Here is a 56,339-nt window from a genome sequence, read left to right as displayed (position 1 = left end):
GGGTGTGCCCCAGGCGCTGATATAGGTGAAGTAGACCCCGATGGTCTGCGTCGCCTGGACGTTCTCCTGCACCGAGGTGTGCCTCAAGGACTGGATGCGCGACAGGTTCCAGGACGGGTTGTTGTCGAGCACCCAAGCCGCCAGCCGGTCGACATTGTGCGTCCGGACGCAGCCGTGGCTCTCGAACCGCACCGCCTTGCCGAACAGGCTCTTCAGCGGCGTGTCGTGAATGTACACCGCGTCCTTGTTCGGGAAATCGATCTTGATGTAGCCGAGGGAGTTCTCTTCCCAGGGCCTCTGACGATAGCGGTAGGTGTAGACGTCGTTGCCGTACCAATCGATCGTGCGGGAATCGACGATGTTCCCCTGCCGGTCGAGAGCTTCCATGTGATACGCGGCGAGCATGTCTTGACCGCGGCTCGCGAACTGGCGCCCCTTCGGGATCAGGTCGGCTTTGACGATGCTGGTCGGCACGTTCCAATAGGGGTTGAACTTCACCTGCGAGACCTTGCTGGCCAAAGTCGGCGTCGGATGCTCAACCTTGCCGACCACGGCGGTATTCCGCAGTTCGACGCGGCCGCCGCGCACCGCTTCCACCTGCGCCGCGGGAACATTGACCTGAATATACCGGTTGGTCGTCTTGCCGGCCCGGACTTGGAGACGCTTCAGGCTTGCCTGGAGCTGGGCCAGCCGCGTGCCTGCCGGCACGTTGAGCGCGGCGACCGTGGCCTTGGAGTCGACGACGCCCGTTGCCGGGAGACCGTGGCGGTATTGAAAACGCTTCACCGCCGCGACGGTGGCGTTGTCGTACCGGCCCGGCTCGTAATTCGTCACCAGGTCGCCACTGATTTGCAGCCGGCGCTGCAGCGTTTGAATGTTGGTGCCACGCCGGCCCGGCTTCATGGCCACGGCCTGAACCATGGGCCACCCGCCCTGGGCGACAATGGCTTGGTACTGCTGAATGGCCGCCCGGGTAGCCGCGACGTTCCCGGGCGCAAGCGTCGGCGTCCCGAGGCCCGGATTGAGGATCATTGCCACTTCCGGATCGCCGGTCGGCAATTCGGAACGTGTCACCTCGCCTTGGGGCCGCGCGTTGCGCGACCCGCCATTGAACAGACCGCCGAACAGACCGCCGCCACCGCTGCTGTTACCGCTTTGCGCGGTGGGTTGGCTTTGATCGTCCCGGCTCTTGAACATGTTGAACGGGCCGGCATACAGAGGCGCAGCGCCGACGCAGACGAGCGTCGCCACGAGTCCTGCCACCGTCAGGCGTGACCCGTGCTTCACAAGCGTGTTCAATTTGAGCATGCGCCGCTCCCCTCACCTGCAGCAACGCGTTTCCGCTCTACTATAAGCGGATTGCTGCCGTAGCTCTACCCGTTTCGGGCGCCATTGAATCCAGGCGGAGCCTTACAAACCCTTAACCACCGTAAGGCGAGGCCCCGGATCGGGCCCGCGGACCCCACCAAAGCACCTCTGGGCTGGTTTGGTCCCCCGAAAGCCGCGCCGCAAAGCGCGGTCACACCGTCAACTGACGACCCTGAAGGAAGATTTTGTCGAATTTGGGTGTATTGCGTGCCGAGACGCGGGCCTTGCTGCGGGACGTGGGCCTTGCGGCACGGCGCGGCGCGTCCCGGGAGGATTTGGCCTCCCGGGCGGCCTTGCGGGTCGCGGCGTTGCTCCGGCGCTCGACCGGTCTAAAGCTGATAGCGGATCTGGTCCGACCAGAAACGCTGCAGGCGGAACATGGACTTGTTCAGGCGCTCGAGATCGTCTTGAGCGACGCCCCCGACAGGTTCCAGCGAGCCGAGCTGGCGCTCAAACAACCGGTTGACCACGTCGGAAACTTCACGGCCTTTTTCTGTGAGGCTCACACGGACCGAGCGTCGATCGGTGGTCGAACGCTGATGATTGACGAAACCGGCCTGGACGAGCTTCTTGAGATTGTAAGAAACGTTCGAGCCAAGATAGTAGCCGCGGCCCGTCAATTCTCCGGCCGTGACTTCATCGTCGCCGATATTGTAAAGCAGCAGTGCTTGGATACTATTCACGTCCGTGCGGCCAAGACGCTCGAACTCATCTTTAATAACATCCAAAAGCAACCGATGCAGTTGTTCGATCAATTTCAGCGAGCCGAGATAAGAACTCTTAAGGTCTTTTTCCTCAACGGCGCTTGCATCCGTCCCCATTTTCAAAGCTACATTCATCGCCAACCCCATTTAGTTGTTGTTTATCCCCAACTTGGCGATGAGTATAGGAGCACGCCGACTAAGATGCGCTTAATTGGAACGCTTAAGACTCGATAAAATTCTAAGCTTAATTCTTGTTGATGTTTGCGGGGATGGCGTTTGATTCCAACGATTCTTAGAAAATCTACGCTGGCTCGTTAAGCTCGAGTTCACCGTCCACGGGGGTTTCGAACAGCCGTTCGATGCGCGCATCGTCCACCGCGGCAACGGTTTCCGGAGTCCATTTCGGCCCCCGTCCCTTGCCGGCGATCTTCGCATCGATGCCCTCTTTGAAGTCGGGCATGGTCACGAGATGCGAGGCCAGGCGGAATTCCAGCTTCAGGGCCTCGGCCAGGCTCAGCGACTTGCCGCGCCGCATCTGCTGCAGCGCGATCTTGAGTGAAGTGGGCGATTTCTGCCGGAGGGTTGCCGCCGTCTTTTTGGCCCAATCCTCGAAGGGCCCTTCGGGCTCCGCGTCGAGGCGTTCCAGGATCTCTTCCACCGTCGGCGCGGAGAAGATGCGGTTGATGGCGGGGGTCATCCGGACCAGGTCGCCTTCGCCCGGGTCCTGGTGCAGCCCATCCAGAAGCCGGTCGATCGGGTGATTGTCCGACAGCGCGGCCTTGATCACGCCGAAATAAGCCGATGGAATATAGTGGCTTACGAGACGTAGACGATGTGCATCGGCCGGTCCGATCTCGGCGCCCGTGAGAGCCAGATACGTTCCGACCCAACCGAAGAGGCGCGGCAGAAAATAGGTTCCGCCAATGTCGGGCAGAAATCCGATCCCGACTTGGGGCATCGCGAACCGATAGCCTTCCCCAGCGATACAATGAGTCCCGAGCAGAGAGATTCCGACCCCACCGCCGAACGCGAGCCCGTTGATCAGCGGGACGTTGGGACGGATGAATTTCTCAAGGACCCAGACATGGGTATAAGCAGAGCGGTAGAATTCGCGTATCTCGTCGACGGCGCCGTCATGGTTGAGTTGGTTCAGGACTTTCAGATCGCCACCGCTGCAGAACACCTTGGGGTGGGTGGACTCCATCACCACGCCGTAAATCTGCGCAGCGGGTTCCCAGCGGCGGTAATTGGCGGTCAAAGCCTCGAACATGTCGCGCGTCAACGCGTTCAGCCTTGCGGGCCGGTCAAGCGTGACGACGCCGGCACGGTCATGTTCGGCGAACGTGATCCCAAGCGGTTCGGACAATCGCGTAAGCTCCCAAGAACGGATCCAAGTGCGAGGGCGACGGCAAAAACGCGCGTAACAGGTGCGGTGTCGGCCCGTCCGGCGCAGCTACCATCCCAAGGCGCAAACCACAAGCCGCTGCCCTGCCGCACGTTCGGACGGGGCGCGCAATGACGGGTCAACGGCAACGGGGCTGGCGGCGGGCGTGTTCCTGGGGAACGCTGGCAGCAAGCCTGTGCGTTGCCACGCCGCTGCCCGGACCGGCCCTCGCCCGGCCCCTCAATCCCTTCGAGAGCCTCGCGGTGAAAATTCCCGATCTGCGGCCGAAGCGCCGCGTCGAGCCGCGGGCGCCCGTCGTCGAGCATCCAAGCCTCCCCGTTCGGAAGCCGGAGACACCAACGACGCCGGCCGAGGATCCCGCCACCTCCGCCAAGGTCGAACCCGCGCCTCAAGAGGAGCCGCCGGGCACTGCCGTGGAAGAAGCCGCAGCGCCGGAGGAACCGGCCACAGTCCCGGAAGAACCGGCCACGCCTGTGCAGGCGCCGGCGCAAGAGGACACCGAACCCTCAACGGACGAAACCGCGTTGGCGCCCGTACCCGAGAGTGCAAGCGACCCCGCACCGGCTCCACCGCGCAATCCCGTGCGCAGCGGATCCGATCCGGACGCGGCCGTCGACCCCAAGGTCGCGGCAGCGCTCGAGAAGTGCGTGAAACTTCTGGATGGGCTCGACCTCGAGTACGAGCATCTCGATCCGATCCGGAGAGCGCCTGCGGCACCGCCGCGCCGATCAAGCTGAAGTCGATCGGCAAGAACCCCGCCATCACCGTTTCGCCCCCGGCGACCGTCAACTGCACCGTCGCAGCGACCTTGCACGAATGGTTCAAGACTCGGTGCAGCCGACCGCAAAGGCGCTCGGAACCCAGGTCGTGAAGATCAGGAACGCCGCGTCCTATATGTGCCGGAACCAGTATGGGCGGTCCGACACCAAGCTGAGCGAACACGCCCGCGCCAATGCGCTGGACATCAAGGCCTTCGTCCTCGCGTCGGGCCAGGAGATACCGATCCTGGGCAATTGGCCCTACGGCTACGAACCGAACCGGCCGCAGCTTGCGCGGATGCCAAGGCCCAATCCGCTTCGCGATCACTCCTCGCTGCCCCCGCCGACCAAGACACCTGGCATCAAGGTCATTCCGAAGACGCCCGCGGACGATCAATACAGCTACGAGATGGAGGAGCTGAAGAAGGTGGCCACCAACCCCTTTTTCGCCCCCGTCTTCGCCGCGCCCGTCGAGTTCGCCGAACCAGAGGAAGAGGAGCCGGAGGGTCCCGTTCCGGCAGGCAATTTGAGCCGTGCCGACGCCAAGAGCTTCCTGCGCACGATCCACGGAGACGGCTGCAAGGTCTTCTGGACCGTTCTGGGTCCCGAAGCGAACGCGGCCCACCGCGATCATTTCCATCTCGACATGCGCAAACGGCGCTATGTGAGAATCTGTCAGTAGGACGCACCGGCGGGGCCGGAAAACCATGTTGGCCACGGGCTCTGGCGGGACCCGTGTCTTGAATGATAGGCTCGCTGCCCTCGGACGTGCACGGCCTGTGGCCAATTCTTTTGAGGATCCGTATCGCGTGGCGCCATTACCCGACGACAAGACCGTCTCATTCCGGACCGAACGTGCCAAGCGCGGCACCGCGGAGACGCCCAAAGACCTGGGACAAGGCTATCCCGCGACCCGGCTCCGGCGGAACCGGCGCGCCGACTGGTCCCGGCGCCTCGTGCGCGAAATGCACCTTACGCCGGACGACCTGATCTGGCCGATCTTCATCATCGACGGCGACAGGGCCCGCGAGGAAGTCGATGCCATGCCGGGCGTCGCGCGGCTGTCCATCGATCTTGCGGTCAGAGCCGCGGAGGATGCCGCGGAAATCGGGCTCCCGGCGATTGCACTCTTTCCCTATACGGATCCGTCCTTGCGCGACGAGGCCGGAACCCAGGCCTTCAATCCGGGCAATTTGGTCTGCCGCGCCGTGCGGGCCGTCAAACAGGCCGTGCCGGAAATCGGCATTGTGTGCGACGTGGCGCTCGATCCCTATACGAGCCATGGCCATGACGGACTGCTGGACGAAGACGGCAGGATCGACAACGACCGTTCCGTCGAGGCGCTGGTCACCCAGGCGCTGGTTCAGGCCGAGGCCGGCTGCGATGTGATCGCGCCGTCCGACATGATGGACGGCCGCGTCGGCGCCATCCGGGCCGCGCTCGAGGCCAACGGTTTCGCCGACACCCAGATCATGAGCTACGCGGCGAAATACGCCTCAGCATTCTACGGTCCGTTCCGGGACGCGGTCGGCTCGGGCGCGCAGTTGCGCGGCGACAAGAAGACCTATCAGATGGATCCCGCCAACGGCGGCGAGGCGCTGCGCGAAGTGGCCTTCGACGTGGCCGAGGGCGCCGACATGGTCATGGTCAAGCCCGGCCTCCCTTATCTCGACATCGTCTGGCGTGTGAAGGAGGCCTTCGGCCTGCCGACCTTCGCCTATCAAACCTCAGGGGAGTATGCCGCCCTCGTTGCCGCCGCCGAGCATGGCTGGCTGGACCGGGAACGGGTGGTGCTGGAGACGCTGCTCGCCTTCAAGCGAGCCGGCGCCGACGGCGTTTTCAGCTATTTCGCCCCGGAAGTGGCCCGTCTCCTGAAGGGCCAGTACTGACGGCGCAGCGCGCTTAGTCCGTGACCTTCATCTTGGTGAAGAGCACCGTCGCTTCGTCGCTCTTGTCGAAATTGTCGCCCGAGACTCCGAAGCGCCAACTGCCCTTCGGCGCCTGCCCCCGGAGTTCGCGGACCTTTGTGCCATTGATGTAGAAGCCAAGCGTGTTGCCTTTGGCATCGACACGCAAAGTGTTGGAGGCACCCGGCGCGGTCTCGATGGCGGGGCTGTCGATATTGGCCGCGATCGTCCCGACCCAGGCGCGTCCTGTTTGCGCGCGATCCAGTAGCGGCCGTTGTTGAGAACTCCGAACTGGTAATACGTGCGGTTGTTCTCGCCCCAAAAGAGGAGCCCCGCGCCTAAAATCTGCGGTGTCTCATCTCCCTCGGCCGGTGCGTCGGGCGTGGGCCAGACCGCCTCCACGCAGACATCGGCATCGTCGACCGAGAACATGACATTGAGATTGGACTGCATATCGTCCGCCGGCAGCGCGAACGACAACGCCCCATCGCCGATCGAGACGGTGTCCTTCTGGGACCAGCCGCCTCCGTTGTCCTGGAACTTGTCCTCGAAAATGACGTCGCTGCCCTCACATGCCAGGCCTTGCCCGACACTTGCGAGAAGGCCCGCAAGCGCGACTGCAAAAACCGTCCGCCGCATGCGCTGTCTCCCTGGACGCTCCTGGGGATGAAAGACGAATCTGTCGTGCGCGAATCCTAAGGCGTCCCCTTGCCGACGGCAACCGACGGGGGGCTTGGAGTTCCGCCGCGGCGCCTTCACGTTGCGAATCTGGGAGGGAATTCCCATATGAACAGCAGTTATGCCTTTACGTGGAGACCCAATGTCGAACCAAATGACCCGCAGCGAGACGACCTTTCCCGCGCAAGTTCATGCTTACAATCCGGTGACGGAGCCTCAGCTCTTCACCGCGGTCATCCGCAAGCGCTGCGTCGCCTTCCTCATCGACGCGGTCATCATCGCCCTTCTGACCGTGATCGCCTTTGTTTTCGTGGCTGTGCTCGGCGTTCTGACGCTTGGCCTTGGCTGGTTGCTGTTCGGGATGATCTTTCCCATTGTCGGCCTCGGCTACAACGCCTTCACGATCGGCGGGCCGAAATCGTCCACGATCGGCCAGCGCACGATGGGGCTCGCCGTGCCCATGTGGTTCGGCGGCAAGGTCACGCCTCTGATCGCGGCGTTCCATGCGCTCCTGTTCTGGTTCTCGCTGACGTTGTTCTTCCCGATCCTGCTGTGGTGCTTCTTCGATTCCCGCAAGCGCTGCTTGCACGACATCCTGGCAGGGGTTCTCGTGATCAACCGGCCCACGGCTGCTTTCCAGCCCCGCGACTGATGCGGCCCGGTCTTACGAGCCCCGATGTGACAGGAAACGGGCCGGAAGCGCGGTTTCGGGTTTTCCAGGGTCAATCCGCCGCAGGTGCCGAGCCGATTGCGCCCGCCGCCGGTCCTCGCTTAAGCTAGCTCAAGGATTGACTTGGATTCGCTTCCGGTCCGGTGCCGTGACAGAACACAAGAATAACTTTCCGGAGTTCTACATCACCGCCCCCCAGCCCTGCCCCTATCTGGCGGGCCGGATGGAGCGGAAGCTCTTCACGCACCTGACCCGGGACAAACCCGGCTTCCTCATCGACAATCTGCTCAAGGGCGGATTCCGGCGCAGCCAGAACATCGCCTACATGCCCTATTGCGACGCCTGCTCGGCGTGCGTCCCCGTGCGCCTGCTCGTGAACGAGTTCGAGCCCAAGCGGTCCTTGAAGCGGATCTCCCGGCAGAACAGGGATTTGATCGCCACGCGGAAACCGGCCGCGCCAAGCTCCGAGCAGTACGGCCTGTTCCGCGACTATATCGAGGCGCGGCACGGGGACGGCGGTATGGCCGAGATGAGCGTTCTCGATTTCTCGCTCATGGTGGAAGACAGCGTGGTCGAGACCTTCATCACCGAGTACCGGCAGAAGCCCGACGAACGGACCGGAGCGGCCCCGCTGGTCGCCGCCGCCCTGTGCGACCGGCTGAGTGACGGCATCTCCATGGTCTACAGCTTCTTCGATCCGGATTGGGCCCCGCGCAGTCTCGGCACGTATATGATCCTCGAACATGTCGAGTACGCGCGGTCCATGGGATACCCCTATGTGTATCTGGGCTATTGGATCGAGGGCTCGCGCAAGATGCGCTACAAGGAGCGCTTCCAGCCGCAGGAACGCCTGACCTCCAAAGGCTGGGTTCGCAGCCGCGGCCTCGCGGTTCCGCCCCGCTAAACCTTGCCGCCGCGCTAGAACTTGTCCCCGAACTTGCCCGACTTCGGAAAGCCTCGTGGCGGCAAGCGGCCGGCGGCGGCCCTGGCGCCCCACCAGTCGCGCAAGTCGGCGGACGCCAGGGTGAAGCTCCGCTTCGCCGCATCGATATAGACGAGCCCCTCTTTCTTCGCGAAGGTCTTCGCGTCCGCAAGGCCGCCGTCGCGATAGCGCTGCAACCGTACCGCCCTTGCGCGCGGCATCTCGGGCAGTTCGGAGAGCGGGAACAGCAACAGCTTCCGGTTGTCGCCGATGACGGCGACGCTGTCGCCGGACACCGGCGCGCAGACCGCCGCCTCGTCAGGCGCCTTCACATTCAGGATCTGCTTGCCCTTGCGCGTCATGGCGATCACGTCGTCTTCCGCCGCCACGAAGCCGTAGCCGCTCAATGAGGCCACAAGCAGTTTCCGGCCCGGCTGATGCACGATCAGCTCGACGCAATCCCCGGCGTCCTCGATGTCGATCATGAGGCGAAAGGGCTCCCCGTGTCCGCGCCCGCCCGGCAGCTTGTCGGCGGCGAGCGAGTAGAAACGCCCATTGGTAGCGAACAGCAGCAGCGTGTCGGTCGTTTGCGCGTGCAAGAGTTGCCTCAGCCGGTCGCCGTCCTTGAAGGACAGTTTCGAGACGTCCGTGTTGTGGCCCTTGATCGTCCGTATCCATCCTTTATCGGACAGGACAACGGTGATCGGCTCCTTCTCGATCATCGCCTCCGCCAGAACGTCCGCGACGTCTTCGGGCGCGTCCGCGAAACTGGTGCGGCGGCGGCCGAGTTCGGTCTTCGGGCTGAACGCCTCTTTCACGTCCTTGATCTCGTCGGCGATCCGTTTCCACTGCTTGTCTTCGGACTTCAGCAGCGCCGTCAGCTCCTTGCGCTCCTTGGTGAGCGCGTCGTGCTCACGGCGGATCTCCATCTCCTCCAGCTTCCGCAAGGCGCGCAGCCGCATGTTGAGAATGGCTTCGGCCTGGACGTCGGTGAGCTTGAACGCCTTGATGAGCACGGGCTTCGGCTCGTCCTCCTCCCGCACGATCTTGATGACCTTGTCGAGGTTCAGATAGACGATCAGGTAGCCGGCCAAGACCTCCAGCCGGTGGTCGATCTTGGAAAGCCGGAAGTTCGATCGCCGCACGAGCACCTGCTGCCGGTGCGCCAGCCATTCCAGCAGCACCTGGCGCAGACTCAGCACGTTCGGGATCTTGCCCTGGCTCAGCACGTTCATGTTGAGCGGCACGCGCGTCTCGAGTTCGGTCAGCTTGAACAGCGACTCCATGAGCAGCGTGGGATCGACGGTGCGGCTCTTGGGTTCCAGGACCAGCCGCACGTCCTCGGCGGACTCGTCGCGCACGTCGGCCAGCAGAGGCAGCTTCTTCGCCTGGAGCAATTCGGCGATGCGTGCGACGAGCCGCGCCTTCGGCACCTGATACGGAATCTCGGTGACCACGATCTGGTAGGTGCCGCGGCCCGCATCTTCCTTCTCCCAGCGCGCGCGCAGGCGGAACGAGCCCCGCCCCGTCTTGTAGGCCTCGACGATCTGTTCGCGCGGCTCGACCATGATCCCGCCCGTGGGCAGATCCGGGCCCGGCACGAAGGCGACGAGCTTGTCGGCGGTGGCATTGGGAAACTTGATGAGATGCAGCGCCGCGTCGCAGAGCTCGGCGACGTTGTGCGGCGGGATGTTCGTCGCCATACCGACGGCGATGCCCGAGGCCCCGTTGGCCAGCAGGTTCGGGAAGTTCGCCGGCAGCACGGACGGCTCCATCTCGCGCCCGTCGTAGTTGGGGCGGAAATCGACCGTGTCCTCGTCGATGCCTTCCAGGAGCCGCGCGGCGATGTCGGTCAGCCGCGCCTCGGTGTAGCGATCGGCGGCGGGGTTATCGCCGTCGATATTGCCGAAATTCCCCTGCCCGTCGACGAGCGGATAGCGCACGGCGAAATCCTGCGCGAGGCGGGCCAGCGCGTCGTAGATCGCCTGATTGCCGTGAGGATGGAAATTGCCCATCGTGTCGCCGACGATCTTCGCGCATTTGCGGAATTCGCCCTGCGGCTGCAGGCGCAGCTGCTGCATGGCGTAAAGCAGCCGCCGGTGCACGGGCTTCAGCCCGTCGCGCACGTCCGGAAGCGCCCGGTGGGTGATCGTGGACAGGGCGTAGGCGAGATAGCGCTCTTCCAGCGCCTCTTTCAGATCGATCGGTTCGATGGGCCCCTGCTCGGGGGGCGTCGCGCGTTTTCCCATGTGACGCGCTTAACGCATCCCGTGAGTCGCCTCAAGCGGCACACGGCCTCAGGCGGCGTGCGGCGCGCGTTGCAGCAGATCCAGCAACCGGCCCCGCGCGCGGGGAATTTGAGCCCGTGCGGGGCGAGCACGTCGCGCTCCAGGAAGTAGCCGATCAGATCGAACCCTGCGACGATGTCCGCGGGCGCGAGCGGCGCGGTGCTGTCGATCAGGAAGCGCGGCAGCGGCAGCATCTTGTCCGCGTAAGGCGCGCCGGCCTCGCGGCTGACGGCGCGTGCCGATTTGGGGGAGACATAGACCAGATCCTCGGTCGTGCCCGTGGCCGCGCAGGAGGTCAGGTCGAGGCCGAAGCCGAGCTCTTGGAGGAGCTGGAACTCCCAATAGACCAGCAGCGCCGGCCAGATCTCCGGCTCGGCGAACGAGCGCAGCACATGCAGGGTCGTCGCATAGAGTTCCGGGTGCGGGTCGCGCTCGGGCAGGAGCTTCACGAGTTCCCCGATCGTGCCGATGGCGGCAAGCGCGCGCGGATCGTCCAGCACACGGGCCCCGTGGGCTTCCATCAGTTCCACATGGTAACCGCCCAGGTGCTCGGCGAGCCGCGCCCGCCAGGTCACCCGGACGAGGTTGCCGGGCTGCAGCGTCGGGCGGATGCGCCGGGAACGCCCGCCGCGCACGAGCCCCAGATGGCGGCCGTGCTCGAGCGTCAAGACCTCCGCGATGAGGTTGGCCTCGCCGAGCGGCTTGCCGCTCAAGAAGATGCCTTCGTCGCTCCAGTCCACGTACGCTCCCGTCTTTGCGCGTTCCCGGCTGTGGCCGCTGCTGTCCGTATACGCAGCTTGGCCCACGATTCGTGGTGTTGCCTAGGCCATGGGCACAAGAAGTGATCTCGACGGAGCAGGATGTCTGCGTTGGCAAGGGGACGGGCGACGGAACTAGGGCGTGCTTGTCGAAGCGTTGACGAGCTCCTCGCAGCGCGGCGTCGCTTCGCCGAGATGGGCCAGCATCTCGGGGTCTTCCTTCTCAACGGCCAGTCCCATGCTGGTGGAGATGTCGCCAATCTCCACTTCCACCGCGTCCTTTGTCTTCGTGTCCTTTGCGGCTTCGAACGCGAGCTCTCGCGCCTTCTCCGTCAGGTCCTGCCAATAGCTTACGGGCTTGCCGTTGCCGCCGCTGCCCTTTTGTGCGAGTTCCTTGTTTACGTAGAAAATCCCTGCGCACTTTGCTTCGTCGATCGCCTTGTCAAAGGCAAAGGCCAGCGTTGCGCTCGTTCCAAAGGTTATGACCAGAAATGGCTTGAGAATTATGTGCTTCATGTCAGTGCCCACAAATTGAATGCTGCTTCTAATTCTTCGCTTAGCCTTGTGCCGAGGTCGGGAGAATGCCCGGGACTGCGCAAACCTTTACCTGGGCATATGACAGCCATGCGACAGCCGGTCACGTTTTGGCGCTGCTCCGAAACCGCGGACCGTCTTTGAGGGTGTCTGCGCTAACGCCGTCTGTTGCGACCCTGGTTGCGCGAGGCTGGGCCGGCCACGTCCGGCGCGCTCAGCTCTTGGGATAGTCGAGGCCCATTTCGCGGAAACGCTCGGGATCTTCGCCCCAGCGCTCGCGCACCTTTACGAACAGGAACAGATGGACCGGCACGCCCGCGATCTCGGCGATCTCCTCGCGCGCCGCCTGGCCGATCTCCCTGATCATCTGGCCCTTGGCGCCGAGTACGATCCGCCGCTGGCTCTCGCGTTCGACGAAGATGGTTTGTTCGATGCGGACGCTTTGGTCCTTGAGCTCTTTCCACGCGGTGGTCTCGACCGTGAGCGCGTAAGGCAGCTCTTCGTGCAGGCGCAAGAACAGCTTCTCCCGGGTGATCTCGGCCGCGGTCTGCCTCAGCGAGGCATCCGAGAGCTGGTCCTCCGGAAACAGCCAAGGTCCTTCGGCAACGGCATTTGCGAGATAGGCCCGCAAATCGTCCACGCCGTCCCCGGTCAGCGCCGACACCATGAAGATCTCGGCGAAGGCCTTGAGCGCCATGAGCTCGGACGTGAGCTTCAGGAGCGCCGGCTTCTTGACGAGATCGACCTTGTTCAGCACCGCGATCACCGGCCGGTTGAGTTCAGGCAGATGTTCGACGATGGGCGCAAGCTTGTCGTCGAGCCCGCGCGCCGCATCCACCACGAGAGCCACGATGTCGGCGTCCCCGGCCCGGTCCCACGCCGCTTGGGCCATGGCCCGATCGAGACGGCGCTTGGGCTGAAAAATGCCGGGCGTATCGACCAGGATCACTTGCGCCTCACCCGCCAGCACGATCCCGCGCACCGGCCCGCGCGTGGTCTGCGCCTTGTGGGTCACGATGGACACCTTGGCGCCGACCAGCGCGTTCGTCAGGGTCGACTTGCCGCTGTTGGGCGCGCCGATCAAGGCCACGAACCCGCAGCGCGTCGGGCCGTCGGGCGTATCGGTCGTTGGCAGGTCAGTCATTGGCGGCCGCCTGCCAGACGCCTTCGCGCAGCAGCATGGCCAGGGCCGCGGCCTGTTCGGCCGCGCGCTTGTTCGCACCCTCGCCCCGCTCGGGGGCAATGCCCGCCACATGCACTTCGGCGGTGAAGCGCGGGGCATGGTCCGGGCCTTCGCGGGCGACCTCGATGTAGTTCGGCAGCGGCAGCTGGCGCCCTTGCGCCCACTCCTGCAAGACGGACTTGGCGTCGGGCGCGGCATCTTTCAGCTCGGCGAGATACGGCTCCCACGTCCGCCAGATGACATCGCGCGCGACATCGTAGCCGGCATCGGAGAACACGGCGCCCAGCACCGCCTCGCAGGCATTGGCGAGAATCGTCTTCTTGCGCCGTCCGCCGGAGCCCGCCTCGCCACCACTCATCAGGATGTAATCGCCCAGTTGCCAGCTTTGACCGGCCTCGGCGCAGGTTTCGGTGCGGACGAGATGGTTGAACCAGCGCGCCAGCTCCCCTTCGCTCGCCTGGGGGAAGCGTTCCGAGAGCAGTTGCGCGATGGCCAGACCCAAGACGCGGTCGCCCAGGAACTCAAGACGCTCGTTGTCTTCGTTCGGTTTCGAACCGGGGTGCGTGCTGGCATGGGTCAGGGCAAGTTTCAAAAGTGCGGGCGTCTCGAAGGTGTGTCCGACACGTTCGGCCAACCGGCCGATATCCGAGATGCGCCGCTTGCCCACGATCCTAGTTCACCGATTTGAATATGCGGTTCCAGCGAACGTCGGTCGGCCAGCGCCAGACCTGCCAGAAACTCGAATCCTCGTCGATGGAGAAGAAGATCACCTGAGCCTTGCCGACGAGGTTTTCGAAGGGGACGAACCCGACCTCCGACAGAAAACGGCTGTCGGTGGAGTTGTCGCGATTGTCGCCCATCATGAAGAAGTGCCCCTCGGGCACCTTGTAGACATCCGTATTGTCGCCGACCCCCTCGTTGACGAGATCCAGCACGGGATAGCTGACGCCGTTGGGAAGCGTCTCCATGTAGCGGGTGAAGTGGCGGTTCTCCCTACCAAAGCCCGGCATGACGAAGTCTTCGACCTTCACCTTGTCCACGGCCTTGCCGTTGATGTGCAGGACCCCTTGGATCATCTGGATCTCGTCGCCGGGAAGGCCGATCACGCGCTTGATGTAGTCGGTGTCGTTGTCGCTGGGCAATTTGAAGACCACGACGTCCCCGCGCTCGGGCTCCGCGGCCCAGACGCGTCCGGAGAACAGGTTCAAGCCGAACGGAAACGAGTAGCGGCTATAGCCGTAGCTGTATTTCGAGACGAACAGATAATCGCCCACCAGCAGCGTGGGGATCATGGAGCCCGAAGGAATGTTGAAGGGCTGAAACAGAAACACGCGCACGATCAGCGCGAGAATGAGGGCGTGAATGACGACGCGAACCGTCTCCCAATTACTTCCCTTTGAGGCCATTTTGTCCGCGTCCACACTCATGCGGCGCTCTCCTTAGGTTGCGCGCCCGCCAAGCAGGGCATCCCTTCGTCAATGGAACTTGAGCCCCTATAGACCCTCGCCCCGTCTTGGGCAAACGAAGGACGCGGTCAGTGGCGCAATTTTAAGGCGATCTCCGGATCGCCGAAATGATGACGATAGCCTGTGCCGTCGGAAAATCGTCGGTGATGGTGAGATCGATCCGCACGTCATGCCCTGCCGGGGTCAATTCCTCCAGGACACGCGCCGCGCCGCCCGTGAGCTCCAAGGTGGGTCGCCCCGAGGGGAGATTGACCACCCCGAGGTCATGCCAGAAGACCCCGCGGCGGAACCCGGTGCCGAGCGCCTTGGCGCAAGCTTCCTTGGCGGCGAAGCGCTTGGCATAGGAGGCGGCCCGCAGGGCCCGGCGGTCCGACTTGTCCCGTTCGGTCTCGGTGAAGACCCGGAGCAGGAAGCGGTCGCCATAGCGCTCGATCGTCTTTTCGATCCGGCGGATGTCGATGATGTCGTTGCCGAGCCCGATGATCATGAGGCGACGCTGTCCCCCGCAGGGAGGCGCGCCGCGTCACGTCCGCGGTCCATGGCCGTGCGCATGCGCCGAACCGCCTCGCCGAGGCCGATGAAGACCGCCTCACCGACGAGGAAGTGCCCGATGTTGAGCTCCACGATCTCCGGGAGCGTCGATATTTTTTGGGCCGTCGCATAGTTGAGGCCGTGGCCTGCATGGACCTCGAGCCCAAGACGATGCGCAAAGGCAGCCCCGTCGACGATGGCCTGCCACTCCGTTTCGGCGTCGGCTTCGCGCCTTTCGGTGACGGCGTCGCACCAACCGCCCGTATGGATTTCGATGGCCGGGGCAGCCAGGCGCGCGGCTGCCTCGATCTGCGGCCGCTCGGCCCCGATGAAGAGCGAAACCTTGATGCCCGCCTGGCCCAAGGCGGCGACGACCGGTGCGAGCTGGTTGTGCTGCGCGACCGCATCGAGACCGCCCTCGGTCGTGCGTTCCTCCCGGCGTTCGGGCACGAGACAGACATCGGGAGGGGCCGCCTTCAGGGCAATCGCCGTCATCTCGTCGGTCGCAGCCATCTCCATGTTGAGTGGGCAGTCGACCTCCGCCAGCAGGCGCGCGATGTCGTCGTCGCGAATATGGCGGCGGTCTTCGCGCAGATGCGCGGTGATGTTGTCGGCACCGGCTTTGGCGGCGAGGTTCGCCGCCGCAACCGGATCGGGCCAAGCGCCGCCGCGCGCGTTCCGGAGCGTCGCCACGTGATCGATATTGATGCCCAACCGGATTCTCGGCACGCGCATCACGGTTTCCATTGCCATACCTTTCTCACCGGACGCAGCCTCATCGGGTGCCGACGGCTTCGTTCGGCGGCCGAAGCTCCCGGCGCCGGTGCTGGTAAGCGTTCACCGCCGGTCTCACCAGGACATAGGTGAGAAGCGCGAGCGCCACGCCGATCGGAATCGAGCCGAGAGTCATCGGCTTCAGCAGGGTCCAAATCTGGTCCGTCTGAAAGATGCCCTGCGACAGGTCGAGCTTCACATCGCCGTCGTCCCTGCCCAGCATCAGCGACCCCACCTCGTAACTGCCCACCCAAAACAGCGGATATGTGAGCGGATTGCCCACGAACGTTCCGAGCAGCGCCGCGACGATGCTGCCCCCCACGATCCAGGCCAGCGCCGCCGAAAGGGCCATATGAAATCCGATGAAGGGCGTCGAGGACACGAACACGCCGGCCGCAAAGCCTAGCGCCACCGCATGCGGTGTCGCACTCAAGCGGCGCACGCGATGAACCACGTAGCGGGTCGAACGTCCCCAGCTGCGGCGCGGCCACAACGACACCCGTAACCGGTTCAGCAAGCTTTCGGCCTCGCGGCGCTTGAACAGCATATCTACCTCGTTGCAGGGCTACTTGCATGCGCGCCTGCCGTTTCCCGCCGCTTCTCCGCCTGCCGGCGAACGAGCCCTATCATATTTGGTGGTTTTTTGCCCGTCGTACCAGTGTCTTGTGGGGCGTCAGTCCTCGGCCCGGACGGCGGCGCTGACCACGTCCTTCGCACGCAAGCCGGTCAGGATCTCGTTGAGATGCTGAAGATCCCAGACATCGATGTCGATGAGCATCTCCGTGTAATCGGCCACTTGATTGGTCATCTTGATGTTTTGGATATTGCCGTCGACCTCGCCGATGACCGTGGCGATCTGCGCAAGGCTCCCCGGCTCGTTCATGGCCGTCACGGCGATCTTCGCCGGAAAGCGCTGAGGATTGTCCTCGTCGATGTCCCAGGTGACGTCGATCCAGCGTTCGGGCTCGTCGTCGAACGCCTTCAGGGCGCTAGCGTGAATGGGATAGATGGTAATGCCCTGGCCAGGCGTGAGAATGCCGACGATCCGGTCGCCGGGAATCGCGCCGCCGTCGGCGAAGTTCACCGGCAGGCCGCTCCGGAGCCCGCGAATGGGAATGCCTTCCGGGCCCTTGGGATCCGCCTTCCCCCCTGAGCCCGGCCAACGGAATTTCAGCCCCATGACCTTGCCGAGACCGAACCAGCCTTCGTCGCTGCGCTTCACTTCGCGGCGGCGCTTCGGGGGCTCGGTGGAGATCTCCTCGGGGAAGGCCGCGCGGAAGACGTTCTCGGAGGCCAACTCGCCGCGCCCGACGGCCGTCACCACGTCTTCGGCCGTCTTCTGAGACAGGCGCGGCAGGCCCTTGGCGATCGCCTCTTCGTTGAAGGTCCGGCCGTGGCGGCGGAACGCCCGATCGAGAATTTCGCGACCGAGCTTCTCATATTGAAGGCGCACGGCATCGCGCGAGGCACGCCGGATCGCCGACCGCGCTTTGCCGGTGACGGCCAGGCGTTCCCACGCCCCCGGGGGCGACTGCGCCTCCGAGCACACGATCTCGACCTCGTCACCATTCCGCAGCGCCGAGGCCAGCGGCATGGGCCGGCCGTTGATCTTGGCGCCCACCGCCGTGTTGCCCACTTGAGTGTGCACCGCATAGGCGAAGTCGATGCAGTTGGCCCCGCGCGGCAGCGCGATCAGGCGACCTTTGGGGGTGAAGCAGAACACCTGGTCGTGGAACAGCTCCAGCTTGGTGTGTTCCAGAAACTCTTCGGGGTTGTCGCCTTCGAGCAAGATGCCAACCAGATGCGTCAACCATCTGTAGGCACTGGAATCCTGGGCGGGCACCTTCTTCCCGCTATCGAGATCCTTGTAGAGCGCGTGCGCGGCGACGCCATACTCGGCGATCGCGTGCATGTCCTCGGTCCGGATCTGAAGTTCCACGCGCTGGTGCCGCGGGCCGACAATGGTCGTATGGATCGACTGATAGTCGTTCTGCTTCGGGTTCGAGATGTAGTCCTTGAACCGGCCTGGAACGGTGTGCCAGCTCGTATGGACCACGGCGAGCGCCCGGTAGCAGTCGGGAATCTTGGGGACGACGATGCGGAACGCATAGATGTCGGAGAGCTGCTCCAGCGAAATCTGCTTCCGCTCCATCTTGCTCCAGATCGCGTATGGCTTCTTCTCGCGTCCGGCGACGACGGCTTTCACGCGCGCGTTCTTGAGCTTCGACGTGAGCGCGCCCTGGATCTCGTCGATCAGGCCCTGATTGTCCTCCCGCAGCGCCTTCAAGCGCTCGGACACGGTGGCGTAGGCTTCGGGGTTCAGCCAACGGAAGGACAGATCCTCGAGTTCCTCGCGCAGCCATTGCATGCCCATGCGGCCCGCCAGCGGCGCGTAGATGTCCATCGTCTCTTCGGCGATGGTCTTCCGCTTGGCCGGCTTCATGTGCTCGAGGGTCCGCATATTGTGCAGGCGGTCGGCGAGCTTCACGAGCAGAACCCGGATATCGCTCGAGATCGCCAGCAGAAGCTTGCGGAAATTCTCGGCCTGCTCGGCCTTCTTGGTGACGAGATCGAGCTTCTTGATCTTGGTCAGCCCGTCGACCAGCGTTCCGATCTCCGCGCCGAACAGCGCATCGATCTCGGCGCGCGTCGCTTCGGTATCCTCGATGGTGTCGTGGAGCAGCGCCGTGGCGATGGTCGCATCGTCCAGGCGCATCTCCGCCAGGATCGCGGCCACTTCCAGCGGATGGGAGAAATACGGGGCGCCGGAGGCGCGCTTCTGATTGCCGTGCGCCTTCATGGCGTACACATAGGCGCGGTTCAGCAGCGCCTCGTTGGCGGTCGGCTGATAGTCCAGAATGCGTTCGACAAGTTCGTATTGGCGGGTCATCTCAGGCCGCCACAATGGCGCGCAAGACCGTGCCGGCACAAGGCTTTTGCCGACGCCAACGTTACCGGATGTCTAAGGCCGCTTTGCGTGCCGAAATGGGGCGAGGCGTGTCGTGACGTGCCCCGCCCGTGGCCACCCGGCGCGCTAGCGCGCGCGCGGTCCCGCATTGGAGCCATCCGAAGGCGCCTGGGTCGCCATGCGGCGCAGCAGTTCTTCTTCGGTCATGCGATCGATCTGCGTGTCGGTGGACTGATCGTCCTGACCGAGAACGGGCATGCGCGTGTCCTGCGACAGGGCCGGAACGGCTTCGGCCTCGGGCTCGTCCACTTCCACGTATTTCTGCATGGAGTGGATGAAGTCCTCCTTGAGGTCGTCCGGCGTGAACTTCTTCTCGGCGATCTCGCGCAAGGAAACGACGGGGTTCTTGTCGTTGTCGCGCGGTACGGTGAGCTGAGCCCCGGCCGAAATCGTGCGGGCGCGGTGGCTAGCCAGAAGAACGAGCTCGAAGCGGTTCGGAATCTTGTCGATGCAGTCCTCGACGGTGACGCGAGCCATCTGAAAGTCCTTTTGGAATGGGCTGAATTTAGCCCCTATGTAGGCAAATCACGCCCCTCTGGCAAGTCGCGTCTCAGGCGCCAGCGTCCGCAGGACCCGCCCTTCCCGTCCTAGCGCGAGCCGGCGCCACAGCACTTCAGCCGATTCCTTCGTGACCGGATGGCGCCAGCCAGGTGCCACGTCGAGCAGCGGGCGCAGCACGAACGGCCGCGCCTCGATCCAGGGATGGGGCAGAATCAGCGGCCGGCGCCCGGCCCTCGAAAACCGTGGAACCGCGCCACGCCAGTTCCGTACCCGCCCTTTGTAATCCAGAATGTCCACATCGAGCGTGCGTGGCCCCCAGGGACTTCCGCCCCTGCGTCCCGCCGCCCGCTCGATCTGTTTCAGCCGCCGCAGCAGGGCCTCCGGAGACATCGCCGTCTCGATCACGGCCACCGCGTTCACGTAAGACGGCTGGCCGGCGCGGCCCACCGCCGCAGTCTCGTAAAGTTGCGAGACCGCCTTCACCCGGACGCCGTTCCGATCGAGCTCGGCCAGAGCGCGCTGAATGGTCTGGCATGGCTCTCCCCACGGGCCGGGATAATTTGCCCCAATTCCTAGCAGTATCTGAGACATTGCGACCAATTGCGGAGCCCCTGCGCCTACACCAGACTAAGCCGTTCTGTGCGTGTGTATTCTCGCACCAACCAGATTCTCGTCGTTAGGACCAGAGATGCACTTCTATCCTACGGAACGGATTGCTTTGTTTATTGACGGCGCGAATTTGTACGCCGCTTCCAAGACCCTTTCCTTCGACATCGATTACAAGAGGCTCCTCGCCCTGTTCCGCGCGAAAGGACAGCTCGTGCGCGCGCTCTACTACACGGCGCTCGCCGAGGAGCAGGAATATTCGTCAATTCGTCCCCTGATCGATTGGCTGGACTACAACGGCTACACAATGGTGACCAAGCCAACCAAGGAGTTCGTCGACTCCGCGGGCCGGCGCAAGATCAAGGGCAACATGGATATCGAACTTACGGTCGATGCCATGGAGCTCGCCGAACATCTCGACCATCTCGTGATCTTTTCCGGCGACGGCGACTTCCGCTCCCTCGTCGAGTCGCTGCAGCACAAAGGTAAGCGCGTCAGTGTGGTCTCGACGCTGTCGACCAACCCGCCGATGGTCGCCGATGAGTTGCGCCGTCAGGCCGATCAGTTCATCGACCTTGTGGATCTGCGCGACGAGATCGGCCGCATGCCGGCCGAACGCGGTCAGCGCGACAACCGCCACCGGACCGACCCCGAATCGGCGCCCTTCGAGGCTCCGCACCTGGTCGAGACCTAGCGCGAACTCGGGCGGCGCCTGTTGGCGCCCCCTCGCCCTCTGGTCTTCCGCCGTCCGGAACGCTACGCATGGGGCCCCATGCGATTTTCAGGTCGTTCGCCGGACATGCTCTCGTTGGAAACACACGCCGAACCCGAAGCGGATTGTAGCTTGTGCGACCGCCTCGTGGCATTCCGCAAAGACAATGCCGCCGCCCATCCAGACTGGTTCAACGGTGCCGTGCCTTCGTTCGGCCCGGACACGGCCCGGCTCCTGATCGTCGGGCTCGCGCCTGGCCTGAAGGGCGCGAACCGGACCGGCAGGCCCTTCTGGGGCGATTTCGCCGGCGACCTCCTCTATCCGACGCTTCTCAAGACCGGCCTCGCGCGCGGCGAGCACGATGTACTCCGCCCCGAGGCGCTGAGCCTCGTCGATTGCATGATCACCAACGCCGTGCGCTGCGTCCCGCCGCAGAACAAGCCGACAACCGGGGAGATCAAATGCTGCCGCCGGTTCCTTGACGGGCGAAAGGCGGCGCTCCCCTCTTTGCGTGCTCTCCTCGCGATCGGACGCGTGGCCCATGACAGCATCCTGTCGAGTTTCGCGGCGAAGAAACGGGACTTCCCGTTCGCCCACGGCGCCCGGCATCGGCTCCCGAGCGGTCTTGAACTGTTCGACTCGTTCCACTGCTCCCGCCTCAACACCAATACCGGGCGCCTGACGCCGGAGATGTTCGAGCGCGTGGTCGGGGATGCGGCCGCAAGCCTCAGGGATTGAGTCTCAGGGATTGAGTTGCTGGCGTCGGCCAAGTCGGGCATGCTTTCGCCTTGGTCCGTGGAATTTCGAGAGGATGCCGGTCTCCGGCAGCGATGTTGATGGCAGGGATAGAGATTTCCCCGACAAAGGTAGGTTTTGTGATCGTCAAGGCGCGCGAATACGGCGCGAAGGTCGGCGCCTGGGACGAAAGCGCCACGTCCGATCACGACGCCGAGTCGATCCTCGAAGACTTCGCCGACGACTCGACCGTGGCCGAGCTGATTGAGTTCATTCGCGACCTCAACGTGGACGAGCAGTTGAGCCTGGTCGCGCTGGCCTGGATCGGCCGTGGCTCGTTCGGGGCGGACGAACTCGCCGATGCGCTCGAGACCGCGCGCGCGAACGCAACAATCGCACGGCGGAATATCTCTTGGGTATGCCGCTTCTGTCGGACTATCTCGAGGAAGGTCTCAGCGCCTTGGGCTATTCGGTCGAGGACGCCGAAGACGACGCACTCGGCGATTGACCGGGCAGATTCCCGCCCCGCCTCACATCCCCGCTCGCAGCCAGTCGGCGACCTCGACGGGATGGGTCTCCGGATCGCGCACCGGATAGAAGACGTGTTCGGTCCGTCCATCCAGGACCACGAAGGTGAGTCGTTTCAGATAGCTGTCGCCGCCGGCTAGGAACGTGGGCAAACGGAGCGCCCGCGCCATGGCTCCTTCCGCATCGCTCAGAATGGGAAACGGGAGCCCCAAGCGCAGCGCCATCTCGCGCTGGTATTCGGTTGTCTGGCCGCTCAGGCCGAACAGCCGCGTGCCGGTCTTCGAGATCGCCCCAAAGATTTCGCGGAACCCTTCCAGTTCGGGCGTGGAGCCGTGGGCGCCGGGAATGTCGTCCCATTCCGGCGGATTGGGAGCGCCGGGGCTGCCGGTCCAGGGATAGACGGCGACGATGCTGCGCCCGGGCAGCGTGGCCAGTGTGATCTCCGCACCGTCCGTCGCAGACAGGGTGACGAGCGGCAGCGGAAGGCCGGGCGCAGATGGATGGGTGCGCTACGCTCCAGAGCCGCTCTCCAAGATCTATCCCTTCTCGCGCATGAGACGGCTCTTCTGACGGTCCCAATCCCGCTGCTTCTCCGTCTCGCGCTTGTCGTGGACCTTTTTACCGCGCCCGAGGCCCAGAAGCAGCTTGGCAATTCCGCGCGCATTGAAATAGAGGCGCAGCGGCACCAGCGCCATGCCCTGCCGTTGGATGGCGCCGAGCAGGTGCGCCATCTCCTTCTTTTTCAGGAGGAGCTTGCGGTGCCGCGTCGGATCGTGGCCGAACCGGGCCGCACCCGGATATTCGGCGATATAGGCGTTGATTAGATAGAGCTCGCCGTTTTCGTTGGAAGCATAGGACTCGGCGATGTTCGCCTTGCCCATGCGCAGCGACTTCACCTCCGACCCGGTGAGCACGATGCCAGCCTCGACCGTCTCCTCGATGTCGTAGTTGTAGCGGGCTCGTCTGTTCTCAGCGATGAGCTTCCCGCTCTCGCGTTTCGGCGCCATGGCCGTGCCCCTCCGGAGTCCTAGACGGGCTTCAGCCCGGCCGCTTCGATGGCCGCATCGACACGCTTGCGCGTCGCATCGGTGATCGGCGCCAGCGGCAGGCGCGTCGCCCCGCCGCACAGCCCGAGCTTTTCGGCGGCATACTTCACCGGTCCGGGGTTCGATTCCACGAACAGCGCTTCATGTATCGGCATCAAGCGATCCTGCAACTCCAGGGCCCGCTTGAAATTTCCGCCTAGGCACGCGAGCTGGAACTCCGAGCAGAGCGCGGGCGCGATGTTGGACGTGACCGAGATGCAGCCCACCCCGCCATGAGCCATGAAGGCGAGCGCCGTGGCGTCCTCGCCGGAAAGTTGGATGAACTCGGTGCCCATCGCCGCCCGCTGCTGGCTGACCCGCGCCAGGTTGGCGGTCGCGTCCTTCACGCCGACAATGTTCTTCAGCTTGAACAGCCGCGTCATGGTCTCCACGGACATGTCCACGATGCTGCGCCCGGGAATGTTGTAGATCACGATCGGGATGTCGGCCGCGTCGTTGACGGCCTTGTAGTGAAGATACAGACCCTCTTGCGTCGGCTTGTTGTAGTACGGCGTGACCACGAGCGCCCCATCGGCGCCCGCCTCCTTGGCGTGACGGGTCAGCTCGACGGCCTCGGCGGTCGAGTTCGAACCGGTTCCGGCAATCACCGGCACGCGTCCCGCGGCCGCCTCGATGCAGAGTTCGATCACGCGCCGGTGCTCGTCGTGGTCGAGCGTGGGCGATTCGCCCGTCGTGCCGCACGGCACAAGCCCGTGCGTGCCCTGATCGATCTGCCATTCCACAAATTTGCAGAAGGCGTCCTCGTCCACGGAACCGTCCTTGAAGGGCGTGATGAGGGCCGTAATGGAGCCCTGAAACGGCGGCATGGTCACAACTCAAACTCCTTGGCGCAATCGCTGGCGCACAGGCGGCAATCTCGGTTTCCTACGGGTCGGTGGGCCGGGACAATAGGAGGTCGGGATGGACCCGGCAAGCGGGCCGTCACGCATTTGCGCCTTTAGGATCGCGCCCGATCCGCAGGAGAGGATGGATGCGCGCTCCATGGGAAAAACGCGCGCCGCACGAGCACCCTAGAGGGCGGCTTCGCAGCCGATCTTATCCTCACGCACCCAACGCAGTCATCTTTCCGCCGAAATCTTTGAGACAGTGTAGAAATTCGTTAGACTACGCCGACTTGTTTCGTCGCGGCTCCTGGGTATCGGGGGGCGTACTGAGCGCTAGACGCGGGTCGTAGCCGGAAGCAATCGACGATCATGGAACGCACACACGCGTATAGAATCGCGCTTCTTTTGGCCTTTGCTTGGGCGGTTCCGGTTTGCGCCGACGCCAAGACGGAGGCGATACCGCTTCCTGCAAGAAACCCCGAACGCTCCCCTGCTGTTCCAAGCCCCGCACCAACGGCCGACGCATCCGCCGGGACGTTGTCCTCCGAGCCCGCCGCTTCGGACGCACTGGCACCGCAGAGCCTGCAATCCCAGGCTTCCGCCTCCGGTCAAACGCCGCCCGCAGGCGAAACGACCGCGACACGGACGCCGGCCCTGAGAGGTCCGGTCACGGAAGCAAGCGCGGCGGGGCCCACCCTTGCCGCCGAGACGGCGACCGTGACACCGAACGAGACAACGGCGACCAAAGTCTCGCAACAAGCCGCCGAAGCGACCACGATCGCGGCCATCCCGCAGGCCACCATGGAGCCGCAGTCGCCGTCTGCCGAGCCGGCATCCGAAAATGAGGATGCGGTCTCGGCGGAGCCGGACGACAAGGCCGACGGGGACAAGACCGCCGAAGGGGACGACAAGGCGGACGGCGAGGAAGACGGCGCAAAACTGGCCGCCGCGCCCGCTTCATTCATGCCGGACACCGTCCCGGAGCCGACCGTTCATCCCCGCCGCGACCAATGAGCCCGGCGCGCCCGAACCCGCGCTCGACTACGCATCGATCCTCAAACCGTTGCTCGAGTACAAGCTCGACAGCTCCGACGAAAGCCGCACGCGCTTCGTCATGCGCCACAAGGGCAGCGTCGATGAGACCACGCCCAAGATCGAGGATCCCGCGGCGCGGGATTTCGCGCTCTGGTACCGCTACAGCTATACGAAGAGTACGTATCTCGAGGCCGAGGCGGTCGAGGCGTACCGGAAGACCCATCCGATGTGGCCGCAGCTCGACCGGCTTCGCGAAAAGGCGGAAACGTCGCTCTTTCTCACGGACGCGTCCCCGGAACGCATCAAGGCCTTCTTCAAGGACTCCGAGCCCGAGACCGGCGCCGGACGCGCGGCGCTCGCCGGCGTCTATCTGAAGGAAGGCGACAAGGAGCGGGCCGAAGCCAGTGTCGACGCCGCGTGGCGCGAGGACGATCTCGAAGAAGACACGGAGCAGAAGATCCTCAGCGAGTTCGGCGACATGCTGGATGCGGACGATCACCGGGCACGCATCGACGTTCTTCTGTACCCGGACAAGTCCAAGGCGTGCAGTGCGGCCTTGCGTGTGGCCAAGCACTTGCCGGAGGCCGAGCAGAAAAAGGTCAATGCACGCGTGGCCGTGGTCAAGCGCAACGACAACGCGGGCAAGCTGCTCAAGGCGTTGCCGGACGACGCCGTCGAGGACGACCTCGGGCTTCGTTTCAACAACATTCAGTGGCTCCGGCGCACCAAGGATAAGGAGCAGCGGCTCATTGCCTGGAAGCTCCTGCTCGATGTTCCGCCGGAGCCCGACCTTCTTCTCGATATGAAGGAATGGTGGATCGAGCGCCGGGTCAACGTTCGGGCGGCCCTCAACGACGGGCAGCCCCGCACTGCCTATGAGATCGCGGCGAAACACGGCCTTGCCGCCGAACGGCAACATCTGGCCGACCAGTATGTGGAGGCGGAGTTTCTCGCGGGCTGGGTGGCGCTCCGCTATCTGGACGAGCCGCAAACGGCGCTGCGTCATTTTCTGTCGATGCGGCGCGGCGCGACCGACTCCCGGGATATCTCGCGCGCCGAGTATTGGCTAGGACGCACGGCGCTGGCTCTCGGCGACCGCGGTTCGGCCGCGGTGCACTTCCATGTGGCCGCGAAGTATCCACAGTATTTTTACGGCCAGCTCGGCCGCCAGGCGCTCGACCCGCGTCCGGCCCGGCTCGCGGTCACCGCGACGCCGGTCCCGACCCCGGAGGATATCGAGCGCTTCATGGGGCGTAATGCCGTCCGCGCACTGGGCGTGGCGCGCGCCGTCGGTGTGGAGTGGGTGACGCCGCAGTTCCTGCTGTCCCTCTCCCGCACGCTCGACAACGCGGCCGAGGTCGTGCTGCTGGCCGAGTTCGCCAAGGCGGTGGGGCACAAGCAAATGGCCCTGCGCCTGTCGAAGATCGCCTTCAATCGCGACCTGCCCATGGGCGACTACGCCCTGCCCGTCGGCGTGATGCCGTCTTTCAAGAGCCTCGTCGACGAACGGGTGGACCCGGCTCTGGTGCATGCGCTGTCCCGGCAAGAGAGCGAGTTCACGCCGCCGCCAAGAGCCCTGTTGGCGCCAGCGGCTGATGCAGCTGATGCCGCGACCGCACGCGGCGTCGCACGGCGGTACAAGGTTCAATATTCCCAGGCCAAGCTGACCAACCCCGCCTACAACACCCAGCTCGGCGAAGCCTTCCTCAACGATCTGATCACGAACTATGACGGCTCCTACTTCATGGCCCTTGCCGCCTACAATGCCGGTCCCGGACGCGTGAAGGAGTGGGTGGGCATCTATGGCGACCCGCGCGACCCCGACGTCGACCCCGTGGACTGGATCGAACGCATTCCGTTCACGGAGACGCGCCGCTACGTGATCAAGATCATGGAGACGCTGCAGCTTTACCGCTCCCGCCTGGCAGGGCCGGAGAATGCTTTGCACCTCGTCCAGGACCTCAACAGGGGCCGCCGGGTCCCGCCGTCCGAAACCGCATCCGTCCAACCGGTCTCGGAGGCGCCAAAATCGCCTTAAGGGGCCGAATAGGCGCTTGTGCGGTTGACTTTTCGAGGATTGATCCGCCATCAAGGGTGCGAAAGGCAGCGGCGCGCGAAACCGCGCATCGGACGGGTTCTCCAGACGGTGCCCCCCAAATCGGCGATGGACCATGCTTGAGCTTCAGAGCAAGCCTTGGCGCGACATATTCTATGAGTCCTCGGACGATCTGACGCTCTATGCGCGCCACTACCCGGCACCGGACGAGCGCTATCGCAGCGTCATTTGCCTGGCGGGCCTGACGCGCAATTCCCGCGACTTCCACAAGCTTGCCACCTATCTGTCGACGCATCCCGAAACGCCGCGGAACGTCTACTGCATCGACTATCGTGGCGCGGTCGCTCGGAGTACGATTCGAACTGGCGCAACTTACATCCCCACGGTGGAACTGGCCGACGTTCTGGACTTCCTGACGATTCAGGGACTGCACCAGGTCGGCATTGTCGGGACATCGCGGGGCGGCATCGTCACGATGCTGATGGCGGCCGCGCGCCCGACGGCCATGGGCCCCGTCGTGCTCAACGATATCGGCCCCGTGATCGAGACGCGAGGGCTCGCCCGCATCGTCAACTATGTCCGGCGCATGCCTTCGCCCAAGACATGGGCGGACGCCATGCAGATCATGCGCGAGATCAATGAGCGCGGATTCCCCGACTTCACCGATGCCCAATGGGATCAGATGGCGCGCAGCGTTTTCGAGGAGCACAAGGGCCGGCTCGTGTTGTCCTACGATCGAAAGCTTGGCAAGGCGATCGGCATGGTCGACCTCAGCCGCCCCTTTCCTCCGATGTGGCCGGAGTTCGTGGCCTTGAGCAAGATGCCGACCTTCGTCATTCGCGGCGAGCACTCCGACATCCTCAGCGCCGAGACGCTGAACGAGATGGTCGAGCGGCATCCAAACTTGCGGACCATGATCGTTCCCCACCAAGGGCATGCGCCGACGCTCGCCGAGCCCGACCAGGTCGAGGCCATCGCCTCGTTCTTCGCCGTCAACGATTAGGCGCCTTGGAAGCGCCGTCCCCGCGCGTGTTATCTCAGCGTCCGCCGCCGAGCGGAACGAGCGGCGGCAGCGCACCGCTTCGCCATCTCCTGCTGTCCTCGGGGACCGACTTGATGCGCGGAACGACTGTGGCCGCCACGTCTTGAGACGGCGCGGCCCTGGGTGCGAAGTTGAGCGGCACCGCCGCTTCCTTCCACTTGATGCTCTCCGATGTCGAGAACCGCTCCGGCAAATCCCGCCGAAGCTGGTAGGCGACGGCAACGGCCGTGCCTTGATCGGGCGCGACGCCTTCGATGCTTACAGCGACGCCGGTCAGCGCGACCTTGCCGGTCTCGAGCCGCGACAGCGCGCGCAAGGCCGCGGCAACAGCCTCGTCCCAGTTCTTCGCGCGCCGGAGGCCACTTCCAACCGGTCGTCCAGGCCCGGCCGCGCGAAAAGCTGCCGCGACAAGTCCCGCACGGTCTTGCGCGCATCCTCGCTCGGCACGCTTCCCGCGAGGCTCAGTGCATTCGGTCCGAGATCGGCTTCGAAAACGAACGGATTGGCGACGGGCGGCCGTACGCCGTCACCCGTCAGGGTCAGGCCCGCGGGCAACGGCCCGGCCAAGGCCTTCTTGATCTTTCCGTACTGGTCCGCATTCGCGGCCTGACCGGTCACCGTCAAACCGCGGTCGGTCAGACGCACCTTGCCCTTTGTCATTTGCGCGAGCTGTTGAAGGCCGAAACTCACCGCCGCCAGCCATTGCTCGCGCGGCGGCCCGGATTCAACCACTTCCACTTTTTCCTCGACCGCAAAATCGGGGAAATGGGCTTTCACCATGCCGAGCGCGGTCTGCCTGTCCTCTTCCGAGGGCACGGCCCCGCGGAGCGTGATCCGGGACCCGCTCCGATTGGCGGACCAAGCATAGCCGGGCGAATTGTTCTCATCGCTTGCCTTGTTCGCCTGATCGTCCGCCGCCTGATTCTGGTTCGCTTGGGCGCCTGCAGGGGGCGCGCCGTCTTCCGTCGCGGTCTCAGGCGCCGCAGCCGTCAGCGCACTCGGGAGCAATAGCACGAAAAGCGCAGCGGTCAGCACGAGCACACCCTGCAACCCCATCCCGCATCGAGATTCGTTGCGATGGCTCGTCGGACTCACGCGACTCGTTCGGCCCATCACTCGCTTCGTATCCCCATCATCGCCACTGGCAACTCGACAGGCCTGGCGGCGCGGCTTCAAGAGCCGTGCGCACGACGCCGTTTCAATCGACTGTGTAACATCGCCCGTATCCCGGCCGGCACCCTGCTCGACCTCAGATTCGGTTGAAGCAAAAAATATAGGCGATGCCAGCTCTGGGTTCCAGAGCGGTCTTTTTCTGCACGATTCCCGTAGCCGGGAAAAGCACCCCAGCAACTGGGGTGCTTTTCATCTTCTTCGATTGGACACTACACCCGCAAGACTATTGCAGATGTTGTGCAAGACCGATGATGCCGATCGCGATCAGGTAGATCGCGACGACATAGTTCAGAATTCTGGGCATAAGCAGAATGAGCGCCCGCGACGAGTGCAATCAACGGATTCAGTAGTACAGGATCCATATCTCTTGATTTGACCTCCCCCAGTTAGGCGCGCTGGCACGCAATGTCCGGCGGTGCACAGCATATTCGATCCGCCCTGGATTGTCCCCGCCGGAACGTCTCGAGGTCCCCAAGGGAACGCGGACGGCGGTCCGGCTCGACTCAGTTCGCCCGGGGTTCGGCACTCGGGATATGCCCGTCATCGTGCCGTTCGATGGCCGCGTTGATCTCCGCGCCGATCAGCACGATGTAGAACGAGATGTAGAGCCAGAAGAGCAGGATGATGACGGCACCGAGCGATCCGTACATCCTGTCGTAGTGGGCGAAGTTCGACACGTAGTACGAGAACCCGACTGACGCGAGCAGCCAGACCGACGTGGCGAAGAGCGAGCCCGGCGTAATCCAACGCCACTCCGGGTCCTCGCGGCTCGGGCCAAAACGATAGACCAGGGCGAGCAGAAACAGCGTCAGCAGGAAGAACACGGGCCAGCGCGCATACGTCACCAGCGATTGGAAGACCTGCGGGTGCCCGGTGTCGTCGAACAGGAGCGGCACGGACACGATGGCGAACAGCATGGCCGTGGCCCCGACGACCGCGATGACCGTGTAGCCGATCGCGGCGAGATAGAAATGCACGAAGCCGCGCCGCTCCGGTTGCCCATAGGCGATGTTCAGCGCGGAGAACATGGCTTGCGTGGCATGGTTCGCGCTCCAGAGGGCGACGAACAAGCCCGCTCCGAAGCCCCAACCAAGGGCCTGGCCGGATGTCTCGACGATGCGTTGGATCTGGTCGATCAGCATTGCGTAGGCCTGCGGCGGCAGAATCGTCTCGAACACATCGAACTGCCGTTCGACGTTCTCCGGGTTCGCCGTGAGGCCGTAGAGCGAGATCGAGGCAGTCAGCGCCGGGAAGATCGCGAAGAGCGCATAATACGCGCAGCCGGCGGACACCACGGACAGGTGATCCCGCCCTGACCTGAGGCCGACATCCTTCACGATGCTCCCGAACTGCTTCAGCCGCCCGGGCGGCTTGGCCGGATTCGCGGGCGCGGGCGCGGCGTTCTCCAGCGGTTGGTCGGGCTTGCGGTTCATGACCTCATGCAGCTATGTGTGCCTCCTGACTCCCAAAGAGACCGCGCTTCAGCGGCGAGCGCAAGAAGCGGCGCGGCGCGAGGCGGCACTTTCCGGAGGGGTGGCCGAGTGGTTGAAGGCACCGGTCTTGAAAACCGGCAGGCGGGCGACCGTCTCGTGGGTTCGAATCCCACCCCCTCCGCCAAACCTTAGGCCGCGCTTGTCGCGCCGATACACATCCTTGATCAGCCGCAAGGTCCGGACTAGCTTCGCCGCCTTATCGTGGCGGTTGCGGGCTCCCCGCCCCGCCTCCCCTAATTCATGAGGTCCAAAATTGATCACGAAAGTTCGCGGCGACATCCTTCTGAGTGAGGCCCAGGCCATTGCCCACGGTGTTGCGCCCCACGACCATTTCAACCAAGGGCTCGCCCTGGCCTTGCGCGAGCGGCATCCCGCCATGGCCAAGGACTTTCGCCACTATTGCCATCAGGACAATCCGAAGCCGGGGCATGCCTGGCTGTGGGCCGGACCCGAGCGGGTGATCATCAACCTGATGACCCAGGAGCCGGCGCCGGACAACCACGCCCATCCCGGCAAGGCCACGGCGCATAATGTCGGCCACGCGCTGAAGGAACTGCGCGCCATTCTCGAACGGGAGAAGATCTCCTCGGTGGCGCTGCCCAAACTCGCGACGGGCGTTGGCGGTCTGGATTGGGGCGAGGTCGAGCCGCTGATCGAGAGCCATCTCGGCGATCTCGGCATTCCCGTCATCGTCTACGAGTCCTACGAGAAGGACGCGAAAGCGGCCGAACCGGCCTAAGCCGCCACGGATCGCGCACGCGCCACACGCAGCGGCTATCGGGTCGCCGACCCGGGCCGCGCCCTCGTATGCGGGTACTGAAGAACCTCGAAGTTCTCGTCCGTAGACGGCGCTACGAAGTGGCGCGTGATGCGGTCGAACTGCGCGTCAGTTGCGGCGAACGGGTTGCCGCCTTCGGCGTTGCGGCGCCGCGTTTCTCGTATTCATACCGACGACCTCCTGCAGTCTCTCGAAGTGGCAGCCGAGACCTATGCACGAACCACGTCCCGGCTGCGGCACGTGGCGCGCCCTGCCCCGGTTCATGCACAGGTGTCGAGCGGCGGTCTGCATGCAACTGTCATCTTAATTGACGACAATCGGTAAGCCTTGTTGTCGGCCCCGGGACGCCTTAAGGACCTTCTATGGAAAAAGACAAGAAGACCCGCGATTTGAAGCTCGAGAGTTTTCTCGCCCGGGAGAGCGCGCGCCGGAAACGCGCCGCCGCCTTGAACGAGTCCCCGGACAGTGTCGACGAGGCGCTCGAGCGCCTTGTGGAGGAAGAACGGATCAGGCGCGACACCGACGAAGACACGCCCAAGAAGCGCTGACGGAAGCGCCGAACGACGCGGCGCAACCGCGCACGCTTCGACTCTGTACAGGGGACGGTGGGAACGGGAAAGCGACGCGCGGGTGGCGCCTAGGCGCGATCGCGCCATCTATTGTGAGGGCCCGCCGGTCCCGGCGGCCGACACGGCGGGGACCGCCCACAAGCCACGACACGTGCTTGCTCTCGTCCTGGCCGTCCGCGCCGTCGCGCGCCTCACGCCCGTTCGACCGCATCGATGCGGGCTGTACCGGCGGCTCCGGCGTATACGGCCGATGCTGTGGTCTCGTCGGCTCAGGATCAGGCTCGTAGACGGGGCTCGCCTCTGCGGGTGAGACATGTGGCTCCGCATGCGCCTCGGCTTGAGGCTCGACTTGAGGTTCGACTTGAGGTTCGACTTGGGACGCGCCCGCCGTCCGCATTGGCGCGGGCGCAAAGTAAGGCTCCGGCGCGGGTTCCGGCTCCGGCTCGTCGCGGAACGCCATTGGGGTCGGCTCCGCAGCCGCCTCGCCCGCGCTTTCCCGCGCGGTGTTCTCGGCCACGTCGCGCGCGGTCTGGATGTGGAGGACGCCCTGACCCACCGTCCAGATCGGCGGACACTCCAAGTCGTATGGCAGCACCGTGCCGAGATCGCCTTCCGCCTCGCCAATCTGATCGGTCGTCAAGCCGCGCACGTCGGACAGGCTGGCGCCACATAGATTGGTGGCCTTGAGGACGGCGCCGGCCATGCTCGCCCCGTCCAGTTGGGCGCCCGCGAGGTCCGCGCCGGTCAGATCGACGCCCTCGAGCCGCGCCCCGCGCAAGTCCGCATTGGTGAGGTCGCAGCCCCTCATATCCGCGCCAGTGAGGGTGGCGAAATACAGCGCGGCGTCCGTCAGCTGTGCCCGCGACAAGTTGATCGGCCCGCCATTCATGGGGCCCAACTGCCGATCCCCGATGCTCAGCGCTATGCCGCCAAGATCGGGCACGATCGACGGGTTCTCCGCGCGCCATGCGTTCCATGTGCGCGGGCCCCGACGCAGAATCTCTACGTGTTCTTGAATGGTCATGTCGCGACTCTGCGTACTACGGGAATGGTGATCCGCTCAACGCGATATTTTGTGCGCTGCGACTAAAAAATACGCAGCCGTCCCCATGAGCGTATGGCAACGGCGTAGCGGGCCCATGTAACAGTTTTCTAGCGATCGGCCGGTTGTCCACAAAACCCACCGGGTCATGTGCCATTTTCGGCGACATTCACCGCGGCCCGGGTGACGATTCTACCACTCTATTCGGATTTCGTCCGTGGTCATTCTTCCCCTGGCGGGGACGGCGGACCGTCGGCCGTATCGCGCTTGCGCCGTTTCTGGCTGGCCAGCACGTTGACGAACTCGACGCCGGCCGAGAACGCCATGGCGAAGTAGATGTAACCGCGCGGAATGTGGAAATGGAACGCATCGGCGACGAGCGCGGCCCCGATCAGCAGCAGGAACGACAGGGCCAGCATCTTGGTCGTCGGGTGGCGCTCGATGAAGGCCGCGACGGGGCCCGAGGCGACATACATCACGGCGATGGCCACGACCACGGCGGCGATCATCACCTCGATATGGTCCGCCATCCCCACGGCCGTGATGATGGAGTCCACGGAAAAGACGAGATCGATCACGGCAATCTGGATCACGGCCGCGGTCATGGACGTGACCAGGGGACCGGAGGTGCTCCCGTCATAGGCCCCCTCGATCCCTTCGTGGATCTCGCGGGTTCCCTTCACCAGGAGGAACAAGCCGCCTGCAAGCAGCACGAGGTCGCGCCAGGAAAAGGCGTACGCGCTGACCGTGAAGATCGGCGTGGTCATGTGAATGAACCAGGTGAGGAAGGCGAGCATGACGACGCGGAAGACGAGCGCCAGCGTCAGGCCAATGCGCCGCGCCGTGAGCTGCTGCTCCGGCGGCAGGCGCTGGACCATCACCGAGATGAACACGACGTTGTCGATGCCGAGCACGATTTCCATCGCACTCAAAGCCAGGAAGCTCGCCCAGACATGCGGATCGGTGAGAAATTCAACGAATGTCATGGAGGTCCGGCTGGCTTCGCGGCTGTTGCACCCGAGTCACCTGAATAACGCAACTGGCCATGCCTGGTCTATCGCCGGTTCGGCCCCGTGGGACCGGATGCGAAAAGGCCCACCGTGCGAAACCGGCGGGCCCCAATCGATCGGCCCCCTCTCGAAGAAAAGGCCGCCGCCCGGGACATGGGCGGCGGCAGTTCGGCGAAAGGGGGTATCTTCGCTTCTATAGTTCCTCGACTTACCAGTCGATCTGACCGCGCATTCCGAAGCCGGAGATGTCGGCGCCGTCGTTGTCGTTGAACGCACCGCCGATGTCCGTCCCGATGACGTTGAACATCAGCCGGGTGTAAGCGGTCGGGTACCAGTTCAGAGCAATCGTCCAGCCCTCTTCGTCGCCACACTGGTCGCAATCGTGACCGGCGGCGAGCAGTGCGGAGGCATCGGCACCGACGTCCACGCTATCCCAGCGGCCGGCGATTTCCCACGCGCCCCAACCACCGTTCCTGATGTCGAACGGATTGTTGGGCTTCACGCGGCCGAACTCGCCCTTCTTGGCCTCGTAGTTCCGCATGTCGTCCGTCAGGAAGACGCTGCCGAAGATGTACCAACCGGTGTAGTCGGGGTTGATGCTCCGGCCACCGGCCATGCGCTTGTACATCTGCGGCACGTCCGCAGACAGCTCGGCATATTCACCCTGGACCGAGAAGCGGCGGTAGACGGCGGCGCCTTCAAGGCCCCAGTACTGGTCAGATTCGCCGAGCGGCTCGGTTTCCACGAATTTGTCCGCCAGGTGAAGACCGGGACGGGCTTCGTAGTTGTAGAGCGCCGACACACCGTCTTCGGTGCCGTTGTTGCGGCTCCGATAGCTGGCGCCCAAGTGGACGATGGCGTCGTCGGTGTTAACCGGTGCGATCGTACCGCGGACGGCCCAGATCGACGGTCCATCATCCCAGACACCGTCGTCGCCGATATTGGGACCGTTGTAGCTCGACTGGAACGACCAGCCGAAATCGTCGTCGCTACCGGCGTGGACGCCGACACCGAGCGCGCGGGGCTCAGCCTCGAACGCTTCAATGAAGAAGGCCCGCTCCATGAAGGTGATGAAGCGCGAGCTGGTCATACCTTCCAGCGAGTTGGCGATCTTGAACTGACCGAACAGGATCTTGAGATTGTTCCAATCGCTGAACCCGGCATAGGCGATGTAGGCGTCCTTGACGTCCGTATCGTTGCCGGCGAATACGATCTCGAACTTGTAGTCCCAGTCGTACCAGATCACGCCCTCGACGCCGAGACGGGCGCGGCGGGCTTCCCAATCGTTGATGTCAGGATCGCCGGTGATCGGCTCGTCCTGATCGATCGAGTTGTAGTCGATCTGCAAACGGCCACGGACCTTGAAGCTGAACTTCCCGTCCTGGCTGGAAATTTTCGGTGCACCCTTCCAATCCACCTTGGGCTGGGACTTCTTGTAGTCCTCGAACTCCGCCCGGGTGATGTATTGCGCCTTGGCGGCCGGTGCGGCCGACGCGATGATTGCAAACGCGCTCGCGCTCGCAAACAAATAAAGACTTGCTTTCTTAAGTCCCCCGATCATGACCCCTCTCCACTCTGATAGAGTTAAGTTTTACATCTGGCTTCGTCGCCGGGTTGAGGCGATCTTGGTCCCCTCTCCAACTCAGCAATTCAGCGAGCCCGCTTCCTGCGAACCTCGGTAACCGTTCTATTTCCCGAGCGATGACGCGTGTGTGACACTCCGGCGACAGGGCGGATTTCGCGACCCTCCTGTTGCACATTGGCCACGGAGCGTTTCGGGCTTCATGAGCGGCTTCCTTCAAATGCTCTCAAAATCTCCATAGTGCATTGTTTTTATGTTATAATTTTTGTTTTTCAGGCGTGATCGACGCTTCGGAACCGTGTGATCGTTTCGGCAGCGGGGTGTACCCAGAGAGCCGTCCGCAAGGGCCCGTTCCTCGGAGGGAGCGACCTATTTTCCGAACTGGACGATCGGGCCGTCTTGACCCCAATCTTGGCCGTGCGTTGCGGCGCGCGCTGGGCTATCACGGGACCGGAAGGATGGAGCATGACCGCGCCCCGGAGGGACAGCCCGTTGTATGATGTCGTGGTGGTCGGCGCGGCCCGCCGGAACCGCGTCGGCCCTCGCGCTCCATCACGTCGCGCGGCGGTGGCGCTGGCCGGGCCCCCGCCTCCAACCGCGCTCCTTGCGCGGCCGGAGACGCGCACCGCAGCCTTGCTGACGAGCTCCGTCGACTTCCTGAAACGCCTTGGCGTCTGGGAGCAGCTTTTGCCCGATGCCGCCCCTTTGAGGGCGATTCGGATCGTGGATGGGTCCAGGAGCCTGCTCCGGTCGCCGGAGATCTCATTCGAGGCCCGGGAACTTGGCCTGGACTCGTTCGGCTTCAACATCGCGAACACCGCGCTGAATGCGGTGCTCTACGGCCGCGCGCAAGAGACCATCCCGCATATCGCGCCGGAGGCGATCGAGACCGTACGTCTCGACCCAGACCACGCCACGTTGACGCTGGAAAGCGGCGCGCAGCTCGCCGGGCGCCTGGTTGCGGGTGCGGACGGGCGCCACTCCGTGTGCCGGCAGGCGGCGAAGATCGAGACCCGGGACTGGCGCTACGATCAGGCCGCCATCGCGTCCAGCTTCCGCCACAGCCTGCCCCATGAGGGGGTCGCCACCGAGTTGCACCGCGAGGGCGGCTCGGTCACGAGCGTGCCGACGCCGGACCCGCACACCTCCAGCCTTGTCTGGGTCGGCGGCACAGCCGAGGCCAAGGGCCTGATGGAGCAAGACGAAATCGGCTTCGCAGCAAGCCTGCAGGACCGCTTCGACGAGACGCTCGCGCGTCATTTCCGATGTGGGCCCGCGGGCCTCGTTTCCCGTTGCGGGCCTCACCGCCAAGGCGCTCGCGGCCGGCGGACCGCCTTGATCGGCGAAGCGGCGCATATCATGGCGCCGATCGGGGCTCAGGGCCTCAATCTTGGGCTGCGCGACGCCGCCGCGCTTGCGGACTGCGTCGCGGACGCCTTGCGCCACGGGCGCGATCCTGGGAGCGCCCCCGTCCTCGCCCAATATGTCCGGGCCCGCCAGCTCGACGTCCTATCCCGGACGATCGGCGTCGACCTCTTGGGCCGCTCGCTCTTGACCACCCTTCTGCCGGTGCAGTTGGCCCGCAGCGCCGTCCTGACCGGGCTCAAGGCCTTCGCCCCGCTGAAGCGGCTGGTGATGCAGGCCGGACTTGCCCCGCCCGTCGATCTGCCGCGCCTCATGCGTCCGATCGAAACCATGTCCGCTTGACGGCGCTTGCGAGTTTCTTCAAGACGAAGCGCGTCCAGACGCCAGCCTTGAACCCGCATCGGCGCTTCCCGCGCACATCCCAAAGACCGAACGAAAGACAAAGACTTTTGGCGAATTCCCTCGACACGTCCTTCGCAACCGACCTGAAATACCGGCTCGAATACGCGGGCTTGCGCTTCCTGATCGGTCTGGTGCGGTTGGTGCCGCTCGACACGGCCTGCGACATCTCTGCCTTCTTCTGGCGCGTGCTGGGCAAGCGGAATCGCCGCCACAAGCGGGCCCTGACCAATCTGGAGCGGGCGTTCCCGGAGAAGACACCCGAAGAGCGCGAGCGAATCGCCATCGCCGCTTGGGACAATCTTGGCCGGGTGATGGTCGAGACCATGAATATCGACCGCATCATCAAGGACCCCACCCGACTGCACGTGACCAACGGCCATTGGATCGGCCGCTACAAGGACAAGATGGGGCCCGCCCTGATCGTCACCATGCATATGGGCAACTGGGAGATCGGCATGTGGCCGGTCACCCTCGCGGGCGTCCGGCCCGCGGGCGTCTACCGGTCCGTGAAGAATCCCTACGTCGACCGATACTTGCGCGAACAGCGCCAAGCCCTTTATCCAGGTGGACTTTTTGGCCGAGGCCGGACGGCCGGCGACGACGAAACCCAGAAGACGGCGCGCCTCATCATGGACTATGTCCGCCAAGGCGGGCGGCTGGGCTTCATCTCCGACCTTTACGACCGGAACGGCATCGAGGTGCCGTTTTTCGGCCATCTCGCCAAGAGCATGCCTATCGCGGCGATGATCGCGCGCCGGGTCGGCGCCCGCATCTGGATCGGCCGCTGCGTACGGATTGGAAACCGATCGGTTTTCGACGTGAACGTCAACGAGTTGCGAATCCCCCGGACCCAGAACCAGGCCGAGGACATTCGCGCGATCACGGCCGCCATCCAGCGCTATTTCGAAGCCTGGATCCGGGAGAACCCGGAACAGTTCATGTGGTCAAATCGACGCTGGTCCTGAGGCGCCGCCGTCGCGCGTGACAGCGTGTGCGCCGCGCGATCATATCGTCAGGCGATGTCTACAGTTCGAAACGCGCGATATCAGATCGGTCAGGTGGTGCGGCACAGGGTCTACCCGTTCCGCGGCGTCATCTTCGACGTGGACCCGACCTTCTCCAATACCGAAGAGTGGTATGCTTCGATCCCCGCGGAGGTGCGCCCCGCCAAGGACCAGCCCTATTACCATCTTCTGGCCGAGAACGCGGACACCGAGTACGTCGCTATGTCTCCGAGCAGAACCTGCTGCCGGACGAATCCGGCGAGCCCTGCGGCATCCGCAAATCCCCGAGTTCTTCGAAGACCTGAGGGACGGCGTCTTCCGCTTCCGTTTCGTGCAGGAGCACTAGCCGCCGGCCTTGCCGTCATCGGCCTTGCGGTGGCGAGCGGTGCCGCCGCCGCCCGTTTCGGCAACGCGCCGCAACCGGGACCCGCGCACGAAAAGGGCCGCGCGGGAGACCCGGCGCGGCCCAATCCATGTTCGATTGTTGCGGCTATTGCTGCGGGGCGGCCGGCGCTTGCGGAGCGGCACCGGGCTGACCGGCAGCGCCTTGACCCTGACGGGCCTTGGCGGCCAGCTCCTGCTGACGCTTACGGAACATTTCCATCAGCTGGCGGCGTTGCTCCTCGTACACCTGGTTGTCGACCGGCGGGCCGTCAAAGGCTTTGGTGAAACCGGTCAGCGGCACCGGGAAGCCCATCGTCTTCTGCTGGATGTTCATGGCGGCAACGACCATCTGATTGCCCGCGCGCATCTTCTGCAGGAGGTCGTCGGTGAGTTCCATCTGCACCTGGCAACTGGTCGGGAAGCAGATCGAGTATTGCAGCTGGATGGGCTGCTGCTCGTCGATGCGAATCTGCACGCCGGCGGGCATCACCAGCGCGTAAGCCGTCGGCACACGGATGAGAAGCTGCTTCTTGTCCTCGCCTTCCGCGACGCGCACGGCCGCGGCGATCAGCACCATGCCTGTATTCGGCTCGAGGCCTCATGGTTGATCAAGCAAATCTGTTTGCTGCCCGTCTGCTCGTTCTTCATGCAAAGCTTGACCCAGGCGTCCTGAGCGACACCCGCGGCGCCGGCCGCCGGGGCGCCCTTTGGCGCGGCGGAAGAATTGGGCTGCTGGGCCATCGCAACAACGCTGGCAGAGGTTACGCCGAGCGCCAGAAGACATACGCCCAACACGGTACGCGCCGCGTCGCGGCGAAAGTAGTTCCAGCGATCCTTGGACCAGATCATCAACGACCTTTCCTCTCTATTCTGCGGGCTTGCAAAGGCCTGCCTGCCCAAATCGGTGCCCGTTCTTCAAAACTAGGGTCAATACCCGAAATGCGGCGCGGGCGTGGCTAATGACCGCTGACTCGGGCTTGCCGTACTCTCTGCCTTCCAATGGATTAGACTGGGGAAGGATTCGGTCCGGCATAAGAATTCGTGATCAGGAATGTTACCCTTAACCACATAGCGTAACACGCTGGCATCTATAGCCATCCAAGGTCATCGTTGAAAGCCCCTATTTTGCTTCTGACCGCGGGTCTCCTGCTCTTGCCGGGCGGGGCCCTGGCGGACCCGAAAGCCGGACTGGCCATGCATGGCGAGCCCCGGGCTGAGGCTGATTTTACGCACTTTTCCTATGTCAATCCCGATGCGCCCAAAGGCGGCCGCGCCCGGTTCGCCAAGCAGGAAGCTTCGATAGCCTGAACCCTTTCATCGTCAAGGGCGTGTCTGCGGACGGCATGCGCGAGTATGTCTACGAGACCCTGATGGCGCGGGCCTACGACGAGCCTTTCACGCTTTACGGCCTCATTGCCGAAACGGTCGAGACGCCCCCGGACCGGTCCTGGGTCGAGTACAATCTGCACAGGGACGCGAAATTCTCCGACGGCACGCCGATCACCGTGGACGACGTCATCTTCTCCCATGCGGTCCTGCGAGACCGCGGGCGCCCCAATCACCGCTCCTACTACAAGAAGGTCACAAAGGTCGAAAAGACGGGCGACCGCTCCGTGCGCTTCACCTTCGACGGCTCCGGCGACCGGGAAATGCCGCTCATCATGGGGCTCATGCCCATTCTGCCGCGTCACGCCCTCACGCCCGAAGCCTTCGAGGCGACCACGCTCGCTCCACCCATCGGCAGCGGCCCCTATGTCGTGGACGAGGTCGATCCGGGCAAGAGCATCACGTACAAGCGCAACCCCGACTATTGGGGGCGCGATCTACCCGTCAATCGCGGGCGCTATAACTTCGACGAGATCCGCGTCGACTATTTCCGGGATGCAAGTTCGCTCTTCGAGGCCTTCAAGTCCGGGCTTGTGGACATCCGCGACGAACTCTCGCCGAATCTGTGGGCGGAAGGCTACGACTTCCCCGCGCTGCGCGCAGGAAAGGTCGTCACGGAGGCGCTTCCCATCGAAACGCCGGCGGGCATGTCCGCCCTCGTGTTTAACACGCGCCGGCCGCAATTCGCCGATCCCCGCGTGCGTCAGGCCCTGATCCGCCTGTTCGACTACAAATGGGTCGACCGAACGCTCTATCACGACCTGTTCGCCTATTCGCAGAGCTATTTCGCCCGGTCCGAACTGTCCTCCCATGGGCGCCCGGCGGACGCGAGGGAACGCGCGCTTCTGGCGCCCTTCCCGGACGCCGTGAAGCCCGAGATCATGGACGGGACCTTCTCGTTCGCGGCCAGCGACGGCTCCGGCCAAAACCGGGAGGGCCGCATCGCCGCGCTCGAGCTCCTGCGAGAGGCCGGCTATGTCTTGAAGGACGGCACGCTCGTCAATGCCGAGACCGGCGAGCCCTTCACCTTCGAGATCCTGGCGCGGACCCGTGCGCAGGAGCGCCTGCTGCTCACCTATGCGGGCGCGCTGAAGCAGGTGGGAATCGACGTGCGCATCCGGCAGGTCGACTCCGCGCAGTACGAACGCCGCAAGCAGACCTTCGAGTTCGACATGATCCCCAACTATTGGGGCGCGTCGCTGTCCCCGGGCAACGAGCAATCGTTCCGCTGGGGCAGCAAGGCGGCCGAGACCCAAGGGTCCTTCAACCTGGCCGGGGTCCGGAGCGAAGCCGTGGACGCCATGATCGCGGCCATTCTCGGGGCCAAGACGCGGGAGGACTTCGTCTCGGCCGTGCGCGCGCTGGATCGGGTCCTGCTGTCCGGTGACTACGTGGTCCCGTTGTTCTATCTCCCGGAGCAATGGGTGGCGTATTGGACGAAGCTGAAACGCCCGGACGAAACGCCGCTTTACGGCTACCAGATCGACGCTTGGTGGTACGACAAGGATCGGGACACAGGCGACGGGACGCGAGAGCCCTAGCGACCGAGGACCGAATCTGAACCCATGTCTTGAACCCATGTCATAAGCCCATGACCACGCTAGCCGCGCCACAGCACGAAAGGCCTCAGGACAGCGCCCGCATCACGCCTGCGGGGCTGCTGCGCCGCCGTGCCCGGCAGATGCCCGGGGCTCTGGCGCTGCTCGACCCGCCGAACCGCCGCTCCCTCGTCCCACCGGCATCGAGGCTCCCGTCTGCGGCAAGTCTCCCGTCCGCGCCAAGGCGCCTGTCCTATGGGGACGCGGATGCGGCCGTCGACGCCCTGGCTGCGTATTTCGAGCAACTCGGCCTCATGCCGGGCGACTGCCTTGCGGTGCAGCTCCCGAACCTGATCGAGTCCCCGTTGACGCTGTTGGGCGCCTGGCGGGCTGGGCTGAGCGTTGCCGCCGTCCCCATGCTGTGGCGCCGCACCGAGGTCGCGCGGGTCTGCGACATGCTGGAGCCTGCGGGCCTGGTCGGCATATCCACGTATGGCGGAGACCGCCCGGCCGCACTTTTGCGCGACGTGGCCGCCACGCGGCTTTCCGTACGCTTCGTGATGGGCTTCGGTCCGGACCTGCCCGACGGGGTCTCGTCTCTGGACGATGCCATCCTGGACGGGCCTACGCCCGGCTTCGCCCCCCGCGCCTGCACGGGTCCGGCGCTCGTCACCTTTACCGCGCGCCCGGGCGCCCCCCTCGTTCCCCTCTTCCGGCACGAAGACGATCTGCTGCTGCAAGGAGCGATGAGCGTCATGGCGCTTGGCCTCGACCGCCACGACATCCTGTTGAACCCCTATCCCCTCACCGGCCCCGTCAGCATCGCGGCCGGCCTCGCGCCCTGGCTGATCGGGGGCACGGCGCTCGTGCAGCACGATCCGTTCGACTACGACGTACTCGTGCAGCAGATCCTGAGCACGGACGCCACCGCGACCGCTCTCCCGGGCACGGTCCTGGACCGCGTCACGGAGGATCGCGTCTTCGCCGATCCGCAATGCAAGCTCCGTCATGTAGGTCGTGTCTGGGCCGCACCCAAGCTCGCCGAGCGCGCCGGGTCCGGCCCTCCGGACGACCGGGGCGCCTCGATCTCTATCCGCTGGGCGATCTCGCCTGCCTGATCGAGCGCTCGGGCAACCCGGCCGACCGGGGCACGCTCCCGTCAGGCGCCTCGAGATCGCCGATGGCGCAGACGTGACGGCATTTGTCGAGACCCGGCTGACGAACGGCACCGAGACCTCGGCCAAGGATATCTCCGTTCGCGGGCCCCTGGTTCCGCGCGGCCGCGCCCACGGCCCCGCCGCGCGTGACGCCGACGGGTTCGTCAAGACGGGACTGCATGGCGAAACGCGCAATGGCCGCCTCGTCGTCTCCCGCGATCCCGAGCTCGTCTATCATGGGGGCTTCACGATTGCCGCGTCCGAACTCGACGGGCTCTATCAGGCGTTCCCCGAATTTCTCGACGCAGCCGCGTTCGTACTGCCCGACCCCGTGGTGGGCGACCGGATTTTCGCCGCCGTCGTGCCGGCGCCCTCCGTCGGCGTCTCGCTGGCGGCGCTGCACGATTTCCTCGCCGAACGGAGCGTGGCGCCCTACAAGTTCCCGGACAAGCTTCTCGTGGTTCCGGAAATTCCGCGCGACGACGGCGGTGCCGTGCTGCGCGAGGCGATCCTGAAGCAGGTCTAGCTGCGCGCGCCTAAGCCGCTTCCTTGGCCGCGCCGGCGATCTTGGCGAGCTCTTTCAGGAAGTCGCGCGCGCCGATGAGCCGGTCCTCGGGCGTCGGCCAGTTGCCGTAGAAGATCAGCTTGTGGTCCGGCTGCAGCTTTACCTTACGCGCATATTTGCTGATGAAGCGGATGAGGCCTTCTGGGTTGGCGAAGGTGTTGTTGCGGAAGGCGATGACGGCGCCCTTGGGCCCCGCATCGATCTGCTCGACGCCCGCCTGACGGCACAGCCCCTTGATCTCCACCACGTCGAGGAGATGGCGCACTTCGTCCGGCAACGGACCGAACCGGTCGATCAGCTCGGCCGCGAAGGCCTCGATGGCCTCCTGGGTCTCCACGCCCGACAGACGCCGGTAGAGCCCGAGCCGGACCTGAAGATCGGGCACGTACGCCTCCGGGATCAGCACCGCCGTTCCGAGATTGATGCGCGGGCTCCATTGATCCTCGACCATCGCGCCGCTGCCGTCCTTCAAGGCCGCGACGGCCTCCTCCAACATGGACTGGTAGAGCTCGAAGCCGACCTCGCGGATATGGCCGGATTGTTCTTCGCCAAGGAGATTGCCCGCACCGCGTAAGTCGAGGTCGTGACTGGCGAGGATGAAGCCCGCGCCCAGCGTATCGAGCGATTGCAGCACCTTCAGGCGCTTCTCGGCCGCCGGCGTGATCCGCGCATCGACGGGGATCGTGAAATAGGCATAGGCGCGGATCTTGGAGCGGCCGACGCGGCCCCGAAGCTGGTAGAGCTGGGCGAGACCGAACCGGTCCGCGCGATAGACGATCAGCGTGTTGGCGGAGGGAATGTCGAGCCCGCTCTCGACGATCGTGGTGGACAGCAGCACGTCGTATTGCCGGTCATAGAACGCGTTCATCACGTCGTCGAGCTCGCTCGCGCTCATCTGCCCGTGCGCCCGTGCGACCTTGAGTTCCGGCACGTGTTCCTGCAGGAAGGCGCCGGCCTCGTCGAGATCGGAAATGCGCGGCACCACGAAGAACGTCTGCCCGCCCCGGAACCGTTCACGTAGAAGCGCCTCACGCAGCGTCATGGGATCGAACGGGGCCACATAGGTGCGCACCGCCAACCGGTCCACGGGCGGGGTCGCGATCAGCGACATCTCCCGCACGCCCGACATGGCGAGCTGCAGCGTGCGCGGAATGGGCGTGGCGGTCAGCGTCAATACGTGCACGTCCTCGCGCAGCTCCTTCAGCCGCTCTTTGTGCTTCACGCCGAAATGCTGCTCCTCGTCGATGATCAGGAGCCCGAGATCGGCGAAGGCGATCGACTTGCCAAGCAGCGCATGGGTGCCGATGACGATGTCGATATCGCCCTTCTTCAGCCCTTCCTTGGTCGCGCTTAGTTCCTTCCCCGAAACGAGGCGCGAGGCTTGGGCGATGCGCACCGGGAAGCCGCGGAACCGCTCCTCGAACGTATTGAAGTGCTGCCTGGCCAGGAGCGTCGTCGGCACCACCACGGCCACCTGCTTGCCCGCCAGGACCGCCACGAGGCTTGCTCGAAGCGCCACTTCGGTCTTGCCGAAACCGACATCGCCGCAGACCAGGCGATCCATGGGCCGTCCGCTCGCCAGATCGTCCAGCACCGCGTTGATGCTGGTCATCTGGTCCTCGGTCTCCTCGTACGGGAAGCGCGCGGCGAACTCCTCGTAGGTGCCGTCCGGAGGCGCGAGTGTCGGCGCGGTGCGCAGTTCCCGCAAGGCCGCCACCTTGATGAGTTTCTCGGCCATGTCGCGGATGCGCTGTTTCAGCTTGGCCTTGCGCGACTGCCAGGCGACGCCCCCGAGCTTGTCGAGAACGACGCTGGTCTCGTCCGAACCGTAGCGGGTCAGAAGCTCGATATTCTCGACCGGCAGATAGAGCTTGTCGTTGCCTTGATAGTGGAGCTCCAGGCAATCGTGCGGCTCGCCCGCCGCCTCGATCGTGCGCAGGCCCACGAAGCGCCCGATGCCGTGATCGGCGTGCACGACGATGTCGCCGACCGCGAGGCTCGAAGCCTCGGTCAGCGCGTCGGAGGCCTTGGGCTTGCGCTGCTTGCGAACCAGCCGGTCGCCCAGAATGTCCTGCTCGCCGACGACCGCGATGCCGGGCGCCTCGAACCCGGTCTCCAGCGGCAGCACGGCCACGGACACCGCATCGTGGGGTGCCGCGACCGCGTCCGGAAAGGTCTCGACGCGCACCGTCTTGTCCAGGCCATGCTCCGCCAGGAGCGCGGCGAGCCGTTCGCGCGCGCCCCCGCTCCAGCAGGCCACGATCACGATCTTCTTCGCGGCAATCAGTTTCTTGGCATGGGCCACGACCGCGTCGAAGACATTGGCACCTTCTGTTTGGCGTTCCGGCGCAAAGGATCGTCCTTGCCTGCCGCCAAGAGACACGATGGCGATGTCGTCGGCTTGCGGCCGCTCGAACGTATCGAAGGCTATGACATGGGGCGCGGCCTTCAGCCGGTCCTGCCACTCGGCTTCGGTCAGGAACATGGCGCCGGCCGGCACCGGATGATAGGGCGGCGCGCCGAACGCCTTCCGCTCCAGGGCTTCCGCGCGCGCGTCGTAGTGATCGGCCACCTGTTCCAGCCGGCTCTCGCGTGCATCGTCCGACAACGGATCGAGTGTCACGACGGCGCCGGGCAGATAATCGAATAGCGTGTCGAGCGAATTGTGGAAGAGCGGCAGCCAGTGCTCCATGCCCTGATGCTGGTGGCCCGCGGAGATCGCCTCGTAAAGGGGATCGTCTCCGGTCACCGGACCGAACAGCGCCACGTAGCGCTGGCGGAAACCGCTGCGCACCTCGGGCGTCAGCGCCACCTCGCTCATGGGCAGGAACGCGATCGCCTCGATCCGGGATTCGGTGCGTTGCGTTTCGGGATTGAAGGCGCGGATCGACTCCAGCGTATCGCCGAAGAAGTCGAGCCGGACGGGCTGTCCGCCCGGCGGATACAGATCGAGGATGCCGCCCCGGACCGCATATTGCCCCGCATCGGTCACCGTGCCGGCGCGGGCGTAACCGGCCGTCTCCAGCCGCTCCACAAGCTTTCCCATATTGAGGACGTTGCCGGCGCGGAGGCTCAAACTCGACGCCGCGATGAAGCTCTTCGGCGGCACGCGCTGGACGACGGCGTTGACCGACGTCAGCAGGACGAGCGGGGTCTTGTCGCCCTCCTCCCGGCCCGCGAGCGCCGACAGGGTTTCGATCCGATCTGCGACGATCTCCGCGTTGGGGCCGACCCTGTCATAGGGCACGCTGTCCCAAGCGGGGAAGCTCAGCACGCGTATATCGGGCGCGAAGAACCCGATCGCCTCCTCGAGGGTCGCAAGCCGGTGGCCATCCCGCGTCACATGGAGGATGGGCGCGCCCGCATGCCGGGCCAACTCGGCCAGCAGCAGCGCATCCAGGCCTCGGGGACGCCGCCGGCGATGGCGCGCTGTCCGCCCAAGAGGCGGTCGACAGGCAAGGATGGCATTGGCGCTTTGGGACTCATGACACTCAGGGTTTACGCAAAGGACACGGCTATCGCCCGGCTCCGGGAAAATCGTGGAATTCGCGGATCAGGGCGATCAGCGTGTCCAAATCCTTGTCGCCCAGCGAATAGCCCTCATAGACCGACAACTCGATCTCCGGGTCCTGCATCTCGATCAGGCGCTCCAGGACGGATATTTCATCGGCATTCATGCTGTCGATGGCTTGCTCGGCGAAGCGGCCAAGCAGATAGTCCATTTCCTTCGTGCCTCTATGAGAAGCCCGCCAAACGGCCCGGCGGCGGCGCATTCCGAGATCACTCGACATGATCCATGCTTCCAATCCTCGTTGCTGCGTTAGACAGAGCGGCCCTTTCGATGTCAAGGCCACGCCATTGGATATCAAGGGCGCCACGAATCGCTTGCTAGACTAGGCTCATGCGCCCCGCCCGGCTCAATCCACTCTTCACGCCCGTACGCACGCTGAAAGGTGTCGGCCCGCGAATCGAAGGGCTCCTGGACAAGCTTTTAGCGCCCAAAGCCCTGGTGCCCAAGGCCGGGAGCCGGAATGTCCCGGGCGAGACGCGCGTGGGGGGCCATGCCCGGCTGATCGACGTCCTATGGCACCTTCCCGTGGGACTCATCGACCGGGCCCACACGCCCTCCATCGCTTCGAGCCCGCTCGGGCAGATCGTGACCCTGACCGTGCGCGTGGCCGAACATCGGCCCGGCGGGCCACGCAAGGGCCGAAAGGCGCCCTATCGTATCCTGGTGGAAGACGAGACCAGCGCCCTCGACCTCGTCTATTTCAAGGCCGACCGGCGCTATCTGGAACGTCTCCTGCCCGTGGGCGAGACCCGGGTGATCTCGGGCCGGCTGGAATCCTACGACGGCCGGCTGCAGATGACCCATCCGGACCATGTTGCGCCCGTGGAAGGCGGCCCGGGCGTGCCCGACATCGAGCCGGTCTATCCGCTGACCGCCGGCCTCTCCAATACGAGCCTGCGCAAGGCCGTCCAGGGGGCGCTGAACGCGCTCCCCGATCTGCCCGAATGGATCGATGGGGCCTTCGTGGCAAAGAACGATTGGGGCTCCTTCGCGGAGAGCCTCAAGGATTTGCATGCGCCCCGCAGCGAGGACGACCTCCTGCCCGCCAACCCGGCGCGGCAACGGCTGGCCTATGACGAACTTCTCGCCAATCAACTCGCGCTCGCCATTCTGCGCCAGTCTCTGAAGCGCCGCGCGGGACGGTCAATCACAGCCGAAGGGCGTTTGCGGAAAGCGATTGTCGATGCCCTGCCCTTCGCCTTGACCAGTGCGCAAGTCCGGTCTCTCGCCGAGATCGACGCGGACATGGCCGATCCGCTGCATATGTTGCGCTTGCTGCAAGGCGACGTGGGCAGCGGCAAGACCATCGTCGCGCTTCTGGCGATGGCGACGGCCGTCGAAGCCGGGCATCAGGCCGCCTTCATGGCCCCGACCGAGCTGCTGGCCCGCCAGCACTCCGAGACCATCGCGCGCTTCGCCGCGCCCGCCGCTCTGCGCATCCGCCTGCTCACGGGACGAGAACGCGGCAAGGAGCGGCTGGCCATCCTCGAGGCCCTCAAGGCGGGAGAGATCGACATCCTGATCGGCACCCATGCCCTGTTTCAGGAAGCGATCGCCTTCCGGGATCTCGGCCTCGCGGTCATCGACGAGCAACACCGCTTCGGGGTGCATCAGCGGCTGGCCCTCCAGGCCAAGGGCACCGGCGCGGGCGCCGAACTGCTGGTCATGACGGCGACGCCCATACCGCGCACCTTGCTTCTGACGAGCTATGGCGACCTGGACGTATCCCGGCTCGACGAGAAGCCGCCGGGACGCAAGCCCGTGCTGACGCGGACGATTCCCTCGGAGCGGCTCGACGAGGTCGTGGACGGGATCGCGCGCGCGGTGGACGGAGGCGCCCAGGTCTATTGGGTCTGCCCGCTCGTCGGCGAATCCGAGGTGCTGGACCTCGCCGCGGCCGAGGAACGCTTCGCGCATTTGCGCAGCCGCTTCGGCGACCGGGTGGGCCTGGTCCACGGCCAGTTGAGCGGCAAAGAGAAGGACGCCGTGATGGCGCGCTTCGCGGACGGCGACCTGGCGATCCTGGTTTCGACGACGGTGATCGAGGTGGGCGTGGATGTGCCCAACGCTTCCGTCATGATCATCGAACATGCCGAACGTTTCGGCCTCGCGCAGCTCCACCAGCTCCGCGGGCGCGTCGGCCGTGGCACGGCGCAGTCCTCGTGCCTCCTTCTCTACAAGGCGCCATTGGGCGAGACCGCGCGCGAGCGGCTCAACGTCATGCGCGAGACCGAGGACGGCTTCGTCATCGCCGAGGAGGATTTGCGTCTGCGCGGCGGCGGCGAGGTCTTGGGCACGCGGCAGAGCGGACTGCCTGGTTTTCGCATTGCGCAGCTGCCCGAGCATCAAGAGCTGCTCGCGGCCGCGCGGGACGAGGCGCGCCTGTGTCTGTCGCACCTGCCGCATCTGGAAGGCGAACGCGGCGAGCGGTTGCGGCTCTTGCTCTATCTGTTCGAGCGGGACGATGCGGTCAAACTGATGCGCGCGGGCTAGGCGCGGCGCGCGTACTCGCGCGGCGACAGTCCGGTCCAGCGCCGGAACGCGCGGCTGAAATGGGCCTGATCCGAGTAGCCGAGCATGAAGGCGATCTCGATCGCGGACTCCTCGCCGAGCGCGACCCGGCGGATGGCTTCGACACGGCGGACGTCGTCGACAAGTTCCTCAAACGCAAAGCCGAAGTCGCGGAGCCGGCGCTGCAAGGTGCGCCGGCTCAAATGCAGTAGGCGGGCGACACCGTCGATGGACACGCCCCCATAGGGTAACAGTTCCGTCACCAGGCCGCCCAGTCGCTCGGCCGTTTCGGCCGGATCTCCGGCTTGCGCCACCCGATCGGACGAAGGGAGAGGAAAATCCAGGATGGAGCGGTCGATGACGATCCCATCGCGGTCGCAGGCGAAGGCAAGCGAGGGCCCGAACGTTTCCTCGAGCCGTTCGCCCGCTCGCTGATAGGGCTGAACGAACTGCGCGCTGACGGCATCGGGTACGCCCGCAAGCAGCGCGATGCCGCGTAGAACGGCAAGAGCGCCGAGGACGTGCTGTTGCGGATCGGATGTCGTGCGGCCCGCGAACGACAAGCTGAGAACCGCATGCTCCTCCCCGGCCTCAAACCGCAAGTCGGTCCCTTGGTGGATGAGGCCAATGCCGTTCACGGCTGTCTCACAAGCTTCGCGCACCGTGCGGGCACCGCAGATCGCGCGCCCCCACGTGCCGAGATCGGTGAGCTTGAACATGCGCCCGACATCGGCCCCGGGAAAGCGCTCTCCGGTGGCGGCATAGAGTTCGCTGCCGAGCGTGAAGCAGAGATCGCGCGGCACCCAGCCATTGCCGTTGAGAAGCATGGACGGGGAAACGCCCGCGCGTTTGAAAATGTCGCTCGGAAGGACCGAGCGGCTCCGCAGATAGGGCGCGATGTGGAGCAGCGTCCGCGGGTTATGCGCAAAACCGTCCTGCAGCATTCGCGGCCGCTCCTTTTGGCACCAGATGGCAAGACTTATAGCCGAGCCGCCGCGTAGGGTCACGCGCTTACAATCCTAGAGGGAACCCCCGCAATGACGATGAGAGCCCACGGTGCGGCATTCGCCGCGCTGGCAATGACGCTCCTCTTCCTTGGCATTTTCGTAGCCAATGCGTCGGAGGAGAAGAAGGCCGACTTTCTGTTCGTGCAAACCGCGAAGAGCATGACGTTCGACTCAGACACGAGCACGTTGAAACTTGAGAATGTCAGTCCGGTGACATTGTTCTTCACGGACCGTCCAGAGCGCTACGCCGGCAACATGGAAACGGCGCGGTTCATCCCCTTCTGGAGCGAAGGCGAGGACAGCTTCAAGTCCGATCCGCCGAACGCAGACGTTTCCATTCTCGACGGCAAGACGCTGAAGCAAACCGTTGTGGAACTGCAGAACCCCGTCCTGGACAAGGACACCCTCACGTACACCGTCAAAGTGATCGAAGGCGAGATGCCCGCCGAAGGCACCGAGGTCGCGGTGTTCATCGACATCATCGGCCGGCCGTTGACACCGCTGTCCGTCGCGGGTGTCGCGCGCCGGAACTTCCGGCGGGCCGTCCTTTACTGAGACGCCTCCAGTCCCGGACGTATCGTCCAAACCGCATGCGCATTCATCGAGGAACACATGACAAAATCCATTCTCGCCGTTGCCGCCATCCTGACCGGCGCGTTCTCCCTCCCGGCGCTTGCCGCCGAGCCCACACCGGCGGAGTCCAAGTACTGCGCCCACGACTACCGGCTGTACTGCAACCAAGACGGCATCGGATCCCAGTTGCTGGCGCTTTGCATGAGACAGCACGGCAAGGAGCTCTCTCCGGAATGCATCAAGGCCCTGGAAGAGGCCGGCGAGCTGACGCCCGCGGAGGAAGCCGAAGCCAAGAAGCACGGCCTGTAGCCAGAGCGTAAGAGCGCGTGGATCAGGCTCTCGAGGGAAAATCGAAATGACGAAATTGTTCGCAGGGCTTTTCGCCGCTGTGCTGATGCTGGCTGCCGGGATCGCCCCGGCGCCAACCCAGGCACAGGAGGATGCCACCGAGGAAACCGGGACGAGCGCGGACTCCGCCGCAGACTCCAAGAAGGACGAGACCTTCATGGAGAAGCTGGAGGATGCCTTCAAGGAGACCACGACGCCGACCGACGAAGAGGTCGATCCGATCGGAACCGCCGAAGACGCCGGCCGCGACCTCTATTAGTCGCACCTCACCGCACACGGCGCTTCGAGGTCGCGCGGGGGGAACGTCCTGCCCCCCGCGCCCTTTCTCGCCCGGCCGCCCTCCGCGCTTGGCAGGACCGCATCCTCTCGCTAGCGTCGGCAGCCCCACTCTTCGGATCGCGCGTGGCGCGTGGACAAAAGGAGTTCTGCACATGTGCCGGAAGACATCCCTGACGAAACTGGCCACGATCGCATTGGGGGCTTCGCTGCTCTTGTCAGCGGTGCCCGCGAAAGCGGAGGACTGGCCGAGTATCTCGGAGGCAAAGGACATCGCCGAGGAAGGGTTCATCTACGGCCTTCCCATCGTCATGAACTACGCGGTGCAGTACGAGTTCGTCATCGACAAGAACTCGGGCCAATACAAAGGGCCATTCAACAAAATCGCCAACGACTCCCAGGTCTTCACCTACAAGGACACGGCGGTCGTCACGCCGAACAGCGACACGCCCTACTCCATGCTCTGGCTGGATCTGCGCGCCGAGCCCATGATCATTTCGGTGCCGGCGGTCGAGAAGAAGCGCTACTACTCGGTCCAGCTCATCGACGGCAACACCTACAATTACGGCTACATCGGCAGCAGGGCCACGGGCAACGAGCCGGGCAGCTACATGGTGGTCGGGCCCGATTGGCAGGGCGAGGCGCCGAAAGGCATCAAGAAGGTCTTCCGGTCCTCGACGCAGTTCGGGCTGACCATCTTCCGAACCCAACTCTTCGATCCCGCCGATATCGACAACGTCAAGAAGGTCCAGGCCGGCTACAAGGCCGAGCCCTTGCATGCGTTTCTCGGAACGGCCGCGCCGCGCCGGCGCCTAAGATCGACTTTCCGAAGATCGACAAGGACCTGACGAAGAGCAATTTTTTCGAGTATCTCGACTTCGCCCTGCAATTCGCGCCGCCCGCGGAGAACGAGAAGGACATCCGAGCCAAGCTCGCCAAGATCGGTGTCGGGCGCGGCAAGAACTTCAAGTTCAGCGACATGCCCCTCGGCCACCGGCTTGAGATCGGTCTCGGCATGAAGGAAGGCGACAAGAAGGTCGACGCGTATCTCGCCTCCGGCGTCGAGGATATCAACGGCTGGAAGATCGGCTCGTGGTTCGGGAACCAAGCCTTCTACGACGGCGATTGGCTGAAGCGTGCCGCCGGCGCCAAGGGCGGCATCTACGGCAACGACTCCGTCGAGGCGACCTATCCATTGACGCGTCACGATGGCGACGGAAAACCGCTCGACGGGAGCGAAGCCAACTACACGCTCACCTTCGCCAAGGGTGAAATGCCGCCCGTCAATGCGTTCTGGTCCGTGACCATGTACGACGGCAAGACGCAGCTCCTGATCAAGAACCCGATCGACCGCTATCTCATCAACTCGCCGATGTTGCCCGACCTCAAAACGAACGATGACGGCTCGCTGACGCTGTATATCCAGAACAAATCCCCTGGCGCCGAGAAGGAGTCCAACTGGCTCCCAGCACCGGACGGGCCGATCTATCTCGTCATGCGGCTCTACTGGCCGAAGACCGAGGCGCCGTCGATCCTGCCGGCGGGAAAAGGCTCCTGGGCGCCCCCGCCCGTGACCAAGGCCGCGGCCGAGTAGCCGCAAAGCACTGCGGTCCCGCGTCTGCGACGAGAGACCATCCTAAGCGGCGGTCTCTTCTTCCTTGGGCGGCATCGTGTCCGGCCGGGCGGACTTCTTCTTCGCCTCTTCGGCAAGCTGCTTCAGCTTGCTCTGCTTCGGCGCCACGAGTCCGGCGGAAATCACGAGCTTGGCGGCGTCGTCGATCGGCATATCGAGCAGGATCACGTCCTTGGCGGGCATGAACATGACGAACCCGGTCGTGGGGTTGGGCGCATTCGGCATGAACACGGTCATCAGCTCGCCGTTGTCGAGCTTATCCTTCACTTCGCCCGGCGGATCGCCGGACACGAACACGAGCACGTAGAGCCCGCGCCGCGGGAACTCGATGAGGCCGACGCGCTTGAACGAGGTTCCCTGCTTGGAGAAGACCGTGGTGAAGATCTGCTTCAGCAGGCGATACACGCCGCGCACCACCGGCATCCGGTCCAGCAGGATGACGCCGTAGCTGACGATGGTCCGCCCGAACAGATTTGCGGCCAAGGCCCCGATGAGCATCAGGCCGACAATGCCGAAGACGAGACCCACCCCCGGCACGTTGAAGGGCAAGAAATTGTCCGGCAGGTAGGAGTTCGGGATGAGCGGCTTTATCCAGCCGTCGACCAGGTTGATGAACCACCACACCACATAGATGGTGATCGCCACGGGGCCGACGATGATGAGGCCCGTGAGGAAATAGCCTCGGAGCCGCGCAAGGAAGTGCGACGAGGTTGGCTCCAGCGCGCCGAATAGGCTGTGATCGTCCTCTTCCAAACCCGGAAAGTCAGGATCGTGGCGCTCGGGTTCTGGTCCGTGTTCTTGTCGTCTGAATTGGTCATCGTTGGGTGTGGCTTAGGGAAATGTCCAAAATGAGGGAACTACGGCATGCCGGGGCTAGGCAATACTGAATATATGAACCAGGCCCGAACGTGACGCATGGCCGAACATGTCAGCGCTTACAAGTGCCATTTGCGGCTTCGACCCATCGGATCACGTCGCTTTGCTCGGAAGGCGCCTATTGGGATGAAAGTCATAACCTGTCTATGGATCGAAGAGAATGCACGCCTTTTGGGGTCTATTGACCGCTGCCTGTGACCGAATTCCACCATTGCTTCACCGGGCTTCCACCCTCACCCTCACTCACGGAGGTATTCCACCCCGTTGAAGGCGTCGCCTGGGGCTGTGCCGCCGCGGAGGATGCCGCCGAAGACCGTGTGGCCGTGGTCGTGTTCGCCGCCGGCGCGCTCTGCGTGGCCTGGCCCGGCGCGGTTTGCGTCGTCGTGGACTCTCCGCCGCCGGCGATCGAGCCCCACCAGCGGCTGACGGCATTGCCGCCCGAGCCTTCGCTGACCGAGGCATCCCAGCCCGAGGTCGGCGCCGCCCGTGGGGCAGCCGCCGTGGTCGAGGCAGCCTCGCCAGCGGGGGCAGCCGCACCCTGAGCCGCTGTATCGGATGACCCGAAGCTCGGCACGATCTTGTTCCAGACGCTGGTGTTCTCAGCAGGGGCTGCCCCGCCCTCGGGCTGCGCCGCCGTCTTTGGCGCGCCGAAGCTCGGCACGACCTTGTCCCACACGTCGCCAGGGCTGGGGACGCTCGGGATGTAACTCGCGACGCCGGCACTGGTGACCGGCCCCACGCCGCCGTCCTGCGCGATCAGCTTCTGCACCGTGCTGGCGCTCGAATAGCGCCGGGCCTGCGCCATGGCGGACGCGCCCTGGCTCTCCATCCCGGCGGCCTGAAAGGCCAGCCCCTTGTTCACATAGGCCCGCGCCTTGTCCGACGACGGAAGTCCGAGCCACAGAGCCGCGCCGAGATCCGCCGCAGCCTGGCCCGGATAGCCGGCCCGGCGGTAGGCGATGCCCCGCAGATAGAGAGCTTGTGCCACCTGGTTGATCGTGGCGTCCTTGTCGTTCACGGTCGCGGAAAGCTGGCGCGCGGCGTCCTGGAACTGCCCCGCGTTCAGCGAGGCCTCACCGCGACGCAGGCCGATGTCCTGCCCCACCGCGGACCCGGGCAGAACGGCGGCGGCACACGCCAGTCCCAAGGCCAGCCCGAGCGCGGGGCGAAGCCGGAAGAATTGCCCGACGCCGCCCATGCGGCGCGGCCGGACGGTGTGCTGATATTCCGCCATGCCTTTGCTCAAACAAAGAAATCAGGCAAATCCGAGGCTAGAGACTACTCTACCGTTACCGACTTTGCGAGGTTTCGGGGCTGATCCACGTCGGTTCCCATGAAGACGGCCGTGTAATACGCGATCAGCTGAATCGGGACCGCATAGACCAGCGGCGATACGAACCTGTGGACGGTCGGCACCGGCAAGGCCGTCTGGACGGCGCAGCCCACGCTAGCCGGATTGGCATCGCTGACGAGGATGATCTTGCCCTCGCGGGCCGCGACTTCCTGCATGTTGGAGACCGTCTTGTCGAAGAGCTCGTCCTGGGGCGCGATCACGATGACCGGCACGCTCTCGTCGATCAGTGCGATCGGGCCGTGCTTCAACTCACCGGCGGCATAGCCCTCCGCGTGAATGTAGGAGATTTCCTTGAGCTTGAGCGCCCCTTCAAGGGCGATCGGATAGCTCGTCCCCCGGCCGAGATAAAGGACGTCGCGGGCCTTCGACAGGCTGTGCGCCCAGGTCTTCGTAAGGGACTCGTCCCGCAGAATTTCGGCCATGTGACGCGGCACCTCGACCAGCGCCTTGACCAGCTCGGTCTCAAGTTCAGGGCCGATGGTTCCGCGCGCCTTGCCCGCCGCGATGGCGAGGCACGCCAGCACAGTGAGCTGGCAGGTGAAGGCCTTGGTGGACGCCACACCGACCTCCGGACCGCCGAGCGTCGGCAAGACCCCGTCCGACTCCCGGGCAATCGAGGATTCGCGTACATTGACCACGGACAGGACGTGCTGGTTCTGGGCCCGGCAATAGCGGAGCGAGGC

General features: G+C 64.6%; 55 protein-coding genes, 1 tRNA gene and 4 pseudogenes (2 of these 60 cut by a window edge). 26 read left to right on the top strand and 34 right to left on the bottom strand.

What is annotated here, in order from left to right; all coding sequences use genetic code 11:
• The 3 genes from AUC68_RS11585 to AUC68_RS11575 all read right to left on the bottom strand — a co-directional run.
• Positions 1–1,308, bottom strand: partial view of a L,D-transpeptidase family protein gene (locus tag AUC68_RS11585; protein ID WP_069437757.1) — the 5' portion only. Its footprint begins 72 nt before the window's first position; 1,308 of the gene's 1,380 nt are visible here — the first part of the coding sequence; it begins with the start codon at positions 1,306–1,308; the stop codon falls past the left edge of the window.
• 389 nt (positions 1,309–1,697) lie between these two features.
• Positions 1,698–2,219 carry a transcriptional regulator LdtR gene (ldtR, locus tag AUC68_RS11580; RefSeq protein ID WP_083240676.1) on the bottom strand — a complete coding sequence of 174 codons (522 nt, stop codon included), beginning with the start codon at positions 2,217–2,219 and terminating at the stop codon, positions 1,698–1,700.
• Positions 2,220–2,373: 154 nt separating this feature from the next.
• Complete coding sequence (locus AUC68_RS11575; protein WP_069437755.1) at positions 2,374–3,438, bottom strand: enoyl-CoA hydratase/isomerase family protein; 1,065 nt, start codon at positions 3,436–3,438, stop codon at positions 2,374–2,376.
• A gap of 149 nt (positions 3,439–3,587) precedes the next feature.
• Between AUC68_RS11575 and AUC68_RS11570 the strand changes: the two genes are divergently transcribed.
• The 3 genes from AUC68_RS11570 to hemB all read left to right on the top strand — a co-directional run bounded on the left by AUC68_RS11570 (position 3,588) and on the right by hemB (position 6,124).
• Complete coding sequence (locus AUC68_RS11570) at positions 3,588–4,214, top strand: hypothetical protein (RefSeq protein ID WP_069437754.1); 627 nt, start codon at positions 3,588–3,590, stop codon at positions 4,212–4,214.
• A gap of 79 nt (positions 4,215–4,293) precedes the next feature.
• Entirely contained in the window at positions 4,294–4,917 is a 624-nt protein-coding gene (locus AUC68_RS11565; RefSeq protein ID WP_069437753.1) for an extensin family protein, read from the top strand.
• Between the two features lie 208 nt (positions 4,918–5,125).
• Positions 5,126–6,124: a porphobilinogen synthase gene (gene hemB, locus AUC68_RS11560; protein WP_244500509.1), complete on the top strand. Its 999-nt coding sequence runs from the start codon at positions 5,126–5,128 to the stop codon at positions 6,122–6,124.
• Between the two features lie 13 nt (positions 6,125–6,137).
• Here the strand turns inward: hemB and AUC68_RS16475 are convergent, their stop codons facing one another.
• Positions 6,138–6,464 carry a hypothetical protein gene (locus AUC68_RS16475; RefSeq protein WP_141701239.1) on the bottom strand — a complete coding sequence of 109 codons (327 nt, stop codon included), beginning with the start codon at positions 6,462–6,464 and terminating at the stop codon, positions 6,138–6,140.
• A 498-nt stretch (positions 6,465–6,962) separates the two neighbouring features.
• Between AUC68_RS16475 and AUC68_RS11555 the strand changes: the two genes are divergently transcribed.
• On the top strand, positions 6,963–7,472 hold the full coding sequence (locus AUC68_RS11555) for an RDD family protein (protein ID WP_158008301.1): 510 nt from the start codon (positions 6,963–6,965) through the stop codon (positions 7,470–7,472).
• 166 nt (positions 7,473–7,638) lie between these two features.
• The gene (locus AUC68_RS11550) at positions 7,639–8,394 is read left to right on the top strand and encodes an arginyltransferase (RefSeq protein WP_069437751.1); all 756 of its coding nucleotides are present in this window, start codon (positions 7,639–7,641) and stop codon (positions 8,392–8,394) included.
• A gap of 14 nt (positions 8,395–8,408) precedes the next feature.
• Here AUC68_RS11550 and parC read toward each other — a convergent pair whose 3' ends face one another.
• The 12 genes from parC to folK all read right to left on the bottom strand — a co-directional run bounded on the left by parC (position 8,409) and on the right by folK (position 20,006).
• Positions 8,409–10,661 (bottom strand): DNA topoisomerase IV subunit A, encoded by a 2,253-nt coding sequence (parC, locus tag AUC68_RS11545; protein WP_069437750.1) that lies wholly within the window; start codon positions 10,659–10,661, stop codon positions 8,409–8,411.
• Positions 10,607–11,506: a DNA repair protein RecO gene (recO, locus tag AUC68_RS11540; protein ID WP_244500498.1), complete on the bottom strand. Its 900-nt coding sequence runs from the start codon at positions 11,504–11,506 to the stop codon at positions 10,607–10,609. Before recO ends, parC begins: the two co-directional genes overlap by 55 nt.
• Before the next feature lie 87 nt (positions 11,507–11,593).
• Positions 11,594–11,974 carry a hypothetical protein gene (locus AUC68_RS11535; RefSeq protein ID WP_069437749.1) on the bottom strand — a complete coding sequence of 127 codons (381 nt, stop codon included), beginning with the start codon at positions 11,972–11,974 and terminating at the stop codon, positions 11,594–11,596.
• A 232-nt stretch (positions 11,975–12,206) separates the two neighbouring features.
• Positions 12,207–13,136, bottom strand: a complete 930-nt coding sequence (era, locus tag AUC68_RS11530) for a GTPase Era (RefSeq protein ID WP_069437748.1) — start codon at positions 13,134–13,136, stop codon at positions 12,207–12,209.
• Entirely contained in the window at positions 13,129–13,842 is a 714-nt protein-coding gene (gene rnc, locus AUC68_RS11525) for a ribonuclease III (RefSeq protein ID WP_069437747.1), read from the bottom strand. The genes era and rnc overlap by 8 nt, the downstream gene beginning before the upstream one ends.
• A 4-nt stretch (positions 13,843–13,846) precedes the next feature.
• Positions 13,847–14,602 carry a signal peptidase I gene (gene lepB / locus AUC68_RS11520; RefSeq protein ID WP_069437746.1) on the bottom strand — a complete coding sequence of 252 codons (756 nt, stop codon included), beginning with the start codon at positions 14,600–14,602 and terminating at the stop codon, positions 13,847–13,849.
• Positions 14,603–14,723: 121 nt separating this feature from the next.
• Positions 14,724–15,128 carry a holo-ACP synthase gene (acpS, locus tag AUC68_RS11515; RefSeq protein ID WP_069437745.1) on the bottom strand — a complete coding sequence of 135 codons (405 nt, stop codon included), beginning with the start codon at positions 15,126–15,128 and terminating at the stop codon, positions 14,724–14,726.
• Positions 15,125–15,919 (bottom strand): pyridoxine 5'-phosphate synthase, encoded by a 795-nt coding sequence (locus AUC68_RS11510; RefSeq protein WP_425283228.1) that lies wholly within the window; start codon positions 15,917–15,919, stop codon positions 15,125–15,127. The genes acpS and AUC68_RS11510 overlap by 4 nt, the downstream gene beginning before the upstream one ends.
• A 28-nt stretch (positions 15,920–15,947) precedes the next feature.
• Positions 15,948–16,493 carry a DUF2062 domain-containing protein gene (locus AUC68_RS11505; RefSeq protein ID WP_069437744.1) on the bottom strand — a complete coding sequence of 182 codons (546 nt, stop codon included), beginning with the start codon at positions 16,491–16,493 and terminating at the stop codon, positions 15,948–15,950.
• 126 nt (positions 16,494–16,619) lie between these two features.
• Entirely contained in the window at positions 16,620–18,836 is a 2,217-nt protein-coding gene (locus AUC68_RS11500) for a RelA/SpoT family protein (protein ID WP_069437743.1), read from the bottom strand.
• Between the two features lie 144 nt (positions 18,837–18,980).
• On the bottom strand, positions 18,981–19,391 hold the full coding sequence (gene rpoZ, locus AUC68_RS11495) for a DNA-directed RNA polymerase subunit omega (protein ID WP_069437742.1): 411 nt from the start codon (positions 19,389–19,391) through the stop codon (positions 18,981–18,983).
• A 48-nt stretch (positions 19,392–19,439) separates the two neighbouring features.
• Positions 19,440–20,006 carry a 2-amino-4-hydroxy-6-hydroxymethyldihydropteridine diphosphokinase gene (folK, locus tag AUC68_RS11490; RefSeq protein ID WP_083240672.1) on the bottom strand — a complete coding sequence of 189 codons (567 nt, stop codon included), beginning with the start codon at positions 20,004–20,006 and terminating at the stop codon, positions 19,440–19,442.
• Between the two features lie 97 nt (positions 20,007–20,103).
• Here folK and AUC68_RS11485 point away from each other — a divergent pair, with 97 nt between their 5' ends.
• The 3 genes and pseudogenes from AUC68_RS11485 to AUC68_RS17830 form a co-directional block, all read left to right on the top strand.
• A complete protein-coding gene (locus tag AUC68_RS11485) occupies positions 20,104–20,715 on the top strand; it encodes a LabA-like NYN domain-containing protein (RefSeq protein WP_069437740.1) in 612 nt (203 codons plus the stop codon).
• Between the two features lie 165 nt (positions 20,716–20,880).
• Complete coding sequence (locus AUC68_RS11480; protein WP_342027478.1) at positions 20,881–21,471, top strand: uracil-DNA glycosylase; 591 nt, start codon at positions 20,881–20,883, stop codon at positions 21,469–21,471.
• Between the two features lie 92 nt (positions 21,472–21,563).
• Positions 21,564–21,800 (top strand): annotated as a pseudogene (locus tag AUC68_RS17830) (DUF3775 domain-containing protein); the annotation flags it as partial.
• Positions 21,801–21,998: 198 nt separating this feature from the next.
• Here AUC68_RS17830 and AUC68_RS16055 read toward each other — a convergent pair.
• The 3 genes from AUC68_RS16055 to dapA form a co-directional block, all read right to left on the bottom strand.
• The gene (locus AUC68_RS16055; protein WP_244500508.1) at positions 21,999–22,430 is read right to left on the bottom strand and encodes a redoxin domain-containing protein; all 432 of its coding nucleotides are present in this window, start codon (positions 22,428–22,430) and stop codon (positions 21,999–22,001) included.
• A gap of 102 nt (positions 22,431–22,532) precedes the next feature.
• A complete protein-coding gene (smpB, locus tag AUC68_RS11465) occupies positions 22,533–23,003 on the bottom strand; it encodes an SsrA-binding protein SmpB (RefSeq protein ID WP_069437737.1) in 471 nt (156 codons plus the stop codon).
• Between the two features lie 20 nt (positions 23,004–23,023).
• Positions 23,024–23,908 (bottom strand): 4-hydroxy-tetrahydrodipicolinate synthase, encoded by an 885-nt coding sequence (gene dapA, locus AUC68_RS11460; RefSeq protein ID WP_069437821.1) that lies wholly within the window; start codon positions 23,906–23,908, stop codon positions 23,024–23,026.
• Positions 23,909–24,295: 387 nt separating this feature from the next.
• Between dapA and AUC68_RS16470 the strand changes: the two genes are divergently transcribed.
• From AUC68_RS16470 to AUC68_RS11445, 3 genes are all read left to right on the top strand, one after another.
• Entirely contained in the window at positions 24,296–24,940 is a 645-nt protein-coding gene (locus AUC68_RS16470; RefSeq protein WP_141701238.1) for a hypothetical protein, read from the top strand.
• A 49-nt stretch (positions 24,941–24,989) separates the two neighbouring features.
• Positions 24,990–26,999, top strand: coding sequence for a lytic transglycosylase domain-containing protein (locus AUC68_RS11450; RefSeq protein ID WP_069437735.1), 2,010 nt, complete (start codon positions 24,990–24,992; stop codon positions 26,997–26,999).
• A gap of 133 nt (positions 27,000–27,132) precedes the next feature.
• Positions 27,133–28,020 (top strand): alpha/beta fold hydrolase, encoded by an 888-nt coding sequence (locus tag AUC68_RS11445; protein ID WP_069437734.1) that lies wholly within the window; start codon positions 27,133–27,135, stop codon positions 28,018–28,020.
• Positions 28,021–28,054: 34 nt separating this feature from the next.
• Here AUC68_RS11445 and AUC68_RS11440 read toward each other — a convergent pair whose 3' ends face one another.
• From AUC68_RS11440 to AUC68_RS11430, 4 genes and pseudogenes are all read right to left on the bottom strand, one after another.
• Positions 28,055–28,375, bottom strand: coding sequence for a hypothetical protein (locus AUC68_RS11440; protein WP_069437733.1), 321 nt, complete (start codon positions 28,373–28,375; stop codon positions 28,055–28,057).
• Entirely contained in the window at positions 28,333–29,115 is a 783-nt protein-coding gene (locus tag AUC68_RS11435; RefSeq protein WP_069437732.1) for a hypothetical protein, read from the bottom strand. Before AUC68_RS11435 ends, AUC68_RS11440 begins: the two co-directional genes overlap by 43 nt.
• A gap of 340 nt (positions 29,116–29,455) precedes the next feature.
• Positions 29,456–29,594, bottom strand: a pseudogene (locus AUC68_RS16465) (DUF3096 domain-containing protein).
• A gap of 141 nt (positions 29,595–29,735) precedes the next feature.
• Complete coding sequence (locus tag AUC68_RS11430; RefSeq protein ID WP_069437731.1) at positions 29,736–30,665, bottom strand: YihY/virulence factor BrkB family protein; 930 nt, start codon at positions 30,663–30,665, stop codon at positions 29,736–29,738.
• A 94-nt stretch (positions 30,666–30,759) separates the two neighbouring features.
• On the opposite strand from AUC68_RS11430, the gene AUC68_RS11425 reads away from it, so the two are divergent.
• From AUC68_RS11425 to AUC68_RS11415, 3 genes are all read left to right on the top strand, one after another.
• Positions 30,760–30,849 (top strand) — tRNA-Ser (locus AUC68_RS11425).
• Between the two features lie 129 nt (positions 30,850–30,978).
• Positions 30,979–31,464, top strand: coding sequence for a macro domain-containing protein (locus AUC68_RS11420; protein WP_069437730.1), 486 nt, complete (start codon positions 30,979–30,981; stop codon positions 31,462–31,464).
• Positions 31,465–31,865: 401 nt separating this feature from the next.
• Positions 31,866–32,051: a hypothetical protein gene (locus AUC68_RS11415; RefSeq protein ID WP_069437729.1), complete on the top strand. Its 186-nt coding sequence runs from the start codon at positions 31,866–31,868 to the stop codon at positions 32,049–32,051.
• Here the strand turns inward: AUC68_RS11415 and AUC68_RS11410 are convergent.
• The 3 genes from AUC68_RS11410 to AUC68_RS11400 form a co-directional block, all read right to left on the bottom strand.
• Entirely contained in the window at positions 32,011–33,096 is a 1,086-nt protein-coding gene (locus tag AUC68_RS11410; protein WP_069437728.1) for a pentapeptide repeat-containing protein, read from the bottom strand. The two genes, AUC68_RS11415 and AUC68_RS11410, sit on opposite strands and share 41 nt — an antisense overlap.
• A 239-nt stretch (positions 33,097–33,335) precedes the next feature.
• Positions 33,336–34,100 carry a TerC family protein gene (locus AUC68_RS11405; protein ID WP_069437727.1) on the bottom strand — a complete coding sequence of 255 codons (765 nt, stop codon included), beginning with the start codon at positions 34,098–34,100 and terminating at the stop codon, positions 33,336–33,338.
• 232 nt (positions 34,101–34,332) lie between these two features.
• Positions 34,333–35,685, bottom strand: coding sequence for an OprO/OprP family phosphate-selective porin (locus AUC68_RS11400; RefSeq protein ID WP_069437726.1), 1,353 nt, complete (start codon positions 35,683–35,685; stop codon positions 34,333–34,335).
• A gap of 486 nt (positions 35,686–36,171) precedes the next feature.
• On the opposite strand from AUC68_RS11400, the gene AUC68_RS11395 reads away from it, so the two are divergent.
• The 3 genes and pseudogenes from AUC68_RS11395 to hspQ all read left to right on the top strand — a co-directional run bounded on the left by AUC68_RS11395 (position 36,172) and on the right by hspQ (position 38,823).
• The gene (locus AUC68_RS11395; RefSeq protein WP_069437820.1) at positions 36,172–37,413 is read left to right on the top strand and encodes an FAD-dependent monooxygenase; all 1,242 of its coding nucleotides are present in this window, start codon (positions 36,172–36,174) and stop codon (positions 37,411–37,413) included.
• A gap of 107 nt (positions 37,414–37,520) precedes the next feature.
• On the top strand, positions 37,521–38,438 hold the full coding sequence (locus AUC68_RS11390; RefSeq protein WP_069437819.1) for a lysophospholipid acyltransferase family protein: 918 nt from the start codon (positions 37,521–37,523) through the stop codon (positions 38,436–38,438).
• A gap of 54 nt (positions 38,439–38,492) precedes the next feature.
• Positions 38,493–38,823 (top strand): annotated as a pseudogene (gene hspQ, locus AUC68_RS16045) (heat shock protein HspQ).
• 144 nt (positions 38,824–38,967) lie between these two features.
• Here the strand turns inward: hspQ and AUC68_RS11385 are convergent.
• Together AUC68_RS11385 and AUC68_RS11380 are read right to left on the bottom strand one after the other, a co-directional pair.
• A complete protein-coding gene (locus AUC68_RS11385; protein WP_069437725.1) occupies positions 38,968–39,438 on the bottom strand; it encodes an invasion associated locus B family protein in 471 nt (156 codons plus the stop codon).
• Positions 39,429–39,713 (bottom strand): hypothetical protein, encoded by a 285-nt coding sequence (locus tag AUC68_RS11380; protein WP_141701237.1) that lies wholly within the window; start codon positions 39,711–39,713, stop codon positions 39,429–39,431. Before AUC68_RS11380 ends, AUC68_RS11385 begins: the two co-directional genes overlap by 10 nt.
• A 273-nt stretch (positions 39,714–39,986) precedes the next feature.
• Here AUC68_RS11380 and AUC68_RS17820 point away from each other — a divergent pair, with 273 nt between their 5' ends.
• The 4 genes from AUC68_RS17820 (at position 39,987) to AUC68_RS11365 (ending at position 43,468) form a co-directional block, all read left to right on the top strand.
• Complete coding sequence (locus tag AUC68_RS17820; protein WP_244500496.1) at positions 39,987–40,169, top strand: hypothetical protein; 183 nt, start codon at positions 39,987–39,989, stop codon at positions 40,167–40,169.
• A gap of 35 nt (positions 40,170–40,204) precedes the next feature.
• On the top strand, positions 40,205–41,788 hold the full coding sequence (locus tag AUC68_RS11375) for an extracellular solute-binding protein (protein WP_244500495.1): 1,584 nt from the start codon (positions 40,205–40,207) through the stop codon (positions 41,786–41,788).
• A gap of 50 nt (positions 41,789–41,838) precedes the next feature.
• Positions 41,839–42,903: an AMP-binding protein gene (locus tag AUC68_RS11370; RefSeq protein WP_069437723.1), complete on the top strand. Its 1,065-nt coding sequence runs from the start codon at positions 41,839–41,841 to the stop codon at positions 42,901–42,903.
• Between the two features lie 73 nt (positions 42,904–42,976).
• Positions 42,977–43,468, top strand: a complete 492-nt coding sequence (locus AUC68_RS11365; RefSeq protein WP_069437722.1) for an AMP-binding enzyme — start codon at positions 42,977–42,979, stop codon at positions 43,466–43,468.
• A gap of 10 nt (positions 43,469–43,478) precedes the next feature.
• Here AUC68_RS11365 and mfd read toward each other — a convergent pair whose 3' ends face one another.
• Positions 43,479–46,883 (bottom strand): transcription-repair coupling factor, encoded by a 3,405-nt coding sequence (gene mfd, locus AUC68_RS11360; protein WP_244500494.1) that lies wholly within the window; start codon positions 46,881–46,883, stop codon positions 43,479–43,481.
• 139 nt (positions 46,884–47,022) lie between these two features.
• Positions 47,023–47,280, bottom strand: coding sequence for an FAD assembly factor SdhE (locus AUC68_RS11355; protein ID WP_280138552.1), 258 nt, complete (start codon positions 47,278–47,280; stop codon positions 47,023–47,025).
• Between the two features lie 128 nt (positions 47,281–47,408).
• On the opposite strand from AUC68_RS11355, the gene recG reads away from it, so the two are divergent.
• Positions 47,409–49,571 carry an ATP-dependent DNA helicase RecG gene (recG, locus tag AUC68_RS11350; RefSeq protein ID WP_069437720.1) on the top strand — a complete coding sequence of 721 codons (2,163 nt, stop codon included), beginning with the start codon at positions 47,409–47,411 and terminating at the stop codon, positions 49,569–49,571.
• Here the strand turns inward: recG and AUC68_RS11345 are convergent.
• Positions 49,568–50,533, bottom strand: a complete 966-nt coding sequence (locus tag AUC68_RS11345; RefSeq protein ID WP_069437719.1) for a helix-turn-helix domain-containing protein — start codon at positions 50,531–50,533, stop codon at positions 49,568–49,570. The two genes, recG and AUC68_RS11345, sit on opposite strands and share 4 nt — an antisense overlap.
• A 93-nt stretch (positions 50,534–50,626) precedes the next feature.
• Here AUC68_RS11345 and AUC68_RS11340 point away from each other — a divergent pair, with 93 nt between their 5' ends.
• The 4 genes and pseudogenes from AUC68_RS11340 to AUC68_RS11325 all read left to right on the top strand — a co-directional run bounded on the left by AUC68_RS11340 (position 50,627) and on the right by AUC68_RS11325 (position 53,387).
• The gene (locus tag AUC68_RS11340; RefSeq protein WP_069437718.1) at positions 50,627–51,151 is read left to right on the top strand and encodes a hypothetical protein; all 525 of its coding nucleotides are present in this window, start codon (positions 50,627–50,629) and stop codon (positions 51,149–51,151) included.
• A 57-nt stretch (positions 51,152–51,208) separates the two neighbouring features.
• Positions 51,209–51,478, top strand: a complete 270-nt coding sequence (locus tag AUC68_RS11335) for a hypothetical protein (protein ID WP_069437717.1) — start codon at positions 51,209–51,211, stop codon at positions 51,476–51,478.
• A gap of 46 nt (positions 51,479–51,524) precedes the next feature.
• A complete protein-coding gene (locus AUC68_RS11330; RefSeq protein WP_069437716.1) occupies positions 51,525–51,776 on the top strand; it encodes a hypothetical protein in 252 nt (83 codons plus the stop codon).
• A 172-nt stretch (positions 51,777–51,948) separates the two neighbouring features.
• Positions 51,949–53,387, top strand: a pseudogene (locus AUC68_RS11325) (DUF1254 domain-containing protein).
• A gap of 42 nt (positions 53,388–53,429) precedes the next feature.
• On the opposite strand, the gene AUC68_RS11320 reads toward AUC68_RS11325, so the two are convergent.
• The 3 genes from AUC68_RS11320 to glmS all read right to left on the bottom strand — a co-directional run.
• On the bottom strand, positions 53,430–54,179 hold the full coding sequence (locus AUC68_RS11320; protein WP_244500492.1) for a DUF502 domain-containing protein: 750 nt from the start codon (positions 54,177–54,179) through the stop codon (positions 53,430–53,432).
• 301 nt (positions 54,180–54,480) lie between these two features.
• A complete protein-coding gene (locus tag AUC68_RS11315) occupies positions 54,481–55,536 on the bottom strand; it encodes a tetratricopeptide repeat protein (protein ID WP_069437715.1) in 1,056 nt (351 codons plus the stop codon).
• 44 nt (positions 55,537–55,580) lie between these two features.
• On the bottom strand, positions 55,581–56,339 hold the final stretch of the coding sequence (gene glmS, locus AUC68_RS11310; RefSeq protein ID WP_069437714.1) for a glutamine--fructose-6-phosphate transaminase (isomerizing). It continues 1,062 nt past the right edge of the window; 759 of the gene's 1,821 nt are visible here — the last part of the coding sequence; its start codon lies off the right edge, out of view — the gene reads right to left on this strand; its stop codon occupies positions 55,581–55,583.

The sequence above is a fragment of the Methyloceanibacter methanicus genome (assembly GCF_001723285.1).
Classification (GTDB): Bacteria; Pseudomonadota; Alphaproteobacteria; order Rhizobiales; family Methyloligellaceae; genus Methyloceanibacter; species Methyloceanibacter methanicus.
Note: the sequence above shows the minus strand (reverse complement) of the source record. Positions and strands in the feature narration are given on the sequence as shown.

Coding starts and splice junctions, on each gene's coding strand:
- ldtR (WP_083240676.1), bottom strand. CDS start 2,219: ATGGGGTTGGCGATGAATGTAGCTTTGAAAATGGGGACGGATGCAAGC.
- AUC68_RS11570 (WP_069437754.1), top strand. CDS start 3,588: ATGACGGGTCAACGGCAACGGGGCTGGCGGCGGGCGTGTTCCTGGGGA.
- AUC68_RS11565 (WP_069437753.1), top strand. CDS start 4,294: ATGGTTCAAGACTCGGTGCAGCCGACCGCAAAGGCGCTCGGAACCCAG.
- AUC68_RS11555 (WP_158008301.1), top strand. CDS start 6,963: ATGTCGAACCAAATGACCCGCAGCGAGACGACCTTTCCCGCGCAAGTT.
- parC (WP_069437750.1), bottom strand. CDS start 10,661: ATGGGAAAACGCGCGACGCCCCCCGAGCAGGGGCCCATCGAACCGATC.
- AUC68_RS11535 (WP_069437749.1), bottom strand. CDS start 11,974: ATGAAGCACATAATTCTCAAGCCATTTCTGGTCATAACCTTTGGAACG.
- era (WP_069437748.1), bottom strand. CDS start 13,136: ATGACTGACCTGCCAACGACCGATACGCCCGACGGCCCGACGCGCTGC.
- lepB (WP_069437746.1), bottom strand. CDS start 14,602: ATGAGTGTGGACGCGGACAAAATGGCCTCAAAGGGAAGTAATTGGGAG.
- acpS (WP_069437745.1), bottom strand. CDS start 15,128: ATGATCATCGGGCTCGGCAACGACATCATCGACATCCGCCGGATCGAA.
- AUC68_RS11510 (WP_425283228.1), bottom strand. CDS start 15,919: ATGGAAACCGTGATGCGCGTGCCGAGAATCCGGTTGGGCATCAATATC.
- AUC68_RS11505 (WP_069437744.1), bottom strand. CDS start 16,493: ATGCTGTTCAAGCGCCGCGAGGCCGAAAGCTTGCTGAACCGGTTACGG.
- AUC68_RS11500 (WP_069437743.1), bottom strand. CDS start 18,836: ATGACCCGCCAATACGAACTTGTCGAACGCATTCTGGACTATCAGCCG.
- rpoZ (WP_069437742.1), bottom strand. CDS start 19,391: ATGGCTCGCGTCACCGTCGAGGACTGCATCGACAAGATTCCGAACCGC.
- folK (WP_083240672.1), bottom strand. CDS start 20,006: ATGTCTCAGATACTGCTAGGAATTGGGGCAAATTATCCCGGCCCGTGG.
- AUC68_RS11485 (WP_069437740.1), top strand. CDS start 20,104: ATGCACTTCTATCCTACGGAACGGATTGCTTTGTTTATTGACGGCGCG.
- smpB (WP_069437737.1), bottom strand. CDS start 23,003: ATGGCGCCGAAACGCGAGAGCGGGAAGCTCATCGCTGAGAACAGACGA.
- dapA (WP_069437821.1), bottom strand. CDS start 23,908: ATGCCGCCGTTTCAGGGCTCCATTACGGCCCTCATCACGCCCTTCAAG.
- AUC68_RS16470 (WP_141701238.1), top strand. CDS start 24,296: ATGGAACGCACACACGCGTATAGAATCGCGCTTCTTTTGGCCTTTGCT.
- AUC68_RS11445 (WP_069437734.1), top strand. CDS start 27,133: ATGCTTGAGCTTCAGAGCAAGCCTTGGCGCGACATATTCTATGAGTCC.
- AUC68_RS11435 (WP_069437732.1), bottom strand. CDS start 29,115: ATGGGGTTGCAGGGTGTGCTCGTGCTGACCGCTGCGCTTTTCGTGCTA.
- AUC68_RS11430 (WP_069437731.1), bottom strand. CDS start 30,665: ATGAACCGCAAGCCCGACCAACCGCTGGAGAACGCCGCGCCCGCGCCC.
- AUC68_RS11415 (WP_069437729.1), top strand. CDS start 31,866: ATGGAAAAAGACAAGAAGACCCGCGATTTGAAGCTCGAGAGTTTTCTC.
- AUC68_RS11410 (WP_069437728.1), bottom strand. CDS start 33,096: ATGACCATTCAAGAACACGTAGAGATTCTGCGTCGGGGCCCGCGCACA.
- AUC68_RS11405 (WP_069437727.1), bottom strand. CDS start 34,100: ATGACATTCGTTGAATTTCTCACCGATCCGCATGTCTGGGCGAGCTTC.
- AUC68_RS11400 (WP_069437726.1), bottom strand. CDS start 35,685: ATGATCGGGGGACTTAAGAAAGCAAGTCTTTATTTGTTTGCGAGCGCG.
- AUC68_RS11395 (WP_069437820.1), top strand. CDS start 36,172: ATGACCGCGCCCCGGAGGGACAGCCCGTTGTATGATGTCGTGGTGGTC.
- AUC68_RS11385 (WP_069437725.1), bottom strand. CDS start 39,438: ATGGTGCTGATCGCCGCGGCCGTGCGCGTCGCGGAAGGCGAGGACAAG.
- AUC68_RS11375 (WP_244500495.1), top strand. CDS start 40,205: ATGCGCGAGTATGTCTACGAGACCCTGATGGCGCGGGCCTACGACGAG.
- AUC68_RS11370 (WP_069437723.1), top strand. CDS start 41,839: ATGACCACGCTAGCCGCGCCACAGCACGAAAGGCCTCAGGACAGCGCC.
- AUC68_RS11355 (WP_280138552.1), bottom strand. CDS start 47,280: ATGCGCCGCCGCCGGGCCGTTTGGCGGGCTTCTCATAGAGGCACGAAG.
- recG (WP_069437720.1), top strand. CDS start 47,409: ATGCGCCCCGCCCGGCTCAATCCACTCTTCACGCCCGTACGCACGCTG.
- AUC68_RS11345 (WP_069437719.1), bottom strand. CDS start 50,533: ATGCTGCAGGACGGTTTTGCGCATAACCCGCGGACGCTGCTCCACATC.
- AUC68_RS11340 (WP_069437718.1), top strand. CDS start 50,627: ATGACGATGAGAGCCCACGGTGCGGCATTCGCCGCGCTGGCAATGACG.
- AUC68_RS11335 (WP_069437717.1), top strand. CDS start 51,209: ATGACAAAATCCATTCTCGCCGTTGCCGCCATCCTGACCGGCGCGTTC.
- AUC68_RS11330 (WP_069437716.1), top strand. CDS start 51,525: ATGACGAAATTGTTCGCAGGGCTTTTCGCCGCTGTGCTGATGCTGGCT.
- AUC68_RS11315 (WP_069437715.1), bottom strand. CDS start 55,536: ATGGCGGAATATCAGCACACCGTCCGGCCGCGCCGCATGGGCGGCGTC.